This is a genomic window from Phytopseudomonas daroniae, assembly GCF_004327275.1.
In the GTDB taxonomy this organism is placed as follows: Bacteria; Pseudomonadota; Gammaproteobacteria; order Pseudomonadales; family Pseudomonadaceae; genus Aquipseudomonas; species Aquipseudomonas daroniae.
Genome location: NZ_QJUJ01000003.1, coordinates 458,546 through 515,405, shown reverse-complemented (window position 1 = coordinate 515,405; position 56,860 = coordinate 458,546). Strand labels below are relative to the sequence as shown.

The 56,860-nt window shown below is 62.3% G+C and carries 52 protein-coding genes and 2 pseudogenes (2 of these 54 cut by a window edge); 11 read left to right on the top strand and 43 right to left on the bottom strand.

Going from position 1 to position 56,860, the window contains the following annotated elements; all coding sequences use genetic code 11:
* The 7 genes and pseudogenes from DNK10_RS10335 to DNK10_RS10305 all read right to left on the bottom strand — a co-directional run.
* Positions 1-76, bottom strand: the start of a protein-coding gene (locus DNK10_RS10335) for an HP1242/YdcH family protein (protein WP_131173231.1). 203 nt of this gene lie to the left of the window's left edge; 76 of the gene's 279 nt are visible here — the first part of the coding sequence; it begins with the start codon at positions 74-76; its stop codon lies beyond the left edge, outside the window.
* Between the two features lie 96 nt (positions 77-172).
* Entirely contained in the window at positions 173-733 is a 561-nt protein-coding gene (locus DNK10_RS10330) for an ankyrin repeat domain-containing protein (protein ID WP_131180976.1), read from the bottom strand.
* Between the two features lie 88 nt (positions 734-821).
* Positions 822-2,321, bottom strand: a complete 1,500-nt coding sequence (locus tag DNK10_RS10325) for a catalase (RefSeq protein WP_208738809.1) — start codon at positions 2,319-2,321, stop codon at positions 822-824.
* Positions 2,322-2,682: 361 nt separating this feature from the next.
* On the bottom strand, positions 2,683-2,919 hold the full coding sequence (locus DNK10_RS25860) for an HP1242/YdcH family protein (RefSeq protein WP_165493647.1): 237 nt from the start codon (positions 2,917-2,919) through the stop codon (positions 2,683-2,685).
* Positions 2,920-3,346: 427 nt separating this feature from the next.
* Positions 3,347-3,590 (bottom strand): annotated as a pseudogene (locus DNK10_RS10315) (type IV conjugative transfer system coupling protein TraD); the annotation flags it as partial.
* Positions 3,591-3,826: 236 nt separating this feature from the next.
* On the bottom strand, positions 3,827-4,795 hold the full coding sequence (locus DNK10_RS10310; protein ID WP_131191483.1) for an AEC family transporter: 969 nt from the start codon (positions 4,793-4,795) through the stop codon (positions 3,827-3,829).
* Between the two features lie 75 nt (positions 4,796-4,870).
* Positions 4,871-6,100 (bottom strand): beta/alpha barrel domain-containing protein, encoded by a 1,230-nt coding sequence (locus DNK10_RS10305; protein WP_131191482.1) that lies wholly within the window; start codon positions 6,098-6,100, stop codon positions 4,871-4,873.
* Between the two features lie 155 nt (positions 6,101-6,255).
* On the opposite strand from DNK10_RS10305, the gene DNK10_RS10300 reads away from it, so the two are divergent.
* From DNK10_RS10300 to mscL, 3 genes are all read left to right on the top strand, one after another.
* A complete protein-coding gene (locus DNK10_RS10300; protein WP_208738805.1) occupies positions 6,256-7,155 on the top strand; it encodes a LysR family transcriptional regulator in 900 nt (299 codons plus the stop codon).
* 88 nt (positions 7,156-7,243) lie between these two features.
* On the top strand, positions 7,244-8,131 hold the full coding sequence (locus tag DNK10_RS10295) for an alpha/beta fold hydrolase (protein ID WP_131191481.1): 888 nt from the start codon (positions 7,244-7,246) through the stop codon (positions 8,129-8,131).
* Between the two features lie 275 nt (positions 8,132-8,406).
* Entirely contained in the window at positions 8,407-8,823 is a 417-nt protein-coding gene (mscL, locus tag DNK10_RS10290) for a large-conductance mechanosensitive channel protein MscL (RefSeq protein WP_131180973.1), read from the top strand.
* Positions 8,824-8,883: 60 nt separating this feature from the next.
* On the opposite strand, the gene DNK10_RS10285 is transcribed toward mscL, so the two are convergent.
* From DNK10_RS10285 to araD1, 11 genes are all read right to left on the bottom strand, one after another.
* Complete coding sequence (locus tag DNK10_RS10285) at positions 8,884-10,449, bottom strand: TerC family protein (protein ID WP_131191480.1); 1,566 nt, start codon at positions 10,447-10,449, stop codon at positions 8,884-8,886.
* A gap of 282 nt (positions 10,450-10,731) precedes the next feature.
* Positions 10,732-11,508, bottom strand: coding sequence for a ferredoxin--NADP reductase (locus DNK10_RS10280; protein ID WP_131180971.1), 777 nt, complete (start codon positions 11,506-11,508; stop codon positions 10,732-10,734).
* Between the two features lie 194 nt (positions 11,509-11,702).
* Positions 11,703-13,421, bottom strand: coding sequence for an FAD-binding protein (locus tag DNK10_RS10275; RefSeq protein WP_131191479.1), 1,719 nt, complete (start codon positions 13,419-13,421; stop codon positions 11,703-11,705).
* A 27-nt stretch (positions 13,422-13,448) separates the two neighbouring features.
* Positions 13,449-14,978 (bottom strand): acyl CoA:acetate/3-ketoacid CoA transferase, encoded by a 1,530-nt coding sequence (locus DNK10_RS10270; RefSeq protein ID WP_165495974.1) that lies wholly within the window; start codon positions 14,976-14,978, stop codon positions 13,449-13,451.
* Positions 14,979-14,988: 10 nt separating this feature from the next.
* Positions 14,989-15,756 carry an IclR family transcriptional regulator gene (locus DNK10_RS10265; RefSeq protein WP_131191477.1) on the bottom strand — a complete coding sequence of 256 codons (768 nt, stop codon included), beginning with the start codon at positions 15,754-15,756 and terminating at the stop codon, positions 14,989-14,991.
* Positions 15,753-16,211 (bottom strand): MaoC family dehydratase, encoded by a 459-nt coding sequence (locus DNK10_RS10260; protein WP_131180967.1) that lies wholly within the window; start codon positions 16,209-16,211, stop codon positions 15,753-15,755. The genes DNK10_RS10265 and DNK10_RS10260 overlap by 4 nt, the downstream gene beginning before the upstream one ends.
* 14 nt (positions 16,212-16,225) lie before the next feature.
* The gene (locus tag DNK10_RS10255) at positions 16,226-17,509 is read right to left on the bottom strand and encodes a TRAP transporter large permease (RefSeq protein ID WP_131180966.1); all 1,284 of its coding nucleotides are present in this window, start codon (positions 17,507-17,509) and stop codon (positions 16,226-16,228) included.
* A complete protein-coding gene (locus tag DNK10_RS10250; protein WP_131180965.1) occupies positions 17,506-18,009 on the bottom strand; it encodes a TRAP transporter small permease in 504 nt (167 codons plus the stop codon). The genes DNK10_RS10255 and DNK10_RS10250 overlap by 4 nt, the downstream gene beginning before the upstream one ends.
* Positions 18,010-18,062: 53 nt before the next feature.
* Complete coding sequence (locus tag DNK10_RS10245) at positions 18,063-19,073, bottom strand: TRAP transporter substrate-binding protein (RefSeq protein ID WP_131191476.1); 1,011 nt, start codon at positions 19,071-19,073, stop codon at positions 18,063-18,065.
* 579 nt (positions 19,074-19,652) lie between these two features.
* A complete protein-coding gene (locus DNK10_RS10240) occupies positions 19,653-21,230 on the bottom strand; it encodes an aldehyde dehydrogenase (NADP(+)) (protein ID WP_131191475.1) in 1,578 nt (525 codons plus the stop codon).
* A gap of 67 nt (positions 21,231-21,297) precedes the next feature.
* On the bottom strand, positions 21,298-22,293 hold the full coding sequence (araD1, locus tag DNK10_RS10235; protein ID WP_131191474.1) for an AraD1 family protein: 996 nt from the start codon (positions 22,291-22,293) through the stop codon (positions 21,298-21,300).
* A gap of 115 nt (positions 22,294-22,408) precedes the next feature.
* Between araD1 and DNK10_RS10230 the strand changes: the two genes are divergently transcribed.
* A complete protein-coding gene (locus DNK10_RS10230; RefSeq protein WP_131191473.1) occupies positions 22,409-23,350 on the top strand; it encodes a LysR family transcriptional regulator in 942 nt (313 codons plus the stop codon).
* A gap of 350 nt (positions 23,351-23,700) precedes the next feature.
* On the opposite strand, the gene DNK10_RS10225 is transcribed toward DNK10_RS10230, so the two are convergent.
* The 7 genes from DNK10_RS10225 to DNK10_RS10195 all read right to left on the bottom strand — a co-directional run bounded on the left by DNK10_RS10225 (position 23,701) and on the right by DNK10_RS10195 (position 30,168).
* Positions 23,701-24,882, bottom strand: a complete 1,182-nt coding sequence (locus DNK10_RS10225; RefSeq protein WP_131191472.1) for a glycine hydroxymethyltransferase — start codon at positions 24,880-24,882, stop codon at positions 23,701-23,703.
* A gap of 20 nt (positions 24,883-24,902) precedes the next feature.
* Positions 24,903-25,631 (bottom strand): amino acid ABC transporter ATP-binding protein, encoded by a 729-nt coding sequence (locus DNK10_RS10220; RefSeq protein WP_131191471.1) that lies wholly within the window; start codon positions 25,629-25,631, stop codon positions 24,903-24,905.
* A gap of 12 nt (positions 25,632-25,643) precedes the next feature.
* Positions 25,644-26,336, bottom strand: a complete 693-nt coding sequence (locus tag DNK10_RS10215) for an amino acid ABC transporter permease (protein ID WP_131191470.1) — start codon at positions 26,334-26,336, stop codon at positions 25,644-25,646.
* 2 nt (positions 26,337-26,338) lie between these two features.
* Positions 26,339-27,076, bottom strand: coding sequence for an amino acid ABC transporter permease (locus DNK10_RS10210; protein ID WP_131191469.1), 738 nt, complete (start codon positions 27,074-27,076; stop codon positions 26,339-26,341).
* 70 nt (positions 27,077-27,146) lie between these two features.
* The gene (locus DNK10_RS10205) at positions 27,147-28,046 is read right to left on the bottom strand and encodes a transporter substrate-binding domain-containing protein (RefSeq protein WP_131191468.1); all 900 of its coding nucleotides are present in this window, start codon (positions 28,044-28,046) and stop codon (positions 27,147-27,149) included.
* A gap of 240 nt (positions 28,047-28,286) precedes the next feature.
* A complete protein-coding gene (locus tag DNK10_RS10200) occupies positions 28,287-28,985 on the bottom strand; it encodes a GntR family transcriptional regulator (protein WP_131191467.1) in 699 nt (232 codons plus the stop codon).
* Positions 28,986-29,178: 193 nt separating this feature from the next.
* Positions 29,179-30,168 (bottom strand): DctP family TRAP transporter solute-binding subunit, encoded by a 990-nt coding sequence (locus DNK10_RS10195; RefSeq protein ID WP_131191466.1) that lies wholly within the window; start codon positions 30,166-30,168, stop codon positions 29,179-29,181.
* A 313-nt stretch (positions 30,169-30,481) separates the two neighbouring features.
* On the opposite strand from DNK10_RS10195, the gene DNK10_RS10190 reads away from it, so the two are divergent.
* Together DNK10_RS10190 and DNK10_RS25855 are read left to right on the top strand one after the other, a co-directional pair.
* Positions 30,482-31,603 (top strand): methyltransferase, encoded by a 1,122-nt coding sequence (locus DNK10_RS10190; protein WP_131191465.1) that lies wholly within the window; start codon positions 30,482-30,484, stop codon positions 31,601-31,603.
* A gap of 23 nt (positions 31,604-31,626) precedes the next feature.
* Positions 31,627-31,767, top strand: coding sequence for a hypothetical protein (locus DNK10_RS25855; protein ID WP_165493649.1), 141 nt, complete (start codon positions 31,627-31,629; stop codon positions 31,765-31,767).
* A 133-nt stretch (positions 31,768-31,900) separates the two neighbouring features.
* On the opposite strand, the gene DNK10_RS10185 is transcribed toward DNK10_RS25855, so the two are convergent.
* The 4 genes and pseudogenes from DNK10_RS10185 to DNK10_RS10170 all read right to left on the bottom strand — a co-directional run.
* The gene (locus DNK10_RS10185) at positions 31,901-33,220 is read right to left on the bottom strand and encodes a TldD/PmbA family protein (RefSeq protein ID WP_131191464.1); all 1,320 of its coding nucleotides are present in this window, start codon (positions 33,218-33,220) and stop codon (positions 31,901-31,903) included.
* The gene (locus DNK10_RS10180; RefSeq protein WP_131191463.1) at positions 33,220-34,662 is read right to left on the bottom strand and encodes a TldD/PmbA family protein; all 1,443 of its coding nucleotides are present in this window, start codon (positions 34,660-34,662) and stop codon (positions 33,220-33,222) included. Before DNK10_RS10180 ends, DNK10_RS10185 begins: the two co-directional genes overlap by 1 nt.
* Positions 34,663-35,817: 1,155 nt before the next feature.
* Positions 35,818-35,961: a DUF2474 domain-containing protein gene (locus DNK10_RS10175; RefSeq protein WP_131191462.1), complete on the bottom strand. Its 144-nt coding sequence runs from the start codon at positions 35,959-35,961 to the stop codon at positions 35,818-35,820.
* A pseudogene (locus DNK10_RS10170) lies at positions 35,961-36,295 on the bottom strand (cytochrome d ubiquinol oxidase subunit II); the annotation flags it as partial. The pseudogene DNK10_RS10170 and the gene DNK10_RS10175, both read right to left, overlap by 1 nt.
* Positions 36,296-36,637: 342 nt before the next feature.
* Between DNK10_RS10170 and DNK10_RS10165 the strand changes: the two are divergent.
* Complete coding sequence (locus DNK10_RS10165; RefSeq protein WP_131180949.1) at positions 36,638-37,099, top strand: hypothetical protein; 462 nt, start codon at positions 36,638-36,640, stop codon at positions 37,097-37,099.
* Between the two features lie 347 nt (positions 37,100-37,446).
* Here DNK10_RS10165 and DNK10_RS10160 read toward each other — a convergent pair whose 3' ends face one another.
* From DNK10_RS10160 to DNK10_RS10150, 3 genes are read right to left on the bottom strand one after another with little or no spacing between them, the layout of a single operon-like run.
* A complete protein-coding gene (locus DNK10_RS10160) occupies positions 37,447-37,590 on the bottom strand; it encodes a DUF2474 domain-containing protein (protein ID WP_131191462.1) in 144 nt (47 codons plus the stop codon).
* Positions 37,590-38,597 (bottom strand): cytochrome d ubiquinol oxidase subunit II, encoded by a 1,008-nt coding sequence (gene cydB / locus DNK10_RS10155; protein WP_131180947.1) that lies wholly within the window; start codon positions 38,595-38,597, stop codon positions 37,590-37,592. Before cydB ends, DNK10_RS10160 begins: the two co-directional genes overlap by 1 nt.
* A gap of 2 nt (positions 38,598-38,599) precedes the next feature.
* Entirely contained in the window at positions 38,600-40,045 is a 1,446-nt protein-coding gene (locus DNK10_RS10150) for a cytochrome ubiquinol oxidase subunit I (protein ID WP_131191461.1), read from the bottom strand.
* Positions 40,046-40,362: 317 nt separating this feature from the next.
* Here DNK10_RS10150 and DNK10_RS10145 point away from each other — a divergent pair, with 317 nt between their 5' ends.
* Positions 40,363-42,519 (top strand): TonB-dependent receptor family protein, encoded by a 2,157-nt coding sequence (locus DNK10_RS10145; protein ID WP_131191460.1) that lies wholly within the window; start codon positions 40,363-40,365, stop codon positions 42,517-42,519.
* A 146-nt stretch (positions 42,520-42,665) separates the two neighbouring features.
* On the opposite strand, the gene DNK10_RS10140 is transcribed toward DNK10_RS10145, so the two are convergent.
* The 6 genes from DNK10_RS10140 to DNK10_RS10110 all read right to left on the bottom strand — a co-directional run bounded on the left by DNK10_RS10140 (position 42,666) and on the right by DNK10_RS10110 (position 49,980).
* Positions 42,666-43,964, bottom strand: a complete 1,299-nt coding sequence (locus DNK10_RS10140) for a TRAP transporter large permease (protein WP_131191459.1) — start codon at positions 43,962-43,964, stop codon at positions 42,666-42,668.
* Positions 43,954-44,430: a TRAP transporter small permease gene (locus DNK10_RS10135; protein WP_131191458.1), complete on the bottom strand. Its 477-nt coding sequence runs from the start codon at positions 44,428-44,430 to the stop codon at positions 43,954-43,956. Before DNK10_RS10135 ends, DNK10_RS10140 begins: the two co-directional genes overlap by 11 nt.
* A gap of 95 nt (positions 44,431-44,525) precedes the next feature.
* Positions 44,526-45,524 (bottom strand): DctP family TRAP transporter solute-binding subunit, encoded by a 999-nt coding sequence (locus DNK10_RS10130; protein WP_131191457.1) that lies wholly within the window; start codon positions 45,522-45,524, stop codon positions 44,526-44,528.
* 433 nt (positions 45,525-45,957) lie between these two features.
* Positions 45,958-48,351, bottom strand: a complete 2,394-nt coding sequence (locus DNK10_RS10120; protein ID WP_131191456.1) for a TonB-dependent receptor — start codon at positions 48,349-48,351, stop codon at positions 45,958-45,960.
* Positions 48,352-48,526: 175 nt separating this feature from the next.
* Entirely contained in the window at positions 48,527-49,480 is a 954-nt protein-coding gene (locus DNK10_RS10115; protein WP_131191455.1) for a FecR family protein, read from the bottom strand.
* Positions 49,477-49,980: an RNA polymerase sigma factor gene (locus tag DNK10_RS10110; protein ID WP_242674678.1), complete on the bottom strand. Its 504-nt coding sequence runs from the start codon at positions 49,978-49,980 to the stop codon at positions 49,477-49,479. Before DNK10_RS10110 ends, DNK10_RS10115 begins: the two co-directional genes overlap by 4 nt.
* Positions 49,981-50,149: 169 nt before the next feature.
* On the opposite strand from DNK10_RS10110, the gene DNK10_RS10105 reads away from it, so the two are divergent.
* Entirely contained in the window at positions 50,150-51,505 is a 1,356-nt protein-coding gene (locus DNK10_RS10105; protein ID WP_131191453.1) for an MATE family efflux transporter, read from the top strand.
* A 76-nt stretch (positions 51,506-51,581) separates the two neighbouring features.
* Here DNK10_RS10105 and nadE read toward each other — a convergent pair whose 3' ends face one another.
* From nadE to DNK10_RS10090, 3 genes are read right to left on the bottom strand one after another with little or no spacing between them, the layout of a single operon-like run.
* A complete protein-coding gene (gene nadE, locus DNK10_RS10100) occupies positions 51,582-52,409 on the bottom strand; it encodes an ammonia-dependent NAD(+) synthetase (protein ID WP_131191452.1) in 828 nt (275 codons plus the stop codon).
* Positions 52,410-52,425: 16 nt separating this feature from the next.
* The gene (pncB, locus tag DNK10_RS10095) at positions 52,426-53,631 is read right to left on the bottom strand and encodes a nicotinate phosphoribosyltransferase (RefSeq protein ID WP_131191451.1); all 1,206 of its coding nucleotides are present in this window, start codon (positions 53,629-53,631) and stop codon (positions 52,426-52,428) included.
* Entirely contained in the window at positions 53,624-54,277 is a 654-nt protein-coding gene (locus DNK10_RS10090) for an isochorismatase family protein (protein WP_131191450.1), read from the bottom strand. Before DNK10_RS10090 ends, pncB begins: the two co-directional genes overlap by 8 nt.
* A 99-nt stretch (positions 54,278-54,376) precedes the next feature.
* On the opposite strand from DNK10_RS10090, the gene DNK10_RS10085 reads away from it, so the two are divergent.
* Positions 54,377-54,958, top strand: coding sequence for an adenylyltransferase/cytidyltransferase family protein (locus tag DNK10_RS10085; protein WP_131191449.1), 582 nt, complete (start codon positions 54,377-54,379; stop codon positions 54,956-54,958).
* Positions 54,955-55,665, top strand: coding sequence for an NUDIX hydrolase (locus tag DNK10_RS10080; protein WP_131191448.1), 711 nt, complete (start codon positions 54,955-54,957; stop codon positions 55,663-55,665). The genes DNK10_RS10085 and DNK10_RS10080 overlap by 4 nt, the downstream gene beginning before the upstream one ends.
* A gap of 256 nt (positions 55,666-55,921) precedes the next feature.
* Here DNK10_RS10080 and DNK10_RS10075 read toward each other — a convergent pair whose 3' ends face one another.
* Together DNK10_RS10075 and DNK10_RS10070 are read right to left on the bottom strand one after the other, a co-directional pair.
* Complete coding sequence (locus DNK10_RS10075) at positions 55,922-56,353, bottom strand: carboxymuconolactone decarboxylase family protein (protein WP_131191447.1); 432 nt, start codon at positions 56,351-56,353, stop codon at positions 55,922-55,924.
* Positions 56,350-56,860, bottom strand: the 3' portion of a protein-coding gene (locus DNK10_RS10070; RefSeq protein ID WP_131191446.1) for an FMN-dependent NADH-azoreductase. Its footprint extends 113 nt past the window's final position; only the last 511 of its 624 coding nucleotides appear in the window; its start codon lies off the right edge, out of view — the gene reads right to left on this strand; the stop codon is at positions 56,350-56,352. Before DNK10_RS10070 ends, DNK10_RS10075 begins: the two co-directional genes overlap by 4 nt.

The window sequence follows — 56,860 nt, the reverse complement described above, 5'->3', positions numbered from 1 at the left end:
CTTCCTGGCGCAGGTGATGCAGTTGGGCGCGCCACTGGGGGAAGTCATGGATCAGCGGATGGTGGTCGACGTGCATGGCAGCGCTCCTGATGGGAATCAGCCTGCAGCCTAACCGCCCGCGGCTGCCCTGCCGTTGATCCGGGTCAACCCCGCTCGGCGGGCGCGACGCCGGTCAAGGCTGGCCCTGCTGCCAACGCGTGCGGATATCGCCCCGGGCGAGGCGCTGCGCGTTGTTGCCGAAGGCATCCTCGGCGCTCAGGTCGGCGCCTTTGTCCGCCAGGGCGTCGAGCACGTCCTTGCGCTGGAACAGCGCCGCGTACATGGCCGCGGTCTGGCCGCTGCCATTGCGCTGGTCGGGGTTGCAGCCGGCGTCGAGCAGGCGCTTGGCGATGCGCAACTCGCCCTTGAAGATGGCGCCCATCAGGGCGGTGTTGCCGCGCTTGTCCTGGGCGCAGGCATCGGCGCCGGCGGCCAGCAGGCGCTCCACCGCCTCGCGGTGACCGTGGTAGGCGGCGAGGATCAGGGCGGTGTAGCCCTTGTCGTCGGCGGTGCCGAGGTCGTAGCCGGCCTGGATGAATTCGTCGAGCATGGCGCTATCGCCCGCGCGCGCCGCCTGGAAATAGTAATCGCGCAGTTGCGCCTGGATGCCTTCGGCATCGCTGGCCGGCGGCGTGTCGGCCAGCAGCGGTACGGCGCCGGTCAGCGCCACCGCGAAACATATCGTACGTAGCATGGGAAGCTCCCGAACGGCCACTGGCCGTTCCCGCTTGCACAGTAGCCGCGATGCCCGGGAAAAGCGGCATCGCGGGTAGACTGGTGAATCAGTCCTGCAGCTCGGCGGCCAGCGACTTGACCTGTGCCAGGTCGCCCTTGGCCACCTTGGTCAGGCCCTCGCCATACTGGGCATCGGCCTTGTAGAAGAACGACAGCATGATGTGCTTGCTCTCGTCTTCGGCGCCGGACAGGGCACCGCCCAGGCTGGCGATCAGGTCGCCCTGCATCTTCTTGTCGTAGGAGCGATACAGATCACCGGCCTGCTTGAAGTTCTGCTCGCGCTGGATCTTCTTCTGCTCGGTGCTGCCGCTCAGCGGCAGGTTGCTGTAGCGCGCATGCTCGGTGGCCGGACGCGGATTGATACGGCTGGGCTCGTAGTTCACCTCGGTGGTGGTGTGGCCGATGTTCGCCGCGCCATCCTGGTTGCCGTTGTTGACCGCGACCTTGGCCTGGTTGATCGGCAGGAAGGCATGGTTGGCGCCCAGGCGGTACATCTGCGTGTCGGCGTAAGAGAACAGGCGGCCTTGCAGCAGGCGATCCTCGGACGGCTCGATACCCGGCACCAGGTTGGCCGGTGCCAGGGCGACCTGCTCGGTTTCCTGGAAGACGTTGTCCGGGTTCTTGTTCAGCACCATCTGGCCGATCTTCTTGAAGGGCACGTCCGGCCAGATCTTGGTGGCGTCCAGCGGATCGAAGTCGTATTTGGCCAGGTCGGCCGGCTCCAGAACCTGGATGTACAGATCCCACTTCGGATAGTCGCCAGCGTTGATCGCGGTGATCAGGTCGCGGCTCATGTGGTTGAAGTCCTTGCCCTGAACCTGCTCCGCCTGCCGCGGGTCATGGTTCCTGGTGCCTTGCAGGCTGCGCCACTGGAACTTGACGTAGCGGTACTCGTTCTTGTCGTTGACCAGCTTGTAGGCGTGCACGCCGTTGCCGTCCATGTGCCGGTAGCTGGCTGGCGTACCTTCGTTGGAGAACAGCTGGGTCAGGGTGCGGGTGGCTTCCGGCACATGGCTGAAGAAGTCGAACAGGGTGCGGTCGCTGCCGTAGTTGGTGTTCGGGTCGGGTTTGAAGGCGTGCACCATGTCCGGGAACTTGATGGCGTCGCGGATGAAGAAGGTCGGGAAGTTGTTGCCGACCAGATCCCAGTTGCCTTCGCTGGTGTAGAACTTGGTGGCGAAGCCGCGGGGATCGCGCAGGGTTTCCGGCGAATGGTTGCCATGCACCACGCTGGAGAAGCGCACGAACACCGGCGTGGTGGTGCCGGGGGTGAAGACCTTGGCGCGGGTCAGGTCGGAAATGTCGGCGCTGGCCGTGAATTCGCCATGGGCTCCTGTGCCGCGTGCGTGCACCACGCGCTCGGGAATGCGCTCACGGTCGAAGCGTTGCAGCTTCTGGATCAGTTGCACGTCCTGCAGCAAGACCGGGCCGGTGCTGCCGGCGGTCTGCGAATTCTGGTTGTCGCCGACCGGCGCGCCGTTGTCACGGGTCAGAGGAGCGGCGTGCGCGGAAAGGGAAAACAGCGCGGCGGACAGTGTCGCCGTCATCAAGCCAAGGGCGGGTGCCCATGAAGTCCGGGATTTCATGGAGGAGTCCTCTTCTTTGTAGGGATGAGCGCGTCATGCGCCCAACAAGCCTACGAGGCTCCCGGTTCGGCTCTAAATTGAAAAAGGACAGCGCCTCCATAGGCAATGGTTATTGCTCGATTTTCTGCAAAGCTGCTACGGCCTGTTCGACATGCCGAAGCGATCAGAAACGCCCATACTGGTTGAAGGCCTGACGACGTCCAGGCCAGCAATCTGAGACTGCGGCGACGCCGATTGGCCATGAGTAACCCAACATTGCAGAGCAGGCCTCAGGCATGATCCGGGCGTGGCGGATCACACCTCGGCCAAAAACCTGTAGCCCTCAGGCATCTGCCAGTTGCTGGACGATCCTGTCCTTGAGCAGCACCCGCTCGCGGCGCAGCCGCCCCAGGGTTTCGTCATCAAAAGGTTGGTTGCCTGATTCGAGTTCGACGATACGCTTATCCAGATCCTGATAGCGCCCAACCAGGCCATCGAATCCCGGGTTGCTCTTGCGGCGCTCGGTCAGCGTATCTCCATACTCACGAAACTCCTCACGCAGATTATGCTCGGCGGTCATGGAGCACTCCTCTTCATATGGCTGTTCAAGGATTGACCTTAGACCAACGCTGCGCATGCAACTGTCCGACGAGATGCAGCCCCGCAATTCCTGCCGCAGCAGCAGCCATAACAATCGCCTGCGACTTGCGCCCACCCCGCCAGATCCTCACGCAGACCGGAACGCCGCGGCTTGAGCACCGTCAACGGCAGGCAGGCGGGTCGCTCGATGCCGTTTTCGATACGAGGGGCGGCATCCTCGAACGGCTCGGCCAGGGTGGCATAGGCAAGATTGCTGCGCTGGCGGCGCTTTTTGTTTCGGCCTGAGCGGAGTAATCGACAATGCATGGCCAGGCTCCCGGTAGATGAATCGAAGCCACTGTAGTCGGGTGCAAATCGCCCGATTCTGATCCTATTCAATGCAGTCGAATCGACTGACAGCCCCCATTGACATGCCGCTGGATCAGCGGGTAGTTGGGGCGCTGCCCCAGCTCGATCAGGGCGCGCGATCACATTGATAAACCTCCAGGCAAACTCGCGAAATGCCGTTGAATTTCCCTCGCCCCAAAATTGGCCGGCGATATGGGTCGCGACCTCCGAAATCCGTCCGAACCTTGCCACTGCGTTGTAGCGAGCGCTGAACTCCGGCCAGCCGAGATGGAGCACGTAGAACTCGTTTTCGCGGCAGGCACGCCGGGTCGCAAGCACCATCGCGCCATTCCTCGGCTCGATAGCAATGGCGTGATCGTGGAGGGGCTGGCGGATTCGGGCCGCAAACAATGGGAACTCGCGGCTACCGTATTGGTGTGCGGCGGCGGGAGAACGGCAGGAAGGCGGACGCGACAAAGCCCCGGGTTGTCCGGGGCTTTGGCCTATATGGGATCAGTCGGGCCTGCTGGTTGCAGGGATGAATCTGCTTTGCACGGCTGTCATGCGGCGGGAAACAGGTTCAGCAGCAGCGGAATGGTCACCAGGGCGAGCAGCAACGAGACGATGATGGACAGCGAAACCACATCCTGCTGATAGTCATACTTCTTGGCGAAGACATACACACCGGCGCCAATCGGCTGCGCGGCCATCACCACCGCTGCGGCCAGCCAGAGGCCTTGCTCCTGCCCCATGCCGAAGACATAGACCGCCGCCGCGAAGGTGACGGCAGGCTGCACGAATAGCTTCAGCGCGATCATGGGCACGACGATTTTGCCGATCTTGGCATTCAGGTGCTCCTTCACGTTGAGTCGGGCAAGGCCCAGACCCAGTGCGAACAGTGCAGTCGGGCCTGCCGCATTGCCCAGGAAGCGGGCAAAGGATTCGACGAAGACGGGCACACGGATGTCGAGCAGGACAAAGGCGAGTCCAGCCAGCACCGAGATGGTCAGCGGGTTTTTCACAGTGGTCAGCGCTGCACCGCCCACGCTGTGCAGCAACGGCGTGCGGCCTTCGCCTTCGTTCGCGCGCTTGGAGAACACGTCCCAACTGATGATCACGGCCATGATGGCGGGGATGTTGTGCAGGATCGTCGCCAGCGCAGCGGGCAGTGCTGCCTGCTCGCCATAGACAGAGATCAGAATCGGCACCCCCATGTAGCCGGTCGTGCCGTAGCATGCCCCCATGCCGAGGATGGAGGCCTGCGGTAACCCGATCTTCATGCTCTTGGCGATCAGCGTGGCGATGAGGTAGCACGTTGCGATCCCGATCAGGGTGGACAGGATGAAACCCCATTGCTTCAGGTCTCCTGTATCCGCACGAGCAACGGCAATGAACAGCAGCGCAGGCAACGCAACGTACAGGACATAGTCGTTGATCAGTTTGTCCGCACTGCCGCTGTCTGGTTTCAGTCGCCCATAGCCGTAGCCGACTAGGATGACGAGGAATATTGGGGCGACGATCAAGAACACGGGCGAACCTCCCTGGATTTGTTTGAATGGATGGAAGAAGACCAGCCTCGAAGTCGCTCCGAGGCCGCCCTGTGATTACTCGATGAAGTCCCTTGCATACCGGCCGACGTTGGCGGCGTAGATAACATCGGAGGCATAGAACCGGATCAACTCGCCGCGTATCCGCTCGAATTCTTCGTGCTTCCTCGGATAGGCATCCGTCAGAATGGCGTCGATCTTTTGCTTGACCAGTTGCACGGTGGGGTGGTCGTTGGCTTCCGATTCGAGTCCCTCGTCCTGGAGAATGCGCTGCACCGTGGCGTCATGCAGTCCCGTGCTGTTGAGGAAGTACGGGATGTCGCGCGCAGCACCTAGGAACGCCGGAATGTTGGCGGCCCCCATGTTCTCCTGATTGACGATATGCCCGCTGACCGGCCGGTACAGGTCGGGCATGGAGAGGAATGTCCTTTCCGACAGCCGGGCCGCCTCGATGACCGCAGCGGAGTCCAGGGGCTGTTGTTTGATGGTGATATTCTGCTCCTTGAAGATCAGATCCAGTATCTCGATGGCCGGCAGGCCGGAACGGTTTCCGGTTCCGGCAAAGCCACCTTCGATGATGTTGAATCCGTGGTAGAGCGAGGCCAGCGCGTTCTGCAGACCAAGTCCGCGATCGTTGTGCGCGTGAAGACAGAAATCGGTGTTCGGATACTGATGGCGCAAATTGGCCGCCAGTACCGCCATGGCTTCGGGATAGAGCGTGCCCAGGGAATCGTTGATGCGGACGGTTTGAATGTCCTGTGCAATGGATCGATCAATATCCTTGGCGATTTTTTCGTAGGACTCTTCGTCGATGCCGGTGCTGAAGTTGTTCAGCAGACTGACGCGAAAACTATTGAAGCCCCATGCACGCAATTGTTCCGTGGTGCGCTCGAACAGTTGTTCTTCCGACTTGTGGGACACCATGCCGAAGCTGATGGTCAGGTAGTCCTTCAATGCATCCGGAAAGGACTCGAACTGCGGCATGATAGGTTCATGGCAGTTCAGCAGCATGATGAACGAGAACCGCGTTCCCGCAGGCAGACCGCCATTTTCCTGAAGAGCGTTGATGGTCTGGACGAGATATGTCGGGTCTTTCGGGCCGGATCCGTAAACAATGTCCCGCACTCCAGATTGGAGAACTTTGGAGATCAGCGGAATCTTGTCTTGTGCAGGTACGGAGAATGCGCAGCGCTCTGCACCTTCCCGGAGAGTTTCGTCCAGGATTCCGTCAATGCTGAAATCACAGTAACGCGGGGTGTGATTATCAGGAAACTTGAGAAGGGCCATATTTATTCACTCCTTGAATGAAGCATATTTCGCCTGAAGTATTGAGTTGGGAAAACGCCGGCTCCATGAGTTTGCTTGAGGCGCCATGATCTGCTAAATGAATTATGGATTCGCTATAATCGAGTGAGTCGATAGCAGGTGGGCTCGGGGGCAACATGAAGCTGACAGCACAAACGGATCGGCTGGAGGGACGCGGCATCACGCTGGAGCAGTTGCGCGCGTTCGTATTCATTGCCGAGTACGGCGGCTTCGGGCGTGCAGGCGAGGAGTTGGGGCGTACGCAATCGACGCTCAGCGCTGGCCTTCGCCGCCTGGAGGAGGATGTGGGGTGCCGCCTGATCGAAAGACGACAGGGGCACATCCTCGGTCTCACTGAGGATGGCCGGCAACTGCTACCTGCGGCGCGCGACATCCTGCTGCGCACCAACCGGGCGATTGGCGCGTTGAAGAAGACCCACCTGAAAGGCCGCGTGGCACTCGGCGTGCCAGATGATTTCCAAATCGGGAACCTGCACGAGATCATTTCGCTGTGCTTGGAAGAGAACCCCGGCCTGCGGGTAGAGATCACGGCCGCCTCATCCACCGTACTGTCGGCCATGGCGGCGCAACAGCAGTTGGATGTCGTCATCCTCAAGGGCATGGCTGGCCAGCCACTGATCTCCGAATCGGAACGGGTTCTGCGCGTCGAACCCCTGCACTGGGTGAGCTCGGGCGCTGTACATTTCAGCGAGATGGACGAGATCCCGCTGGTCACCTTCCCGGACGGTTGCGTCATCCGCAAATGCGCGGTGTCCGCACTGGAGCATGTCGGGCGCCCGTACTACTTCTCCTATGTGAGCGGGTCGTTCGACAACATCCGCAGCGCCGCAGCGAGTGGGCTTGGCATTGGCTTGCTGCCCAAAAGCGCACTGTCGGAGGATCTGTATGTGCTGACTCCGGAGGATGGCGCGCCCAGTGTCCCGGCCATTCAGCTCGTGCTGGGCGTGACGCGACCCGGCAAGCTCTACAAGCTCTTTACCAGCTACATCGACCGGGGGTTGGGCGCGGTAGCGTGATCCCGTCGCCGGAAATCCCCCCGCCCTGCAAGTCGCACGCAGTCGTCCCACAACGCCGGGGCAACTTTATGCTGAGAGACAAAACCCTATGGACAACTATCAATTCGCCTCGACCGAACGACTCGACATTGCCTATCTCGAATGGAACCCGCAGGGAGCACGAACCGCCATTCTGCTGCACGGCTGGCCTGATAGTCCCGAGTGCTGGAAGACTGTTGCCCCGGCTCTTGCCGATGCAGGCTACCGCGTGCTGGCGCCTGCATTGCGCGGATTCGCACCGACCCGGTTCCGCGAGGCCGCCACACCGCGCAGTGGCCAGTTGTCCGCCCTGGGCCGCGACCTGCTGGATTTCATCAATGTGCTCGGACTTACACAGCCCGCACTGATCGGCCATGACTGGGGTGCCCGCGCCGCTGCCAACGCCTGTGGCCTGCAGGCGGGTGTCGCCTCGCACCTGGTGTTGCTGTCGGTGGGTTACGGCACCAACACCCCGAACCAGCCGCTGGCTCTGCCGCAGGCACGCGACTACTGGTATCACTGGTACATGGCCACGCCGCGCGGCGCACAGGTGGTGCGTGATGAGCGCGAGGCCTTCGCCCGCATGATGTGGGACACATGGGCGCCGGAAGGCTGGTACGACCCGGCCGACTTCGATGAAGCGGCGCGTGCATTCCAGGGGCAGGATTGGGCTGAGATCGTGCTGCATTCCTACCGCCATCGCTGGGGCTTCGCCGAGGGCGATCCGGCCTATGCCGAGGATGACGCGCGCCTGCAACCTGCGCCCGCTCTGACTGTGCCGACGCTGGTGCTGCATGGCGGTGCCGATACTTGCAATCACTCCGACAGCTCCAAGGGGCGGGAGGAATTCTTCAAGGGCGGCTATGCGCGGCAGGTGCTCGATGGCGTGGGGCATTTCCCGCAGCGGGAAGCGTCGCAGCGCGTTGCCGAGGCCATCCTGCGGTTTTGCCAGAAATAAGCGATAGCGCTCCGCAGTGCGGAGACCAAGGCTATGTGTTCATCGTTCTGAGTTGGGCGTACTCGATGAACAAGGCATCGATGTGGACGAGCATCTCATGTCCACGCAGCAGAGCCTTGCGCATGGATCACAGCGGGGATTAGGTTTGTAATCAATTCGGACAATTTCCCGATAGAAGGGTCACAAGCGATACGCGCGGCCTGGCGACGGTGTATGGCAGACGAGCGGGAGTGATTTACACTTCAGCACACAAATCAGACTAATGGGGGTTGCAAATGGGCATCATCAACGAATTCAAGGCGTTCGCCGTCAAGGGCAATGTCGTCGACATGGCGGTCGGTATCATCATTGGTGCTGCATTCGGCAAGATCGTTTCGTCCTTCGTCGGCGACGTGATCATGCCACCGCTGGGGCTACTGATCGGCGGGGTGGACTTCTCCGATCTGGCGATCACCCTCAAGGCCGCCGAAGGCGACTTGCCGGCGGTGGTACTGGCCTACGGCCAGTTCATCCAGACCATGATCGACTTCATCATCGTCGCCTTCGCCATCTTCATGGGCGTCAAGGCGATCAATCGCCTCAAGCGTGAAGAAGCCGTGGAGCCTTCGGTTCCGCCAGCGCCGAGCACCGAGGAAGTGCTGCTGACGGAAATTCGTGACCTGCTGAAAGCGCAGCAGCAGCACAAAGACTGACAGCAACCCCATCGATGAAAACGGCGCCCCACGAGGCGCCTTTTCTTTGATACCAGCCGGTTACACGGCCGACTCGGTAGCTTCAGGTTTCAGTAGCATCCGCGTTACCCGACGCTCCTTGACCTCGATCACCGTCAGTTCCCAGCCCAGATATTCGACCTTGTCACCGATCAGCGGCAAGCGATCGAGCAGGCTCATGGCCAGACCCGCGAGGGTCTGGTAGTCATCCGTCGGACGAGCGGCGAAGTCCATCCGCTCGCGCAGCACCGCCAGGTTGACTGCACCATTGACCCGGAAACCACCCTCCACTTCCTCGACATCCGGGCCATCCACCTCGCTGGCGTCCGGCAATTCACCAGCGATGGCCTCGAGAATGTCGGTCAGGGTCAGCAGACCTTCGAAACCACCGAACTCGTTGACCACGAAAGCCACGTGGGTGGATGCCAGGCGCATCTGCTCCAGGGCGCTGAGCACAGTGGAACTGTCCGGCAGATTGATCGGCGCACGCACCAGGCTTTCGATATCCGGCTGCTGGCCTTTGAGCAATTCCTTGAACAGCTCCTTCTTGTGGATGTAGCCCAGGGGTTCATCGCGGGAGTCGTTGCGGGTCACCACGAGACGCGAGTGCGGCGAGTCGAGCAGCGCCTGGTGGATTTTCTCCGGGGCGTCGTCGAGGTTGATGCGGTCGACTTCCATGCGGTCGGTCATGACCTTCTGGATCGACTGCTCGGCCAAGTTCAGTACGCCACTGATCATCACCCGCTCGCGGCGGTCGAACAGCGCGGTTTCGCCCTGGTTACCATCGAGCATGTCGGCGATGTCCTCACCGACCTCGTCGGCCTGCACCTTGCCGCCCAGCATGCGCATTACCGCGTGGGCAGTGCGGTCGCGCAGGCCACGCTGGCCCTGCAGGCTGCGCTTGCGACGCGAGCGAGCGACCTGGTTGAACAGCTCGATAAGAATCGAGAAGCCGATGGCCGCGTACAGATAACCCTTAGGAATGTGGAAACCCAGGCCTTCGGCGGTCAGGCTGAAGCCGATCATCATCAGGAAGCCCAGGCACAGCATGATCACCGTCGGCCGCGCGTTGACGAAAGCGGTCAGCGGTTTGCTGGCGACAATCATCAGGCCGATGGAGATGATCACCGCGATCATCATCACTTCCAGGTGTTCGACCATGCCCACGGCGGTGATCACCGCGTCCAGCGAGAACACCGCGTCGAGTACGATGATCTGCGCCACAACCGGCCAGAACTTGGCATAGGTACGCGCGCCGCCATGCTGATGCACGCGGCCTTCGAGGCGCTCGTGCAGTTCCATGGTGGCCTTGAACAGCAGGAACACGCCACCGAAGAGCATGATCAGGTCACGTCCGGAGAAGGATTTGTCGAATACCTCGATAAGCGGATCGGTCAGTGTGACCAACCAGGCCATGCTCGCCAGCAGACCGAGGCGCATGATCAGCGCCAGGCTCAGGCCGATCACCCGCGCGCGGTCACGCTGCTCGGGCGGCAACTTGTCGGCGAGGATGGCGATGAACACCAGGTTGTCGATGCCCAGGACGATTTCCAGGACGATCAGGGTCAACAGGCCCAGCCAGGCCGTTGGATCAGCGATCCATTCCATTTAGTGCGTTGCTCTCTCAAGGATAAAACGAAGGCAGCCGAAAGCATCGCGCAGACACAAGGCAAGCGCGTGAAGTCTCGACTGACTGGAAGAATGCGCGGCGTTCTGCTGCGCGGAAGGCTGGCACCGGGCGATGCCGCCTTTGGGAAATACCGCCCTCGTCCATAACGGCGAGGGCGATCGTCTACTGTCGCTGTCCATGAAGACCGGAAAGTGGAAAACAGACCCGGCAATCTACTGGAGCCCGAGTCACACTGAAAGGAGCCAGTTTGTAACCAGTCTTTACCAGTAGTTTTCCACTGCCACCTGGCCCGGTCGACGTGTAAGGCTCAGGTTCATGCCGCGCACCTTGAGGCGTTGGCGGATGTCATCGATCATCTGCGGGTTGCCGCAGATCATCAGTCGCGAATGTTCGGGGCTCAGTTCCAGACCAGCGGCACGCTCCAGCTCGCCGCTGTCGAGCAAATCGGTAATGCGTGCGTTCAGGCAACCAGGCGACTGCTCGCGAGTAATCACCGGCAGATAGGTGAGTTTGTGGGTGTACTCGGCCAGGTGCTCCAGCTCGGCGAAACCGCGGATCATCGGCTGATAAGCCAGCTCGGCGACCGTGCGCGCGCTGTAGACCAGCACGATGCGCTCGAAACGCTCCCACACTTCGAAGTCCTGCAGCATCGACAGAAAAGGCGCGATACCAGTCCCACTGCCGAGCAGCCACAGATCGCGGCCGTCTACGAAACGATCCAGGGTCAGGTAACCCGTCGCCATCTTTTCCACGAGCAAGGTATCGCCAACACGCAAACGACTCAGTTCACTGGTGAACTCGCCGCCGGGCACCACGATGGAAAAGAACTCCAGGTGCTCGTCATGGGGAGCGGAGACCAGCGAGTAGGCGCGCCAGACCACACTGCCATCGGCCTTTTCCACACCGAGTCGGACGAACTGCCCGGCGCGGAAGCGAAAGCCCGCATCGCGGGTGGTGCGCAGGGTGAACAGGCTCGGGGTCAGGGTCTGCACCTCTAGCAGGGTCTGGCAGGTGAACTTGTCTTCGCTGACGGTCATGCGGGGCTCCAGGGCGAACGATGGCGGCAGTGTCGCGCAAAAGCTGCGCGACAAAAACCGTCAATCGACAGGGACAATCCCGTAGCCCGGATTAGCCGCAGGCGTAATCCGGGTTTCGCGCAGGCAGCCGCAACACCCCATGCTGCCCCGGAACTCAGGCGCGACGATGGAGCTGGCCACGCCCAGAGGACGAGTCAGTCGTTGCCAAGTCTGGCCGCCTCGAGGCCGGTCAGTGAGTGTTTACTCAGCACGAACGAATGTTCGAAGCGAGCGGCAGCCACAGGGTGATCCTCGCGGTAGTGACTGCCCCGGCTCTCTTCGCGAGCCAGTGCGGCGCGTGCCATCAATTCGCCGACGTCAAGCAGGTTGTCGGTCTCCAGGGCCGCCACCCAGTCGGCCGGCGAGTCGATCCGGGTGTCCTGGCGCAGGGTCTGGCGCAGAGCCAGGCACAGTTGCTGGAAACCCTGCAGGCCCTGGCGGTCGCGCAGGATCAGCAGGTGGCGGTTGGCGGCCTTCTGCAAACGCTGGCGAATGTCGCCGAGGGCATGGCTACCTTGCCCGGCGAAGCGCTTCTCGGGGGCCAGGCGACCGGCATGTTCCGCCGCCAGGGGCGGGTGTTCCCGGCTGCACGCACGGGCCGCGGCCGCGCGGCCGGCGCGGGCACCGAACACCATGCAGGTCACCGACATGTTGCCGCCCAGGCGGTCGGCGCCGTGGGGGCCAGCGGCCACTTCGCCAGCGGCGAACAGGCCGGGCAAGGTCGACTCGGCGTTCTCGTCGATGCGCAGGCCGCCGTTGATGGCATGGGCCGAGCAGGTGATTTGCACCTTGTCGCGGTACAGGTCGATGCCTTTTTCCTGGTACCACTTGTAGGTCAGCGGCCACATGCGCGAGATGCTGCGCGTGCCGTCGGCGAGCACCGGGCCCAGGTCGCGGCCGATGAAGTCCATGTACACGCCACCCTGGTCAGTGCCGCGACCGGCGTTGATGGCCTTCTGGATGGAAATCTCGATATAGCGGGAAATATCGCTGGAGCTGAACGGGAAATGCCGCTCCTTTTCGTTGAGCACGGCGTCCAGGGTCAGCCCTTCGGGCAGGTAGTCCTCGACGAACGGGTTGCCGTCGCGGTCGGTGAGGTTGGGCCGGGCATCCCACAGGTAATTGCCGAACAGGTTGACGAAGGGCGCGATGACGCTGACCCCGGCCTGCATGAATTCCATGTTGACCAATTGCGCCCCGGCGCGATAAGCCATGGCGTATCCGTCTCCGGTGATGTCCGAAGGATACAGGTTCTTCTCAAACAACTGGCTGGCGCCACCGGTGGTGAGGATGGTCGACTTGGCGCGGATCAACACCGCCCGGCCCTCCTGATCCAGAGCGTGGGCGCCCACGCATTCGCCGTCCTGAACGAGTAGATCGGTGACCATCAGACGATCCATGACCCGGATGCCGCGGCGCGAGGCCTCACTGCCAAGCGCCTTGACGATGGGCTTGAAGTGATCCTGGATCACGTGCGAGCGCGGTCGTGAGGAGAAACAGGCGCGAAACACCAGGTAGCGATCTTCCTCGCGCTCGAAATGCACGCCATAGCGTTCCAGGTAATGCAGGGCGCTCTGCGCTTCGTCGGCGAGAATCTTTGCCAAGCGCGGGTCGGCCATGCCCTGGGCGGCGCGCAGAATGTCGTCGAGGAACACCTGCGGATCATCGAGCGCATCGCCGGCGCCATCGGGCACGTTGAAGGCGCCGACTTCGGCGACGCTGTGGAAGGTGGCACCGCTACGGCGGAACTCGCCTTTGATAGCGATTAGCACGTCCGCGCCGCCGTCGCTGGCTTCCAAGGCGGTACGCAGCGCCGCGGCGCCACTGCCGATGATCAGCACATCGGTGCTGACTTCATGCTGCTGGGTCGTCATCGTGGTTCTCCTGTCGCAGCGCACACCCTAGGCGAAGTGGGCGGCATTCATGGTGAGCAGGTTCGGACTGACCCGAACCGCGAAGGGAATCAGGTCGAGAACCTGGGTCTGCAGATCGATGCCCGGGGCGATTTCCTCTACCTGCAGGCCCTCGGTCTGGAGTGAAAGCACCGCACGCTCAGTGACGTAGTACACCTGCTGGCCTTTTTCCCGAGCCCGTTGCGCGTTGAAGGTGACCTGCTCGACAGCCGGGACGAACTTCGAGAAGCGCCCTTCCGACTCGATGTTCAAGCGTCCATCGCGGAAGGCGATCTGGGTGCTGCCGGCCGAGAAGGCACCGCAGAACACTACTCGCCGGGTGCGGTGGGTGATGTCGACGAATCCGCCGCAGCCAGGGATGATGCCGTTGAACTTGCTGACGTTGACGTTGCCCTGGGCATCGATCTGGCCGAAGCCAAGAAAGGAGATATCCAGGCCACCGCCGAGGAAGTACTCGAAGACCTGGGTCGAATCGATGATCGTCTCCGGGTTGATGTTGGTACCGAAGATCGCGCGCTCGCCCGGCACGCCACCTACCGAACCGTGCTCCGGAAAGAAAGTGGCGCGCTCACCGTCGCCACGTTCGTTGAGGATTTTGGGGATGTCGACCGGCATGCCGACGCCAAGGTTGACTACGTCATTGGAACGGATCTCATCGGCGGCACGGCTGGCGACAATACGCGAGATGCCTGGCGGCACCGTGCCGATGCGCTGCACTGGCATACGGATTTCGCCAGTAAGTGCCGGGTTGAGCTGTTCGCCACCGGAAACGCTCTGCTGCGCATCGACGACCACCGCGTCGACAAAAATACCGGGTATTTCCACCATGCGCGGATGCAGGGTGCCACTCTGCGCCAGGCGGCGAACCTGTACGATCACCTTACCGCCGGAATTCTTCGCGGCCATGGCCAGGGTCTTTACGCCCAGCGATACGGGCTCATCCTCCAGGCTGATATTGCCGCTCTCATCGGCCGTGGTGCCGCGCAGGAAGGCGACGTTCACCGGTAGCGGCGCGTAACTCAGGTAGTCGCGCCCCTGCACCTGCACCCGTGTGGCCAAGGACTCGGAAGTATGCGTGTTCATCCGCCCGCCTTCGTTGGCCGGATCGACGAAGGTATCCAGGCCGACGTCGGTGAGGGTCAGCGGCTTGCCGCAAGCGGTGTCGCGCAGGATCTGGAACAGCGTGCCCATGGGTACCACATGAGCCTCGAAGGCGTTTTCCTTGAGCAGCTCGGTGTAGCGCGAGGTTTTCAGGAAGCTGAAACCGCTGCCAATGGCGCGCCGAATCATGCCCGGCTGAGCCAGATGTTCCAGCCCCCGTTCCGGGCCCATACCGACGATGATCGGGTGCACTTCGGTGAGGTCGCGTGGGCTACCTTCGCGTAGGAAGCGTTCGCCCAAGGCGCGCAGCAGAGTGTCCGGCGCAAGGACGTTCTCGCAACCGCAGATGGCCAGGGTGTCGCCATCGCGCACCAGGCTGGCGGCCTGCTCGGCGCTGATGATCTCGACTTTTTTCATGACGTGTTCCTCAGGCGCCGAGTTCTTTTTCGATCCGTTCGGCTGTGGCTTTGAGTTGTGCGTAGAAATGCGCGATACGCTCTTCGGGCATGCGCACCGAGGGCATGGCGATGTTAATGCCGGCCACCACCTTGCCCGTGGCATCGCGCAGAGGCACGGCAATGCTGGAGACACCTTCCTCGAACTCGCCGATGTTCAGCGAATAGCCTCGCTCGCGGATGCGTGTGCGCTCTTCCTGCAACCGCTGCTCGGAGACAATCGTCTGGTCGGTGTAGGCGGTCAGTTGCCGTTCGAGGAACTGCTCCGCCTCAGCGTCGCTCATGTAAGCGAGGAACACCTTGCCCATGCTGGTGCAGTGCAAGGGAGACAGGGCACCAACCTGGGAGTTGAGGTCGAGCATGCGGCTGACCGTGCGGCTGGTGGTTCTGAGCAGAAAAGAGGCGTTGAACCCCTCACGCTTACCGAGATGGGCGACTTCGCCGATCTCGTCGGAGAGCGCCTGCAGGTAGGGCCGGGCAACCTCGACGATATCGATATTGGCGATGCCGTCCACCGCCAGCCTGAGCAGTGCCGGACCGAGGCGATAACGATCATCCTGCTGATCCTGGATCACGTAGTCCATATGCTCCAGGGTCTTGATCAGGTCGAACACAGTGCCCTTGCTCAGATCGAGCTCCTTGCTGATCGCGCTTATCCCCTTCGATTGCCCACCGATGACGTTGAGTACCGAGAGCGCGCGCACCACCGAGCGGATGGTTTTTGCCGTGTCGTCTTTCATTGGATTTCTCGCTGGCTGGTCTCGGGCTTGTTCCTGAGCACCTTCACCACAGTGTCGCCCAAGGCGCAGAGGGTGCCGTGCTGGTTGCTGATTTCGGCTTCCATGATGACCTTACGCCGCTCGGGCTGGAGATCGGTGATGCGCACCCGAACCGAGATGGTGTCGCCGATGAACACCGGTGCCACACATTTGATGCTGAACGATTGTGCGGCGTAGCCGGGCGGCGAAAGGCGCTCGCCGAGCAATTCGACCGTGCAGCGTGAGACGAAGCCCGGTAGCAGGGCTCCGTGAACCACTCGTGCGCCGAGTTTTTCCTCCGCGTAGGGAGCGTTGACGTGGTTGGGGTGAAAGTCCCCGACGATGCCGGCATACAGGTAGACGTCGGACTCGGAGATGGTTTTCTGGATGATTCGTTCGTCACCCAGACTTACGCGTGCAAAGGGATCGGTGGACATGGTCGGCTCCGGCGTCAGGTCAGCAGATTGGGCAGAAAGAGGATTATTTCGGGGAACAGGATCAGCACGAAGATCAGAGCGACAAAGGTGATCACGAAGACCATCGATTCGCGCACCATGGTCGGCACCGACACCTTGGCGATGGCACCTGCGATCAGGATGCACAGGCCGAATGGCGGCGTGATCAGGCCCATCGCGGCGGTCATCACGATGACCATGGCCATGTGTAGCGGATCGATGCCAGTGGTGGTGGCAATCTGCTGGGCGATGGGCAGGAAGATAATCATCGCCGGCACGCCGTCGAGAAAACAGCCGATGACCAGGAAAATGGCGAAGATGAACAGCAGGCCCGTGACCTGGTTCAGCTCATAGTGGGCGACGAAGTCGCCAACCATCTCGGGCACCTGGAGGAAGGCCACCATCCAGCCGAAGGCAACGGCCGAGGCGATGGCAAATACCGGCAGGGAGACCATGATCGCGGCTTCCTTGGCGATCGCCGGCAAGTCGCGCAGGCGCACGCTGCGCAACATGACGATTATCACCAGAGCGTAGGCCACCGCCGCCACACCGGCTTCGGTGGGGGTGAAGCTGCCGGAGAGGATGCCACCGATGATGATCACCGGCACGCCCAGCGGTAGCAGGCAGCGGCGCAGCGCGGTGAAGAACTGCACGCCGCTGGCACGCGGCTCGCACGGGTAGTTGCGGTGGCGCGAGATGAAGTAGGCCACCACCATCTGCGACAGGCCGACCAGGAACCCGGGGATGACCCCAGCGAGGAACAGCTTGGTCATCGACAGATTGCTCAGCGAGCCATAGACGATCATCAGCACGCTGGGCGGGATGATCGCACCCATGGTCGAGGATGCCGCCGTGATCGCCGCCGAGAAGCCGGGCGAGTAGCCGCGCTTGACCATGGCCGGGATCATCATCGAGCCCATGCCGGCAGTGTCGGCGGTAGCGGTACCGGAAACCGTGGCGAACATCATGCTCACCACGACGTTGACCTGTGCCAGACCGCCCTTGATGTGGCCGACCATGGTCTGTGCCAGGTCGATGAAGCGGTCGGTGATGTTGCCCCTATTCATCAGATAGCCGGCGAGGATGAAGAAGGGGATGGCCAGTAGCGGGAAGTAGTCCAGCGAGGAATACATGCGCTCGACCAGCATTTGCACCGGCATGTCGGAAAAATGAATCGCCAGCAGAGTAGAGATAGACAGGCACAGCGCCAGCGGCACGCGCAGTACCAGCAGCACGGAAAAGCTGCCGAACAGCAGAGCGATGAGGAATGCGTTGCTCATGGCGCGATTCTCCTGTTTGCGGCTAGAGCCAGCAGATTGTGCAGCGCGTTGACGATGAACAGGGCGCCGCACAAGGGCATGATCAGCATGGTGTAACCCTGTTTTATGCCCAGCGAGAACGAGTAGCGGTGCATGCCGCTTTCCATGAACGAGAGGCCGTGCACCAGGAAGACGAGGCCGAGAACCAGCACCAGCACCGAGGTCAAGGCATCGAGCAGCAGCGACACCGGGTGCTCCGGCGGAAACCAGTGGAAAAGCAGGTCGACGACGAAGTGCTCGCGGCGCAGTACGCCCACGGTGCTGCCGAGGAAGGCGACCCAGATGAAGCAAATGGTGGCCAGTTCCATAGACCAAATGAACGATGTGCCGAAGAAACTGCGTGAGATGATTTCCAGTAGCAAGGTGCCGCACATGATCGCCAGCAGTAGGCCGCAGACGTTCAGCGCACAAGTTTCCAGCAGCTTGACGAAGCGGCCGTAGACAGCAAACGGACTGTTCATGGGAGTATCCCGTGTAGAAAGCGGGCGCGCCGGTTGGCGGGCGCCCACCGGGCTCAGAGGTTGCGAATGGTGTCGAGCATCGACTCGGCGCCGACATCTTTGGCGACGCTGTCGTAGAGCGGTTCCAGGGGCGCACGGAAGGCGGCCTTGTCGACCTGGACGATGGTCGCGCCGTCGGCCTGCATGGCGGCGATCGCCTTGTCCTGGAAGGTCACGGAGAGATCGAGCAGTTGCTGCCCTGCCTCGCTGAAAGCGGTGCGCACCGCCGGCTTCAGCGCTTCTGGCACCTTGCTCAGGGCGCGATCCGACATCAACACCAAGGCGACGTAGAAGGAGTGGTCGGTCTGCGAAAGATGCTTGGCGACCTCGTGCAGCTTGTAGGTGTAGAGGATGTCCGGCGCGTTCTCCACGCCCTGGATCACGCCTTGGCGCATGGCCGCCACCACTTCCGGCATGGGCAGGTTGATCGGTTGGGCGCCGTAGCTGGACCACACCTGCGACTCGATAGGGTTGGCCTGTACGCGCATGCGGATGCCGAACGATTTCATGTCCGCCGGGCTGGTGACCTCGCCCTTGGTGTTGGCGAACCAGCGGCTGCCAACGGTGCTCGGCGCCATCAGTTGCAGGCCGAGCTGAGTGTTGCTGACGACCTCCTGCATTTGCTGCCACAGAGCGCTGTCCGGGGCCATGCCCTTGCGATAGGTCTCATAGCTTTCAAAGATGTAGGGCACGCTGAACAACTGGAACTGGGGCACGAAAGAGGCGAAGTTGCCGCCGCCGACTACCGCGATGTCCAGCGAGCCGTTGCGCAGGCCTTCGATCATGCTCAGTTCGTTGCCCAGTTGCTGGTTGGGGTAGATGCGCAGCTTGACCTGGCCGTCAGTCTGCTTCTGCAACTCCTTGTCCAGTAGGTCGAGGGCGTTGTAGTAGAGACCGTCGCGGTTGGATTCGGTACCCGCGGTGAAGACAAGATTGACGCGCTCGGCAGCCAGTACGGCGTGGCTACCGAACAGGCCGATGCAGACGGCCGTGCCCAGCGCGGTGAAGAGTTTCTTCAGTTTCATGGCGTTTTCCTTGTACTTATTATTGGTTCGGATCGTGTAGTGCCGATACACTTCGCTCTTCGTACGGTCAATCCGTACACCGTACGGATATTTGCATTGAGCGCACGGATTGTCAACCGTTCCATCTCGGCGCCAGAGGGGGGGCTAAGGGAAATTCCGGCATGATGGCCGAAGGCGGGCTCTTGCAAATAGGCGTGACGTAGCTGTCACGATGACCTTCACTCCAACTAGCGTACGGACGATCCGAGCGGTAGCGGATGGTTGAACGCGGCGTTTCACCACGCTTCGTTGCTACTTCTGCCATCGATCAGACAGCTGATACCTTGCGGGTAGGTGTGCCAGCCCACACCGAGGCGGACGAACTGCCCAGCTCGGAAACGGAAATCCGCATCACGGGAGTGCGTGGGTGAACACCGGCAAAGATTAGGGACAGCAGCTGCGAGTTGCATAGAACCGCGCCTGCCGGCCCGATAGAGCACGCTTTCGTAGGAGCCGGCTTGCCAGCGAACCTCGTCTCGATTGCATCGCCGGCAAGGCTAGGCGCCCCCGCAGCTCCTACAGGCGTGATTGCTTCGGCGCTTACAGCGCGTCGCGGCTGCTGGCGCCATCCACCAGACGGGCGATGCCCAGCGGGTTGGCGTTCTTCAGCGCGTCGGGCAGCAGCGCGTCCGGGCAGTTCTGGTAGCACACCGGGCGCAGGAAGCGGTCGATGGCCAGGGTGCCCACCGAGGTGCCACGGGCGTCGGAGGTCGCCGGGTACGGGCCGCCATGCACCATGGAGTCGCAGACTTCCACACCGGTCGGGTAGCCGTTGAACAGTACACGACCGACCTTCTGCTCGAGCAGCGCGAACAGCTCTTCGCTACCAGCCAGGTCGCCCGGCTCGGTAAGCAGGGTGGCGGTCAGTTGGCCGTGCAGACCGTTGATGGCCGCCAGCAGCTCGGCCTTGTCGGCCACTTCGACGACGATGGTGGTCGGGCCGAAGACTTCTTCCTGCAGCAACTCGTCGCCGTTCAGCAGCAGGCTGACGTCGGCCTTGAACAGTTGCGGGCGGGCCTGGTTGCCTTCCTGCCTGGCGCCGGTCAGGTGAGTGATGCCGGCATGCGCGTTGAGCGCTTCCAGGCCTTTCACGTAGCTCTTCAGGGTGCCGGTGTTGAGCATGGTTTGCGGCGGCTGCTCGGCCATCTTGGCGGTGAAGCTTTCCAGGAAGGCGCTGAACTCAGGCGAACGGACACCGATCACCAGGCCTGGGTTGGTGCAGAACTGACCACATCCCATGACCACCGAACCAGCCAGCTCGCCGGCGATTTTCTCGCCACGGGCCTTGATGGCTTCGGGCAGCAGGATGACCGGGTTGATGCTGCTCATCTCGGCGAATACCGGAATCGGCTGCGGGCGCGCCGCGGCCATGTCGCACAGGGCGCGACCACCTTTCAGCGAACCGGTGAAGCCAACGGCCTGGATGGACGGATGCTTGACCAGCGCCTCACCGACGCCACTGCCGTAGATCATGTTGAACACACCCTTGGGCATGCCGGTCTTGTCGGCGGCGCGCAGCAGGGCTTCGGCAACGAAGGCGGCGGTGGCCATATGGCCGCTGTGGGCCTTGAACACCACCGGGCAGCCGGCGGCCAGGGCCGCGGCGGTATCGCCACCGGCGGTGGAGAAGGCCAGCGGGAAGTTGCTGGCGCCGAACACCGCGACCGGGCCGAGGCCGATGCGGTACTGACGCAGATCCGGACGCGGCAGCGGCTGGCGATCCGGCAGGGCACGGTCGATGCGTGCGCCGAAGAAGTCGCCACGACGCAGCACCTTGGCGAACAGGCGCATCTGGCCGCTGGTACGGCCACGCTCGCCCTGGATACGGGCGGTGGGCAGTGCGGTTTCGCGGGTAACGGTGGCGACGAACTCGTCACCCAGGGCATCCAGCTCGTCGGCGATGGCGTCGAGGAAATCGGCGCGCTTGGCGGCCGGCAGGCTGCGGTAAGCGGGGTAAGCGGCTGCGGCGGCTTTGGCGGCAGCGTCGACTTCTTCAGGGGTGGCCTGGATGAAGTCGTAGGACAGGGCTTCGCCGGTGCTGGCGTCATGACTCTTGTGAACGACGGAGCCGGCTGCGCTGAACGCGCCGCCGATGATGTTGTGGCCGATAACGGACATGGAATATTCCTCCTGGTTAGAACCAAGGCGGGGCCAACAGGCCCCGGGATGGATAACGATGAATGGTTTACAGAGCAGTCACGCCGCCCGGTTCGAGCGGCTCGTCGGCCGCCACCAGCCCATTGCGCAAGGGTGCGCCGAACTCGTTCATTTCGATCTCGAAGGTATCGCCGGGCTGAGCCTTGATACCATCGGCAAAGGACAGCGTAGCGGTGCCGAAGTAATGCACATGCACGTCGCCCGGACGCAGGAACTGCTGATATTTGAAGTGATGGAACTCCAGATTCTCCAGGCTGTGGCACATGTTCTCCTCACCGCTGAGGAACTCCTTCTCCCACAGCACCTCATTCCCACGGCGAATGCGGCTGGTACCGGACAGGTGGGCCGGTAACTGGCCTACGCGCAGTTCCGGGCCATAGGCGCAGAAGCGCAGCTTGGAGTGAGCCAGGTACAGGTAGCTGCGGCGTTCCATTACATGGTCGGAGAACTCGTTGCCCAGGGCATAGCCGAGGCGGTAAGGCTTGCCGTCATCACCGATGACGTACAGGCCGACCAGTTCGGGCTCTTCACCGCCATCCTCGGCGAACACCGGCACCGGCAGGTCGGCGCCCGGGCGCACGACGATGCCGCCATCGCCCTTGTAGAACCACTCCGGCTGCGCACCGACCTTGCCAGCGCCCGGCTTACCACCCTCGATCCCCCAGCGGAACATGCGCATGGTGTCGGTCAGGGTGGCTTCGTCCTGGGCCTTCTGCTGATGCATCTTGTCGCGGGTGGAGGCGCTGCCAAGGTGGGTCAGGCCGGTGCCGGTGATCAGGCAGTGGGCCGGATCCTCATGATCCAGCGGCGGCAGGATACGGCCGCCTTCCTGCAGATCGGCATAAGCAGGGCCGACCTCGGTGCCGCGGCTGTCCACTTCGTCCTGCAGGCTGCGGCCGGCACGAATGGCCGCCAGCGCCAGTTCGCGGGTATTGGTGATGCCGCGAACGGTGCGGATGGCATCGCCTTCGACAACGCCAACCTGGCGCCGGCCTTCGCTGGATTCGAACTGGATCAGTCGCATGGCTTATCTCTCTTTATTAGTAGTTTGCCCATGGGGTACAGGACAGACTTTACGAACTGCGCGCCAGCCTGCCTAATGACAAGCCCTGATCAAGCAATAACTGTTGGTTATCCCCATGATCGCGTCCCTGCCCGCCCTGGTTTCCCGACTGCGCCTGAAACAGCTGCGCCTGCTTATCGCCCTCGACGAACAGGGTTCGCTGCACAAGGCCGCAGAGGCCGTTGCGATCAGCCAGCCGGGAGCGACCAAGGCCCTCAACGAGATCGAGTCGGCGTTCGGCATGCGCCTGTTCACCCGCACCAGCCAGGGCCTGGAGGCCAATGACCTGGGGCGCTGCGCGATTCGCTACGCACGGCTGATCCATAGCGATCTGGCGCATTTGCGTGAGGAGATGCTGGGGATTCTCCAGGGCCAGGGTGGCCGTCTGGTGGTCGGCGTGATCATGGGCGCGGTGCCGCTGCTGATGCGCAGCCTGACGCGCCTGCGCAGCAAACAGCCGGAGCTGTCAGTGGAAATCGTCGAGGACACCAGCGCGCGCCTGCTCAGCCTGATCGACGAGGGCCGCCTGGATCTGGCGATCTGCCGAACCAGTGTCAGCCGCAGGCCGGATGCCTATGATTGCCTGAGCCTGCATCAGGAACAGTTGAAGGTGGTGGCCAACCCGGATCACCCACTGGCTGGCAGCCAGGGGCTGAATCTGGCGCAACTGGCGCCCTACAGCTGGGTGGTCTACCCGGCGAACATGCCGATGCGCCTGGTGCTGGAGCGGGAGTTCAGCGAAGCCGGTCTGGAGTTTCCACGCTACCCGCTGGAAACGGCGTCGACCTTCGCCACCCTGATGCTGCTGCAGGAAGACCCGAACCTGGTCGCCCTGATGCCGCGGGAAACAGCGCAATCGGCAACGCGCTTCGGCAGGCTGGCGTGCCTGGATCTTTCCCTGGTCTTGCGTAGCGAACCCTACGGCGTGATCAGCCGCCACGGCTCACCGCTATCGGCGCCCGCCCGGCTGCTGCTGGAGGAGTTGCGTAGCGAACAAGGCAGTAGCGACCGGCCGTAGGATGGGCCGGGCCGCGCAGGTGAACCCCATCGGCAATTGATGGGTTTCACCCATCCTACGACCTAGCGGACATTTCATGTACGACCGCAAAAAGGCGATAGCGGCCGTAGGGTGGATCGGGGCGCGTAGCTGACGCTCTTTTCATCCACCATCGCGATTGCAGAGCGGTGGACGGATGAAGCGTCGTCCACCCTACGAACGGCCGTTTGCGCCTTTAAGACCGTAGAACGTAGCCTGGATTAGCCGCAGGCGTAATCCGGGGCCGAAGGCCGTGATCCATGGTTCAACGCGGGTCACCGACCGGCTGCTCCCGCCTTGTAGCGTCTTATCGATCAACTTCTGGCTCGCAATTAGCCCTTCACGACCATGCGCCCGTCCCCCGCCCTGCGCAATGCCGCGGCCAGGCGCCGGGCGATGTCGGTCACTTGGGCGTCCTGCCCCTGGGCGACGATGAACTGGGTACCGACGCGCAAGGCATAGCCGCCGGGCGTGGTCGGGTCGGCGCAGGTGCCGACCAGAATGCCCAGCAGTTCCAGTGCCTTCATCTCCTGCGCTGCCTGCGACATCGGGCTCATCGGCACCAGCACCTGATGGGTGAAGACTTCGCCCGGCGCTGGCGCGATCACCGCCACGTCCCGTTCGCGCAGTACCTGGGCGAAAGTCTCGCTGGCCGCGCAGACTCGCCTGGCATAGGCGCCACCATCGGCTTGCGCCTGCTGCAGGGTGACCAGGAAGGCGGGCAGCTTGCCGGCATCGTAGTTGGCCAGCAGCGCCCGGTCGATAAAGCACGCCAGGCGCTCGCCATCGGCGACATCACGCCCGGCGATCAGGCTATGCGGTCGACCGGGCAGGGTCTTGTAGGTGGAGCTGGTGAGGATGTCGACGCCCAGCGCCAATGGATTGGGAAAGGTGCCGCCAGCAATCAGACCGGAAACGTGGGAGGCATCGTAGATGGTCTTCGCGCCGACCTCACGGGCAGCCGCGATCACCGGCTCGATATCATCGGGAGTGACGATCACCGAACGCCCCAGCATCACCAATGCCGGGCGCAGCTCGCGCACCTGCTCGGCAGCGGCCTTTGCATCCAGGCGGCAGGCGTGGGTATCGAACGGCAGGTCGGCGACCCGTAGCCCGGCCAATTCCGGCGTGCCGCCACGGCGCTGGCTCAGGTGCCCGCCATGGGCGGCGGCCGGCGCCAGCAGCAGGTCGCCTGGCCGGGAGAAAGCATGGAACACCGCCAGGTTGGCGATGGTGCAACTGGGCAGGCGTGGCTCGGCCCAGGCAGCGTCGAACAGGCCGCAGATGCGCTCGCGCACGGCAATTTCCAGCCCCGAGACCAGGTCGGTATCCGGCTGTTCCTTGGCGAAACTCGGCCCCATCGCCGGGTAGGCGCTCAGCTCCGGCGCATAGGCACGTCGGGCCTCTTCGCTGGGCAGGTTGGCACCGGCGTACAGCACCACACGGCCATCACTCAGCGCCGCACCGCGCTCAGCGGCCATGCTCAGCAATTGCTGCTCGTTGGGTAGTTCCATGAATTGAGACTCGTCAGGCTTCAGTGAGAAAGAATTTTCGAGAGGAACTGCTGAGCCCTTTCGCTGCGCGGGCTGCCAAAGAAATCATCCTTGTCGGCGTCTTCGACGATCTCACCGCGATCCATGAAGATCACCCGGTTGGCAACCTTTCGCGCAAAGCCCATCTCGTGGGTCACGCACATCATGGTCATGCCCTCATGGGCCAGTTGCACCATGACGTCGAGCACCTCGTTGACCATCTCCGGGTCGAGCGCCGAAGTCGGTTCGTCGAACAGCATCACCACCGGATCCATGGCCAGAGCGCGGGCGATCGCCACGCGCTGTTGCTGGCCGCCGGACAGCTGACCGGGAAACTTGTGCGCATGGGCGGTCAGGCCAACCCGCTCCAGCAGCTGCAGGCCCTTGCGCTCGGCCTCGGCCTTGCCGCGCTTGAGCACCTTGATCTGCGCGAGCATCAGGTTGTCGATGATCGACAGGTGGGGGAACAGCTCGAAGTGCTGGAACACCATGCCGACACGTGAGCGCAACGCAGGCAGATTGGTGCTCCTCGCCGTCAGGCTGATGCCGTCGACGACGATATCGCCGCTGTCGATCGGCTCCAGGCCGTTGACTGTCTTGATCAGCGTGGATTTGCCGGAGCCGGAAGGGCCGCAGACCACCACCACCTCGCCCTTGGCGACCGAGGTCGAGCAGTGCGACAGCACCTGGAACGAACCGTAGGATTTACAGACATCGCTGATCGTTATCATGGCGAAGGCACCTTAGCGAATGATGGCGACGCGCTTTTGCAGGCGGCGTACGGCATGGGAGGCGAGCAGGGAAATCACGAAGTAGACGAGCGCGGCGAAGACGTACATCTCCAGCAGGCGACCGTCACGCTGGGCGATCTTCGCCGCGGCGCCGAGGAAGTCGGTGATCGACAGGATGTAGACCAGCGAGGTGTCCTGGAACAGCACGATGGTCTGCGTGAGCATCAGCGGCAGCATGTTGCGCAGCGCCTGGGGCAACACCACGTTGAACAGGCTCTGCCGGCCGGTCATGCCCAGCGCCATGGAGGCCTGGGTCTGCCCCCTGGGCAGCGACTGGATGCCGGAGCGGATGATTTCGCAGAAGTAGCATGCCTCGAACAGGGTGAAAGTGATTACCGACGACCAGAACGGATCGATGCGCATCGGCCGCGACGCGCCGGTCACCCACTGCGCCACGAACGGCATCATGAAGTAGAACCAGAAGATCACCAGCACCAGCGGCAGCGAGCGCAGCAGGTTGACGTAGCCGCCGGCGAACAGCGACAGCGCGCGATAACGCGACAGGCGCATCACCGCCAGCAGCGAGCCGAAAAGGATGCCGCCCAGGGTCGCCAGAACGGTGAGCGTCAGGGTGAAGCTCATCCCGGTGAGGAATAGATAGGGGAGCGAGTCGATCACCACCCCCAGATCGAAACTGCCAAACATGTTCAGCTCTCCTTACGCAGGCCGTAGCCTGGTACAGCGGCCTTGCGCTCGACGGCACGCATGGCGAAGACGATGATCAGGTTGAGCAGCAGGTACAGGGTGGTCGCCGCGGTGAAGGCTTCGAAGGTCTGGAAGCTGTTCTCCTGCATCGCCCGGGCGCTGCCGGTCAGCTCCATCAGGCCGATCGCCAGGGCCACCGAGGTGTTCTTGGTGCAACTGAGAAATTCGGAGGTGATGGCCGGCACGACGATGCGATAGGCCATGGGCAACAGCACGTAGCGGTAGGTCTGCACCAGGGTCAACCCCATGGCCAGACCCGCCATGCGCTGGCCGCTGGACAGACTTTCCAGGCCGGCGCGCACCACTTCGGCCATACGCGCAGCGTGATAACAGCCCAGACAGATCACAGCCGTATAGAACGCAGCGTTGGGCACCTGCTTGAACCAGCGCCCCAGATCGTCGGGCAGCAGTTCCGGCAGTACGAAGTACCAGAGGAACATCTGCACCAACAGCGGAATGTTGCGGAACACCTCGACGAAGCCGGTGCCCAGTGCACGCAGCCAGGCCAGCGGCGAAGTACGCGCCACGCCGACCAGCGAGCCGAGCAGCAAGGCGATGGTGAAGGCACCGATGGCCGTGGCGACCGTCCAGCCGGCACCCCAGAGCAGTGTCATCAGGTAGGTATTGGTGCCATCGAGCGACGGCTCGAAGAAGATCCACCAGTTCCAGTTATAACTCATGGCCTAGCCCGTCCAGTGCATGTCATGGCCCGGGCGACAGGCATCGCCGACCGGGTTTGGCGACGCTCGATCAGCGGTACAGATCGGGATTCGGATCGTCGGTAGGCTGAGCGATGACCTTCTGCAGCTGGTTGGACATCGGGAAGTTCATGTTGATACCGCGCGGCGCAATCGCCTGCACGAACCATTTGTCGTAGATGGCGGTGATCTCACCGCTGGCATACAGCTCATCAAGCGTGGCGTTGACCAGTTGCTTGAAGGGCTCGTCGTCGCGACGCAGCATGATGCCGTAGGGTTCGACCGACAGCGGCTCGCTGGACATCACATAGTCGTCGGGGGTCTTCGAGGTGGCAGCCGCACCGGCGATCGACACGTCATCGAAGATCAGCGCCACGGCACGCTCGGTTTGCAGGGTGAGCATGCCTTCGGCCAGATCCTTCACGGTGAGGATTTTCAGGCCCAGGTTCTGCGCGGCATTCGCCTCGCTGATCACCTTCACGCTGGTGGTGCCGGCCAGGGTGACGACGGTCTTGCCCTTGGCGTCCGCCATGCTCTCGACGGGTGCACTCTTCTTCGACAGGATGCGCACACCCGCCACGAAATAGGTATTGGAAAAGGTCACCTGACGCTGACGCTCGGCATTGTTGGTGGTGGTGCCGCACTCCATGTCGATGGTGCCGTTGGCCAGCAGCGGCATGCGGGTCGCGCCGGTGACCGGCAGGTAGCTTACCTTGAGGTCGGGCTTGTCCAGTTTGACCTTCAGCGCATCGACGACTTTCGCGCACAGATCCATGGCATAGCCGATGGGCCGTTGCTGGTCGTCATAGTAGGAAAACGGCACGGCACCGTCACGGTGACCGATGCTGATCTCGCCCAACTCGGCGATCTTGGCCAGCGTGCCTTCCTGAGCCGACACACCCGCCGCGGCGAGCATCAGCACGAGCGATGAAGCTGCAAGAACATTCTTCATGGATTTGCCCTCTGGAATAAGTTATCGCGCTGCGGCCATATCCCTTCGAGGGGGCCGACGTGCCTGCAAGGCATCGCCGGATCATGCTGTCGAGCCTACTTAGTCACGTCAACAAAAAAGAATAATAAATAATGAATTCATTTTAATTGTGCAAAGTTAGGGCAATTTTTAATGCAAATACCCGGAAATCGCGCATTTAAATCAGGATAAAGGTATCCAAATCAGGGCAAGCCGCCCGCATCAGAACCGTTCTGGTGCGACCTGGGAAACCTGTAATTCATCGATGGAGTGACGCACTGTGCGTGCCGTGTTCATGACGTGCTGACGCATGATTTTTGCCAATCGCGTGCCATCACGGGCACAGAGTGCCTGCAGGATCTTCTCGTGGTCGCTCACCGCCTCTTTCCAGTCCCTGGGGGCCTGGCGCACGGTATGGCGGATATTGCGGATGCGCAGTTCGAGGTTGCGATAGAGCACCAGTAGCGAGGCATTGCCCGCCGCTTCGAAGATGGCGAAGTGGATGGCACGATTGAGCCGCGAATACTCCAGCGAGCGGGATGCGCTGTAGGCCTCGATCATCTCCTCGTGCAGCGTGCGGATGGTCTCGAGCTGCGCATCGCTGATCTGCGCGCAAGCCAGCTCTCCGGCCAGCGCCTCGATGCTGGCGATGATCGGGAACAGCTCCTGCAGCTCTTCATCGGTGATGGTGACCACACGCGCACCGCGCTGCGGCAGCAGCTCGATCATGCCTTCGGCTGCCAGCGCCTTGAGCGCCTCGCGCAAAGGCGTGCGGGAAATATCGAAGCGCTCGCACAGCGTCTTTTCCGGAATTTTCTGTCCCGGTTCCAGCTCACCGCTGACGATCAGCTCGCGCAGATGGTCGACGATCTCGCTGTGCAGCGTTCGCCGCTGGATGGGTCTTGCTTCTGAAACGCTCAAACTAGTCTCTCGGCCATGCCATAAAAAACCGGAGATGAGGCTCTCCCCTCTCTGGCTCAACGGATGAGACTTAGCCACCGACGCTGACGCTTGTCCAGAGGAACCTGCCCCGAGCGGCCAACTGCAGTTCTCGGAGCAACGTCCATGACAGTCGTCGCGAATCGCCATCAATCCACGAGAGAGCCCCGTTCAATCAACGACGGTTGACCGTCTGCGCTGCGCGCAGCACATCGGCACCGACCTCGGCTTCGAAGGCCTGCCAGACCGGGCGCATCGCTTCGCGCCAGGTTTCGCGCTGCTCGGCGGTCAACGGCAGGATCTGGCTGTGACCGCTGGCGACGATCTGCTCGCGGCTCTTGCGATTCTGCTCTTCGGCATCCTGGTTCACCTTGAAGCTGACCTCTTCGATGATCGCCTCCAGTTGTACGCGTACCTGATACGGAATGCTGACCCAGAACCTGGAGTTGCTGATCAGCATGTAGTTGAGCGAGCCGTGGTTGGTTTCGGTGATGAACGGCTGTGCGCTGTCGAGCTTCTGGCTGGCCAGGTTCGACCAGGGGTTTTCCGCACCCTGTACGACGCCCTTCTGCAAAGCCGCCAGGGTTTCGCTGAAGGCGATCTTGCTAGCGCTGGCACCGAGCTGGGCGAACTGCGCCTCCAGTACCGGCGATGGCTGGATACGGAAGGCCAGCCCCTTGGCATCGGCGGGCAACTTCAGCGCACGGGTGGCGGAAAGTTGCTTCATGCCGTTGTTCCAGTAAGCCAGACCGTAGATGTCGTAGCTGGCCATGGAACGCAGCAGTTCGCGACTCTTCTCGCGTTTCTGGAAGCGTTTGACCGCGTCCAGGTCGTCGAACAGGAACGGCAGATCGAACACCTGCAATTGCTTGGTATAAGCATCGAATTTCGACAGCGACGGCGCCAGCAGTTGCACCTTGCCATCACGCAGGGCCTGCAGTTCGTCGTCGTCACCGAACAGGGTGGAGTTGGGGTAGACCTCGACCTTCACCTGGTCGCCGAGGCGCTGCTCCACGAGCTGCTTGAACAGCAGGGCGCCACGGCCCTTGGGCGTGTCTTCGGCAACCACGTGGGAGAATTTGATGACGATGGGTTCGGCGGCGGAAACCGACGTGCCGATCAGCAGCAGGGCCGACAGGGCAATGGTGACAACGGACTTGAACATGCAACACCTTGGCAATGGCAGGCAAAGGCGCATGCGCGAGGCAGGCACCTGAAGGAATGGGTTATCGAGTGACCTCAACGAGGCATCGGTAAAGCGCTGTCGGCTGCGCCCAGCGCATGGCGCGGGAGTCCGACTATTATTGGAGGGGCTGCGGCGCATGGGTCAGTGGTACCCGACCGTCTCGGCAGGGGCGCGATTCTTGTCGATCCCCGGTCGCGGAACAAGCTGCAATAACGCCAACTGCTGCACAGCTTGAAGATTCAATGCCCGCACCGTGGCAGAATGCGCCCCGCCACACCACCACGAGATCAGCATGTCGTCGTCTTTCGTCACTCCCTTCGCCACCCTGGAACTGCAGCGCCAGCCCGAGCAACCCGGCATGCCGCTGCAGGCCTTCGATGCCGCCGACGCTTATCTGCTCGAGCAGGTGCAGGGGCTGTCAGGTACGACGCGAGCACTGCTGCTCAACGACAGCTTCGGCGCCCTGGGCTGTGCCCTGGCCGGTCGCGCCCAGGTAACCAGCAGTGGCGATTCGCACCTCGGCCACCTCGCCCTGCGCCTGAATCTGGCGCGCAATGGCCTGGCGGCGGATGCGGTGACCTTCGTACCGGCCAGCGAGCCCACCAGCGGGCCGTTCGACCTGGTGCTGATCCGGGTACCGAAAACCCTGGCCCTGCTGGAGGAACAACTGATCCGCCTGCACGGTCAATTGGCCCCAGGCGCACAGGTGATCGCCGGCAGCATGATCAAGCACCTGCCCCGGGCGGCCGGTGATCTGCTGGAGCGCTATATCGGCCCGGTGCAGGCCTCACTGGCGGTGAAAAAAGCCCGTCTGCTGCACGCCACGCCGGAAACCAAAGCGACGCCGAAGTCGCCCTACCCGACGCGTTACCGCCTGGACAAGCCGGCCATCGAGCTGAGCAACCACGCCAACCTGTTCTGCCGCGAAGGGCTGGATATCGGCACCCGCGCCTTTCTGCCCCATCTGCCGCGCCATCTGGACAATCGCCGGGTGGCCGATCTCGGTTGCGGCAACGGTGTACTGGGCATCGCCTATGCACTGAGCAGCCCCAGCGCCGAGCTGACTCTGGTCGACGAATCCTATATGGCCGTGCAGTCCGCCGCGGAAAACTGGCGAGCTGCCCTCGGCGAGCGCCCGGTGACCATCCGCGCCGGTGATGGCCTTGCCGAGCAGGCTGCCGACTCGCTGGATCTGGTGCTGTGCAACCCGCCCTTTCATCAGCAGCAAGTAGTCGGCGATTTCCTCGCCTGGCGGATGTTCCAGCAAGCCCGCAACGCCCTGGTCACGGGCGGCGAACTATGGATCGTCGGCAACCGCCACCTGGGCTACCACGCCAAACTGGCGCGGCTGTTCCGCGGCGTCGAGCAGGTGGCGGCAACGCCGAAGTTCGTGGTGCTCAAGGCGACGAAGTAAACTCAGTCCTATTGGGGAACTTCATGAACACACCACAGAAAATCAGCAATGAGCGCAAGCAAGAGCTTCTGCTTGCTCTCGCTCGCGGTGAACAGGCAATTGCAGAAAACCGGATCTATAGTCACACCCAAGCTAAAGAGAAACTGAGCCGCTGGCTCAAATAATCTCGGCGACCAGCTTGCGAATTCTGCATTCTCACAACCGCTTCCCCGGCCATCGCTGCGCTCAGCGCCGGGCTACCAAAGCCTCGTAGCCTGCGGTTGAGCGCAGCGATACCCAGGAGCGGGCAACACCGCTCTACAAGGTCAAGGTAAACCGAGACAGCAACGCCCCCGGCAATGCCATGGAACCGGTCTGCCTGGCGCCGTAGGTTCCATTGGGCAGGAGCAGCTCCGGCTCGCGAGTCAGGGCTTCCAGATGCGGGCCAAGGAAATCGAACAGCGAATCGTCGAAGCGCATGGTATTGACCGGCGCCTGGATGCAGCCGTCCTCGACCCAGAAGGTGGCGAAGCGGGTCATGCCAGTCAGACGCCCGGCGGGCAGGTCGGAGAAGTTGCTGTACCACAGGTTGCCGATATACAGCCCGGTGCCGAGTCGTTGCAGGACATCGTTCTCGTCCAGATCGCCGCCGTGCATGCGCAGCGACAAGGGATATTCACCACTCCCCGCACCGTTGGCGATCAGACTGTATTCGGCCGCGCTGCGTGAACTGACCAGGCGCTCGCCGGGCAGCCCTTCGCTCAGCAGTCGCAGAGGCTGACGCGGCCCCTCGCGGGTGAAAGCCGGCGCCAGACCACCTTCGATACGCTCATCCAGGGTCACCTTATCGCTCAGGCTGGCACTACCGGCGAACAGCCGCTGCAATGGACTACCGCCGGTGGCCAGCGCCTGGGCGGAAAAACCCCAGGCGAACAGGCCGAACAACTCTTCCAATGCCGCGGGGGTCAGGTAGGCACGGTAAGCACCCGGTTTCAGCTCACGAGCGGGCTTGCCCAGGTGCTGCAACTGTTCACGGGCGAAATCCAGCTTGCGGGCGAAAACCTGGGCATCCCAGCGCTCGCCGGCATAATTGTTTTTCACCGCCTGGCCATTTTCATGGAACAGACTGAATTCGAAGTTGAAGCTGCTCGCCGCATGCCAGCCAAAGGCGCCCCAGGAACTGGCGAAGCCCTGGTACTGCGGCCCGGCAGCATAGAAGCCGACCAGATCGAGCCCCGCCGCAGCCTCATTGATCTGCGCGATGGCGGCTTCGCTGTCCTGAATGTCCTGGCCGATGGCGATCTCACTGCGCCAGGCTTCACGGTTCAGGCGCAGGTAGGGATCGTCGGTCAGCGTCGGCAGTACCGCACGCAGGCGCTGCAGCGCTTGGTCGAGCCGCAGTTGGTCATCCTCGATCACCCCGCTCAGGGCCAGCTCGAAGTCGCCATGGCGTTCGCCCTGATACAACGCCAGGGTGGCGTACGCCTGCTGCACCTGGCCAGCCTGGCGCACACGGGCATGGTTGAAGCGGATGAAATCAGAGGACTCGGCCTGATATTCCAGGGTGAACCCCTCGCCTGCCTGCAGTCGGGTATTCAGGTAAGCGAGCAAGTCAGTGAAGTGTCGACGAGCATCCATCAGGCGGCCCCTCCAAAAACGTCGATATCGGCGAACACGCACGCGGGCGTGGCATGGCCGACGCGAATCACCTGGTTGGGCTCGCCCTTGCCGCAGTACGGTGTGCCCAGCACTTCTAAGGTACCGGCATCGCCGACAGCCTTGAGGTTGCGCCAGAACTGCGCGGAGATGCCGCGGTAATTGGGGTTCTTTACCACACCCTTGAGTTCGCCGTTCTCGATCAACTGGCCCCACTCGCAGCCGAACTGGAATTTGTTGCGCGCATCGTCGATCGACCAGGAGCGGTTGTTGCTCATCAGAATGCCACGCTCGATGCCACCGATCAGTTCCTCCAACCTTTGTGTTCCAGGCTCGACATTGAGGTTGCCCATGCGGTCGAGGGTCGGCCGATTCCAGCTGCAGGCGCGGCTGTTGGCGACGCCCTCCAGGCCGCTGCGCCACTGCGACAGTGCGCCGCCGAGGGGGCGCTGCAGGATGCCCTCGCGGATCAGGTACTGGCGCTGCGCCGGGGTACCGTCGTCGTCATGCCGATAGCTGGCCAGTTCGCCGGGCACGCCCGGGTCGAAGGTCACGTCGAGCAGTGGCGAGCCGTAGCGGTAGTGGCCGAAGTCCTCCTGGCGGATGAAGCTGGTACCGGCGAAGTTTCGCTCGTCGCCAAGGATGCGATCCAGCTCCAGCGGATGGCCGATGGACTCGTGGATCTGCAGGATCATCTGATCCGGCATCAGCAACAGCTCACGCGGGCCACTCGGCGTGTTGGGTGCCAGCAGGAGTTGCAGCGCCTCGTCGGCGATACGGCTGGCGGTACCGACCAGGCCAAGCTGATCGATCACTTCGGCGCCGCCCTGGCGAGCCAGGTGAGTACCGCCGAAGCTGCGGCTCTGGCTGTCGGCGCCATCGCTGGCGGTCACCCCCAGTTGCGGGAACACGTAGTGCTGGGCACGACGCAAACGGGCGCCGGCGCTGTTGAGGTAGATCTGCTCAGTGGCGGTAAAGCTCAGTCCCGCGTACCAGTCCACCAGGCGATCATCGCGGGGCACCCGTGCTGACTCCGCAGCCAGTAGCTCGTACCAGTGCGCCGCACTGGCCAGGGATCGCTCATAGCCGGGCATGATGTCATCCACCTGCTCATGGGGCTGCGGCAACTCGTGCACATCGAGCAGGTTGCGACCAGCCAGCTGCCGCGCCAGGTGCTCGGCCTTGTCGAGGGCCGCCTGCAGGCCAGCCTGGCTGAGATCGCTGGTAGCCGCGTAGGCTTCCACGCCGGCGATACGCACGCTGAGCATGGCGCCGGCATCGTCACCGAACGACGGCGCCAGCGCCACGTTGCGGCGCACCCAATAGCGCTCGGTGGTTTCCCGCACATGGCGCAGCGACCAGAAGTCGGCTGTCGAGTGCAGGGCGGCGAAGCGGCGTTGCAGGGTTTCGCTGAAGGCGAACATCGGACTCCCTCTGGCTGGCGGCAAAGGGGGCAGTATGGGAACAACGTTGCGGGTGGATCAACTGTGGGGGCAAGTGCGGCTGGCAGACAATCCAGACTGACCGGCCGGGAAATGAGTGACCATTGAACGCGCTCGCTCATCATGGACAGATAGCGTTCTGATGGCTTAGTGTCGAGGCCAGATTCGCTCTCACGCCTGACCGAGCGAGATGGCTTTGCCTCGCATGCTGCATAACGGCCTTATACGGTCATCGGTATCATCAGCCCCCTTTAGAAAGGATTCACAGAAGGAACACGGAATGTTATCCACCAAGCCCGCTCGGGTGGTTATGCACCATTTGGTGTCTATTTATAGTTAGGCTATCGAATGCCATCAAAACCGCTGAATATTCCGCTATATAAAAAAAGCCATACTCGCTTATGGCATATACTCGCATGTATTCCACTAGCCATAATTACTGTAAAGCCTGGCACCATCGAAAACTGGCTCACTTCAATATTATTAGTGTTCCCAGTACTTTGGTTTGTATTCGTTGGCCCTAAATTCCTAGACGGCTGGCTAAGGCATAGCCGATATAGTTTCCTGCTTTGGGTCATCCTGGCATTGAAACTGGCATTGTTTTTCTGGGTAATTAAAATTATCGAGCCGTACACCGCTTCACTGCTGAGCGAGTGGCTAAAAGCCTAACAACTAACTCAACCGTTCGCTTTGCTCACTGGGACGGGTTAACACGCGGCAAGACGGATCATTTTTTGTAGGATGGATTAGCGAAGCGTAATCCGTCGTTTATCGCGAACAACTTCGTCGGTTTCATACGGCGGATTACGCCTTCGACTAATACGCCCTACCGAATCTATTCCGTAGCAAGTAGCCCGGATCTGCGTAGGGTGAACCGGGGCGCGTAGCTAACGCGAAGCTTGTCCACCGTTTTCAAGGCACGTAGCCCAAAACGTACGGTTACCCATGGTGGATGAATAAAGCGTCATCCACCCTACCGGAGCCATCCGTACTCCCTGGGACTTCAGCAAGTAGCCCGGACATGTAGGGTGGACAACGCGAAGCTTGTCCACCATTTTCAATGCGCGTAACCCAGGACAAATCACGGTTGAGCCCATGGTGGATGGATAAAACGCCATCCACCCTACGGGTGCGTCGTTACGGCGTACTCAACCCCGCCGCATTCATGAATAGCCGCAACAGGTACGACAGAGCCCCCAGGCTCAGCACGCTCACCGTCCAGATGCCTGCCAGCCAGGCGATACGCTGCCAGAGCGGTTTCTTTTCAGTTGTGCGATTCATCAGTGGTACCCCTGGTCAGGCGTCACCTTGCCGCGGAATACGTAGTAGCTCCACGCGGTGTAGACGAGAACGAAAGGAATGATGAACAGCGCGCCGACCAGGGCGAAGCCCTGGCTCTGCGGTGGTGCGGCGGCCTGCCAGATGGTCAGCGAGCCGGGCACGATGTCGGCCACAGGCTGATACCCAGGCCGCTGTAACCGAGAAAGATCAGTACCAGGGTCAGCACGAACGGCTTGCTGTTGTCGTAATTGGCCACCGAGCGCAGCAGGTAGAAGAAGCTCGCCAGCACCAGCACCAGCAGCGGCACGGGCAGAAACCAGAACAGGTTGGGCACGGGTTCTCAGCTTCCGGGGGCGGCAGGAAATTGCCGCTCCTAGGCAACCGTACCCCCCCTCCATCATCCTAAACGACGCGCAGCCCAGGAATTACAGGCGTGGAGAGATTCTGGCCCGCATCTTGTATAGCATCTCTTGCAGAGTGAAAAGCACCTAACAATTGCTTTGCTACTACGGGGTTGTAGTGACCTTGAGCTTAGCGTGGTCGACAGTAGGAAGCTAAGCAGGGTACTGATAAGGGATTAAGGCTTTCCAAAGGGAAAGCGGATAGGACTCATATGCAAATCAGCAATGTAAGCTCAGCATTCAGCACTTCGTATACCGCGTCTCAAAGAGCATCCGTGGAAAAGGACTCTCAGGCGGCGATCAAAAATACGGGCGTAAGCTCATCGGATACAGTATCGATTTCGGACGAAGGAAGGAAGGCTGCCTTTGACGACAGCGCTGGGAAAAGTACAACAGGCAACGCTTCGTCTGGTGTCGAAAAATATCAAATTCCTGGCTGGCAGGCGCAGTACATGAATGTAGTCAAACCTGTCATTGGCGCATCTCCTCTGGCGTCTAATGAAAGCACTGGCAGGCTATCGTCTGAATCAGAACGTATCGAATATGCGAACCTCATTGACCAGCACTATAGCTCGGTTCTTAAATCGAATGGAATTGAAGGCGTAGATGCTCACTACGAAGCGACGATTGTTAATAAGGAGTTTAGTGAGTCGCTGCGTCAGCAAATGAAAGAATCCATCATGGGTGATAGCAGGCTGCTTGAACTCATGTCGAAAATGGGCAAGTCACCTGTATAAATCACCGCTCCTTCATCACAACCCTCTATGCTGATCGAGCTTGAGAGATACGGCTACATCAAAACGCGGCAAGACGGATCAAGGTTTGTAGGATGGATTAGCGAAGCGTAATCCGTCGTTTACCGCGAACAATGTTGTCGCCTTCATGCGGCGGATTACGCCTTCGGCTAATACGCCCTACCGAATCTATTCCGTAGCAAGTAGCCGGACATGGTGGACAACGCGAAGCTTGTCCACCATTTTCAATGCGCGTAACCCAAGGCAAATCACGGTTGACTCCATGATGGATGGATAAAGTGTCAGCTACGCGCCCCGATCCACCCTACCGGAGCGCCTGCAGTACGCCGCTAAGGCGTACTCAACCCCGCCGCATTCATAAACAACCGCAACAGGTACGACAGAGCCCCCAAGCTCAGCACGCTCACCGTCCAGATGCCGGCCAGCCAGGCGATACGCTGCCAGAGCGGTTTCTTTTCAGTTGTGCGATTCATCAGTGGTACCCCTGGTCAGGCGTCACCTTGCCGCGGAATACGTAGTAGCTCCACGCGGTGTAGACGAGGATGAAGGGAATGATGAACAGCGCGCCGACCAGGGCGAAGCCCTGGCTCTGCGGTGGTGCGGCGGCCTGCCAGATGGTCAGCGAGCCGGGCACGATGTTCGGCCACAGGCTGATGCCCAGGCCGCTGTAGCCGAGGAAGATCAGTACCAGGGTCAGCACGAACGGCTTGCTGTTATCGTAATTGGCCACCGAGCGCAGCAGGTAGAAGAAGCTCGCCAGTACCAGCAACGGCACGGGCAGGAACCAGAACAGGTTTGGCAGGCTGAACCAGCGCTCGGCGATGCTCGCCTGGGACAGCGGCGTCCACAGGCTGACGATGCCGATCACCGCCAGCAACAGCAGCGCCAGTGGGCGCGCCATATCGTGCATCTGTTGCTGCAGGCGCCCTTCCGTTTTCATGATCAACCAGGTGCAGCCGAGCAGCGCATAGGCGGCGATCAAGCCCAGGCCGCTGAACAGCGGAAACGGCGCCAGCCAGTCCAGCGAGCCACCGGAGAACGCCCGGCCTTCGACCGGAATGCCTTCGATGAAGGCGCCCAGGGCCACGCCCTGAAAGAAGGTTGCCGCCACGGAGCCGCCGATGAAGGCCTTGTCCCAGATATGCCGCTTGTGATCCCTGGCCTTGAAGCGAAACTCGAAGGCCACGCCGCGAAACACCAGGCCCAACAACATGAAGATCAACGGCAGATACAGGGCGCTGAGCACCACCGAGTAGGCCAGCGGGAAGGCGGCGAACAACCCGGCGCCGCCGAGCACCAGCCAGGTTTCGTTGCCGTCCCAGACCGGCGCCACGGTGTTCATCATGATGTCGCGCTCGCCCTTGTCCGGCACGAACGGGAAGAGGATGCCGATGCCCAGGTCGAAGCCGTCCATGATCACGTACATCATCACGCCGAAGACGATGATCACCGCCCAGATGATCGAAAGATCGATACCCATGGTCATACCCTCCCGTTCGCGTCTGCACCGCCATGGTCACTGTCATGCATCCCCTCTTGGGGGGCCGACAGTGGCCTCGCCGGTGTGTGCCGAGTGCCCGGCCCGCCTTCACCCTGGTGATCGCCTTCACCGGTAACCGGCCCCTTGCGCACCAGGCGCATCACGTAGCTCATGCCGGCACCGAACACCGCGAAGTAAACGACCACGAACAGCACCAGGGTCAGGCCCAGTTGCGCCGCGCTGTGCATCGACACACCATCGGCGGTGCGCATCAAGCCGTAGACCACCCAGGGCTGACGACCGATTTCGGTGGTGAACCAGCCGGCGAGGATGGCGATCAGCCCGGACGGCCCCATCCACAGGCAGAAATACAGGAACGGACGAGACCGATAGAGGCTGCCGCGCCAGCGTAGCCACAGGCTCCACAGCCCGGTAAGGATCATCAGCATGCCCATGGCGACCATCACCCGGAACGACCAGAACACGATGGCCGAGTTGGGCCGATCCTCCTTGGCGAACTCCTTCAGTGCCGGAACCTGTTTGTCCAGGCTGTGGGTCAGGATCAGGCTGCCTAGATAAGGCACTTCGACCTTGAAGCGGGTTTCTTCGCGCTCCATGTCCGGCCAGCCGAACAGGATCAACGGCGTTGGCTCGCCGGAGCTGTTGTCCCAGTGGCCTTCGATGGCGGCGATCTTCGCCGGTTGATGCTCGAGGGTGTTGAGGCCATGGAAGTCACCGATCACCGCCTGTATCGGCGCCACCAGCAGCGCCATCCACAGCGCCATCGAGAACATCTTGCGCATCGCCGGGGTGTCACGCCCGCGCAGCAGGTGCCAGGCCGCCGAAGCGCCGACGAAGAACGCCGTGGCGAGAAACGCGGCGGTGGCCATGTGCGCCAGGCGATACGGGAACGACGGGTTGAACACCACCGCGAACCAGTCCACCGGAATCACCCGGCCATCGACGATCTCGAATCCCTGGGGCGTCTGCATCCAGCTGTTGGAGGAGAGAATCCAGAAGGTCGAGATCAGCGTACCGACCGCTACCATGATCGTCGAAAAGAAGTGCAGCCCCGGCCCGACGCGGTTCCAGCCGAACAACATGACACCGAGAAAGCCTGCTTCGAGGAAGAACGCGGTGAGCACCTCATAGGTCAGCAGCGGCCCGGTGACCGAGCCGGCGAAATCCGAGAAGGCGCTCCAGTTGGTACCGAACTGGTAGGCCATCACCAGGCCGGAGACCACGCCCATGCCGAAGTTGACGGCGAAGATCTTCGCCCAGAAATGGTAGAGGTCGCGGTACACCGCCTCGCCGGTTTTCAGCCACAGGCCTTCGAGCACGGCCAGATAGCTGGCCAGGCCGATGGTGATAGCCGGGAAAATGATATGGAAGGAAATGGTGAAGGCGAACTGGATGCGCGCAAGATCCAAAGCCTCTAGGCCAAACATGGAAGCGTCCTCGATCAGGTTTATCGGTTATCGACTTCTAGTTATCTGCAACACCGCGAGATCAGGCCAGGCGAAAAGCATCTTGACCTGGATCAATCGCCATGTAAGAGACTACGCCGCACCGCGCTTCTTGCCGCCGTGGTGGGTTGCCGCGCGACAGGCCGTCGCGTGCGGCGTTCTGACTTAGTTCCATGAGGTTAGCGGCTGTGCGGACTATCGGACGAAGGGACAGACGTGGCTTATCCTGCCGAGCGACCGTCCTACCCGGCGCTGCCTGCTCCAACCGCTGCCGGCTGTTCCCATGGAGATTCCCGAAAATGCGTTCCCTCCCCCCCTTCGCCATGCGCCCGCGCCATCTGCTGACGGCCAGCCTGCTGACCTGTGCGGCGCTTCCCGTCGCCCATGCCGAGAGCACGCCGGGGGCCCTGCAGCTGGAGGGCGTACTGGTTTTCGATCAACCGTTGACCGAGCAGCAAGCGGCGCAGGAACGGCTGAGGCATATTCCAGGTGGCAGCAACCTGGTGGACATGGAGCGGATCGCCGAGGGCCGAGTCGCCGGTAACCAGGATGTGCTGGCCTACCAGCCCGGCGTCTACGCGCAGTCGCCGGGCAACGAGGGGCTAAAGGTTTCCGTGCGCGGCTCGGGGATCAATCGCGGCCCAGGCGCTCACGCCTCGGGCATGCACGTGATGCTCGACGGCCTGCCACTGACCGGCTCGGGCGGCACCCCTTACGAATTGCTCGAACCTCTGTGGCTGAGCCGCGCCGAGGTGCTGCGCGGGGCCAACGGCTTCGACCGTGGTTCCCTGGCACTAGGCGGCGCCGTGGACTACATCACCCGCACCGGGCGCGATGCGGCCAAGCTGCAACTGCGCTACGAAGCCGGCAGCCATGGCTACCAGAAACGCAGCATCAGCTCCGGTCAGGCGCTGGGAGACTTCGATTACTACATCAACCTCACCGACAATCGCTACGACGGTTATCAGGATCATGCCTCGGGTAAAGGCAAGGGCGTGGCGGCCAATGTCGGCTACCGCCTCAACGAAAATCTGGAAACGCGTTTCTACCTGCGCTACCGGGAGACCGAGCACGATACGCCCGGGCGGCTGACCAAGGCGCAGATCAAGGACAACCCACGCCAGGCCAATGCCGGAAACCTTCGAATCAATGCCCGCCGCGACCAACCGGGCAGCACCTGGCTGGCCAACAAGACCACCCTGCGCCTGGACGACGACAGCAAGCTGGAAGTGGGCCTGGCCTATCACGACTACCCGATGGATATCCGCGAGAGCGACTACCGCGTGCGCGTCGCCTACCGCGATATCAGCGGCAGCCTCGCCTACAGCCGTGAACACTCATTGTTCGGCCTGAACAGCAACAGCACCATCGGCCTGCGCACCACCAGTAACCTGCCCAGCACCAAATCCCGGGAAACGGCGCATATGCCGCTCAATGTTCCAGCAGGTGCGCCGACCGCCAGTTATCCATCCGGCACCCTGATGCGCGATTACATCCACCAGGGCTCGGACAACGTGCTGCACGCCAGCAACGAAACCGAGCTGGTGCCCGATCTGTGGCTGACCACCGGTTTGGCGCTGATCTATACCCGCCGTCAGGTCGAGGTGACCTGGCCGGCCACCGACGACACGCTCAGCGAACACACCTGGGACTACGCGCCGCGCATCGGCCTGCGCTATCAGCTCAACCCTGAGGTGCAGCTGTACGGCAATATCAGCCGCTCGGTCGAGCCGCCCCACGCCTGGTCTATGATCTGGAGTTCACCACTGCGTTTCCCGGCCAGCAACCAGCCGTACAGTGCTCGCCAGCGCGCGCCGATCTCGATGGATAACCAGACCGCCACCACCTTCGAAGTTGGCGGACGCGGCGACTCCGTGCTGGGTCAGTGGGATGTGGCCTATTACTATTCGCTGGTACGTCATGAGCTGCTAACAGTAGAAATCACGCCCGGCGTTCCTCCTTCCGAATCCAACGCCAGCCCCACCATTCACCAGGGCATCGAGCTCGGCCTCGACAGCCCGTTGTGGCAAGGCGGCGCTGCCGGTGACCTGGCCCTGCGCCAGGCCTATACCTTCAGCGATTTTCACTACCGCGACGACGACACCTACGGCGACAACCGCCTGCCGGGCCTGCCGCGCCACTACTATCAGGCCGAGCTGCGCTACAGCCACCCGAGCGGTTTCTACGCCGGGCTCAATACTCAATACGCCTCCAAGGTGGCGGTGGATTACGCCAACTCCTATTACGCCGATGCCTACGCCATTTTCGGCGCGACTCTGGGTTACGCCTCGCCGAAACAGGACTGGCAGACCTGGCTGGATCTGCGCAACCTGACCGACAAGCGCTACGCCGCCACGGTCACGCCGGGCTATGACGACAAAGGCGTGGACATTGCCCGTTCCACGCCGGGCGATGGTTTCGGGGCTTTCCTCGGGGTTTCCTACAGTTTCAATTGACGAACAAACGGCGGGGTAAATCGATGCATAGCCGCTGCCAACAGCGGCTATGCATCGGTTGGTTTCAGATCGCCTCACACAGCAACGCCCAGCTCATGCTCGCCAATCGCACGCATGACTCCAACAGGATGGGCAGAGCCTCTGCATCACTCCACCGCATACCCCAGCTTGCGCGGCAGCCACAGGGCGATTTCCGGGAAGACCGCCACCAGCACCAGCGCACTGCCCATGATCACCACGAACAACAGTGCCCAGCCGACCGTCTGCTCCAGCCTGATCTTCGCCACTTCGGTGGTCACCAGCAGGTTGACCGCCACTGGAGGCGTGAACTGACCGATGGCGATATTCATCGCCATCAGGATGCCGAACCACACCGGGTTCCAGCCGAAGTGCTGCATCACCGGGATCAGGATCGGCATCAGGATCAGGTAGATGGAAATGGCGTCCAGCAACATGCCCACCAGCAACACCGCCAGCATCACCAGAATCAGCAGCATGGTGCCGTTGTCCGACAGCGAAATCATCCACTCGGCCAGATGGCGGAAGGTGCCGAGCATGGTGCCGGCCCAGGCGAAGATACCGGCCAGGGCGATGATCAGCATGACCACGCCGGAAATCACCGCCGCCTCGCCACACAGTCGCCACAGGCTGCGCCAGTCCAACTCGCGAGTGATGAACAGGCCCACCAGGATGCCATAGGCCACCGCCGTCACCGCTGCTTCGGTCGGGGTGAACAGGCCGCTGCGCAGGCCGCCGAGGATCAGGATCGGCGCGAACAGCGCCGGCAGCGCATCCTTGAAACTCGCCCACAGCGGCGGGCGCTCTTCGCCCTGGGGCGCCTCCCAGCCGTAGCGGCGCGAGATCAGCCACACCGGCAACAACAGCGTCAGGCCGGCGAGGATGCCGGGGAACAGGCCGGCAGCGAACAGCGCACGCAGATCCACCCCGGGCACCACGATGGAATACAAGATCAACGCGATCGACGGCGGGATCAGAATCGCAGTCGAGGCCGACGCAGCGATCACCGTCGCCGAGAACGGCTTGGGATAACCGGCTTTGGTCATGCTCGGCAGCATCACCATGGCCACGGCCGCGGCATCCGCCGGGCCCGAGCCGCTCATGCCGCCCATGATCATGCATACCAGTACGGCGACCATGGCCAGGCCACCGTGGCGCGGGCCGATCACGGCCTGGGCGAAACGCACCAGCCGTATCGCCACGCCAGCCTTCTCGAACACCAGGCCGGTAAGAATGAACAGCGGGATGGCGATCAGCGGGTACTTGGCCACGCTGTTATAGGTATTGGTGCCAAGGGTCGCGAGCATATCCGGCGAAAGCCCGGCGACGATGCCGATGGCACCGGACAGGCCCAGTGCGAAAGCCACCGGCACGCCCAGCGCCAGCAAGGCTAGAAAACTGACGATCAGCCAGAGATCAGGGCTCATCGCTGATCCTCCCGCGCAGGCGATCCAGGGTCATCTGGGTCAGGCGCAGCAGCATGAACAGGCTCAACAGCGGCAGCCAGACCACGTACCACCAGTTCGGCAGGCCCATGCCCGGCGACTCGGATTCCCACTGAAACTCTTCCCAGGCGAACTGCCCGCCGTACCAGCTGACCAGGCCCAACACCAGCACACCGGCCAGCCACTGCAGCCAGACCAGCGGCATGCGCAGGCGCGGGAACAGCTGTTCGATCATGCTGATGCGGATGTGGCCGTTACGGCGCAGCGCCACCGAGGCGCCGGCAAAGGTCAGCACCACCAGCAGAAATACCGAGAGTTCCTCGGTGAAAGCGAACGACACATTGGTGAAATAGCGCACCACCACGTTGGCCAGGCTGATCACAGCGATCAGTGCCAACGCCAGGGTGGCCAGCACGCGCTCGATGGGCGCGTCCGGTTTCTTGCTCATGACAACCTCGAACGAACGGGAGCCGACCGGTTCCCGATAAAACAGCTAGCAGGCCGTTGAAGAACCTAGGCAGTTCCTCAACGGCCTCCTAGGGATCAGGGCCGGGCGATGGCGTTCTGCGCCGCTTCCATCAGCTCGTTGCCGATACGCGGTGCCCACTTTTCATGCACGCTGCGGGTGGCGTCGGCAAAAGCCTGATGTTCGCTCTCGCTCAGTTCGGTCACCTCCACGCCGCGCTCGCGGATATCTGCCAGGCGCTTTACTTCCGCCTCGCGCGACAGCGCCACTTCCCACTCGCCGGCATCACGGGCGGCCTGCGCCAGCAGCTCACGATCAGCCTCCGGCAGGCTGCTCCAGATACGCTGATTGACGGCGAAGATGAGCGGATCGGCCATGTAGTTCCACTGGGTCAGGTACTTCTGCCCGGCCTGGTCGATACGCGCCACATCGAATACCGACAGTGGGTTCTCCTGGCCATCCACCGCACCAGTCGTCAGCGCCGGCTTGGCATCCGCCCAGCTCATCTGCGTGGGGTTGGCGCCCAGCGTGGAGAAGGTGTCCTGGAACAGCGGCGAGCCGACTACACGAATTTTCAGGCCCTTGAGATCAGCGGGGGTGCGTACCGACTTGACCGAGTTGGAGAGTTGGCGGAAACCGTTCTCGCCCCAGGCCAGAGGGATGATGCCGCGCTTCTCGATGGCGGCGAAGGCCAGCTTGCCGGCTTCACCTTTGGTGATGGCATCCAGGTCGGCGTTGCTCTGCATCAGGAACGGCAGGGAAAACAGGTTGAGTTCCGGCACCTGCGGCGACCAGTTGATGGTCGAGCCCACGGCCATGTCGATCAGGCCGGAGCGCATGGCGGAGAACTCCTTGGTCTGGTCGCCGGTGATCAGTTGCGCATTGGGATACACACGCAGGGTGATGCGCCCTTCGGAGCGTTCGTTGACCAGATCGGCCCACTTCTGCGCCGCCTGCCCCCAGGGAAAGGCATCGGACAGCACGGTGGACACGGAGTATTCACGCGCCTGCGCAGCTGAACCTGCACAGAGCGCGGCAGTAGCGGCCATGGCCGCGAAAAAGCCAGTGAGTTTCATCATGCATCCTTGAGTGGATCGTGGTTCTAGTTGTTTTACACGCAGCGCGCCAGCCATGGCCGGGCAGCGCAGATCCAGCGGCGAGCGGATGGTTCGCCTGGGGTGCCGGGGTTGGCACGGGGAGAAAGACACCGAAGTGCCGGAGCGGTGGTTTTCGTCTTGTGAACGGCAGACCGCAGCCTGACGGGTAGCGTCAGGTGACCAACTATCCCAGAAGCTCGGCCTGCGTGCCATCGGCAGGTGTCGTACAACGATGAATCAGACTCTGATCGTGGCGCTCACGAGGGGCGGCTGCGCACATGGTCGATGGCCAGGTTGCGGCCAATGCGCAAGATGAAGGTGCGCAGGTAGGTTTCCTGGGTCAGGTCGGCAGCGGCTTCGGTTGCCGCTGCGCCCTATGCTGCTCAGCCCTCCACGCCAACAACGACGGCCCTCAGAAGTCCAGGGTTGCCGACACCTTCAAGGTACGCGGCTCACCCTGGGTGAGGTAGCCACCATTAGTGGAGGCCCAGTAGGCCTTGTCGGCCACGTTTTCCAGGCCGGCACGCAGAGTGAGCTGACGTTCTTCGTCCAGTTTCATCGCGTAACGCGCGCCAAGATCCACTCGCGTCCAGGCCGGAATGCTCAGGGTATTGGCCGAGTCGAAGTACTGACCGCCAGTGCGCAGCAACAGCCCGTTTACACTCAGGCCCGACACGCCAGGCACGTCCCAGTCGGCACTGACGTTGTATTGGAACTCAGGCACGCCGACGGCACTATTGCCGTCGTTGGCACCTCCAGCGGTACCGCGAAGATCGGTATCCACCAAGGTACCACCGGCCAATACGCGCAGGCCCGGCAAGGGCTCACCGAACAGATTCAACTCTATGCCGCGGTTACGCTGTTCGGCGTCCACGCTAAACGTGCCGTTCTGAGTCACGCCCTGGGGTTGCTCGATGCGATAGACGCCCAGGCTGCCACCAAAAGTGCCCCAATCCAGTTTGACGCCTGCCTCGATCTGCTTGGTACGATACGGCGCGAACATTGTGCCGCTATTGCTTGCCGCAGCAGGCGCGGTCGGCCCCTGCTGAAGGGATTCGATGCGGTTGGCATACAGCGACACCACATCGGTCGCCTTGAACACCAGGCCATAGGCCGGCGTGGTGATGCTGTCCTCATAGTTGGCGGTGCGTGCTCCACTGGCGGCATTCCAGGCATCGGCACCGATGGACTGGCGCCGTAGCCCCAATGTCAGCAGCAGCCGATCATCGAAGAAACCCAGGGTGTCGGAAATAGCCAGACTGCGAGTTATCACCTTGGCCGTTTTGCTCGGATCGTGCAGATCACCGCTGACACTCGCGACCGGTTCACCCACGGGCAGCGGATCGTAGAGATTGCCAGGCAAGCGGTTATCGACCGTGGTCGACTCGAAGGCATTGCGCTTTTCCTGCCAAAGGCCGTTCATTGCGACATTGAGCTGGTGACTGACCGAACCGGTTTGCAGGCTGCCACGCAATCCAGCCACGCTGCTGAAGGTTTCCTGATCGAGTGGCGAATACAAGCGGCCAATCTGCCCACGCCCATCCTGAGACGCGACATACACCGAGGAGTACACGCCATTTTCCCGGGTGTACTTGCCGCCGCCAGCGAGGTAGGCCGTCCAGTTGTCGCTCAGGTCGTATTCGGCATTGAACATGCCATAGGTGTCTTCCAACTGCGACCAGCTCCAGGGCTGGGAATAGTTGGCATCGGAATCCGGCACCTTGGGTACCTTGCCGCCCAGCCCCGCAGGCGTCAGATAGACCACCGAGCGACCTTCATTGATACGCTGCTTCTGGTAGCCGAAATCGGTCGACAGGCGCAGACGCTCACCGCGGTAATCCAGGCCGACAGCGGCAAGGCTGAAATGCGAATACTCACCGTCGACCGCCGTTTCACCCTCGCGCTTGGCCAGATTGACGCGGGCGCCAAAACGATTGTCTTCGCCAAAGCGACGCCCCAGATCCACATGCCCACCTGTGCGCGAGCCACTCGCGTAATCGAGGGTGATACTGCGAGCGGGCGTATCCTCGGCATGCTTCGAGACGACGTTGATCGCGCCACCAACCCCGCTACCGCCCGGCGCAACACCGTTGAGAAAAGCGTTGGCCCCCTTGAACACTTCGACACGCTCGACGGCCTCGGTGGAAATGATCTGCCGCGGCAGAATGCCGTACAGGCCGTTGAAGGCGATATCGTCGGTGTACAACTGGAAACCGCGTACCACGAACACCTGTGAGAAGTTGCCGAAGCCATTGGACTGACGGATTGCCGGATCGCTGGCCAGCACCTCGCCCAGGCTCCTGGCCTGGCGGTTGCGGATCAATTCACTGGTGTAACTGGCAGCGCTGAACGGCACATCCTGCATGTCCTGATTGCCCAGCATGCCGATGCGCGCACCGCGGGCGACCTGACCACCGGCGTATTCCACCGGCAGGTCGAGACGGCCGTCGGCCTGGCCGCTGACGGTAGTGGCACCCAGTTCCAGGGAGTCGGCGCCCTGGCTGAGCGGCACCAGGGTCACGGTGCCCTGGGGATCGATCTGGTAGCTGAGACCACTGCCCTGCAGCAACATCTGCAGGCCTTCGGCAACCGAGTAGTCGCCCTTCAATGCTGGCGCCTGACGATCACCCTGGGTCAGGCTGGCATCGTAGAGCAGACGCACATTGGCCTGCTCGGCAAAATCGGTCAGGGCGGCATCGAGGCGCTGGGCCGGGAGATCGAACTCCAGCGCCGACGCGGTCGTGGCAGCGAGCAGCAGGTGGGCGGCAGCCAGTGCCTGGAAAAGAGGAGAACGCGTCATGCGCATGCTGGGTTTCCTGTGTTCTGCCAAAGGTCATGCGAAAAAGTCGCATTTGCAGAAGCGGAAGACGAAACGCCAGTGCGTTTCTGAACCAGCAGCGAAATTATTTTTCAACGTTGCCAGCCGCCATCGCCGCTAAAACGCGCGGCACACCGGCAGGAGCGCCCCGTTGCCCAGGCTCTCAGTTCCGGCTTACCAGCAGCAATCCGGGCAGTCGCAGCAGACGCACCGGCAGATTGATTTCGATGGCGCGCAGCACCGCCTGCGGGTCGTCATGGGCGAATACGCCGGTCACCTTCAGGTCACGCACGCTCTGGTCGAGAAAGATCACCCGCTGACTCTGGCTGCGCTCAAGTTCGGCGAACACCTCGCTCAGCGGCTGCGCACGAAACACCAGCTTGCCGCGTTGCCAGGCCAATTGCTGACGGGCATCGAGGGGTTGTACCTGCTGCAAGCGGTTCCCGCTCCAGCGCACCTGCTGATCGGCCTCTACCGGTTGCGGTTGTCCGTGAGCATCGCTGGCCTGCACCTGCCCTTCGGTCACCGCCAATACGACCTGACGGCCGTCGTAGTCGACATCGAAACGGGTACCGGTGACGCGAATACGCGCCGGCCCTGCCTCGACGAAGAACGGCCGATTGGCATCCTTGGCCACCTGGAAATCCGCTTCACCGCGATACAGACGAATGTCCCGGCGCCCTTCGCTGATGCTCCAGTCCAGCGCGGTAGCACCATTGAGCGTCAGGATCGAGCCGTCCTCCAGCTCGATGGTGCGCACCTCTCCCGGAGCGGTCGCCAGGTCGGCGTACCAGCCCAGCCAGGTGCCCTGGGGCAACCACAGCGCCAGTAGCAGCAGCGCGGCGCTGGCCAGCGGCACCGCCCAGCGCAGTTGCCGGCCACGGCGCAATGGCCGGATCACGGCAGCCGAGGTGACGGTTTCGCTCGCAGCGGGCTGCTCGCCGAGTTGGCCAAGCAAGGCCCACAGCCTGTCCACCTCGCTGGCGGCCTGCTCGTGGGCCGGCGAAGTACAGCGCCATGCGGCGGCAGCGACACGGTCGGCAGCACTGGCGCGACCGGAATGCAGCAGTACCTGCCACGCTCGGGCCTGGGCGAGGAGCGAAGAATCGGTGGTCACGACATCAAGTCCATTTTCTGCTGACACTGTTCCAGAGCCTTGAGGATATAGCGCCCAGCCATGCTTTCGGAAACCCCGAGGCGCTGGCCGATTTCCTTCTGGGTCAGACCGTCGAGGCGGTTCCACAGCAACGCCTGACGCAAATGGGGTGGCAGATCCTGAAGAATATCCTGCAGGCGAGCAAGCTGTTGACCATCACCGACGATCTGCTCAGGCCCCGGCTGATCCGATTCCAGCTCGGCGGACACACTCTCCTGCAGCGGCCGCGCCTGTTGCTGGCGACGGTGGTCGATGATCAGGTTACGAGCGATGCGATAAAGGAAGGCACGCAGATTTTCCACCTCCCCTGTGCCACGCCGCTGAAAGCGCAGCCAGGTTTCCTGCCGCAAGTCCGCCGCCAGCTCGTCGCACTTCACCTGGCGGGTGAAGAAGCGCAGCAATTCGCCCGCATGGCGCTGGAACTGACCTTCCTGGGCATCGGAGTCATGGGACGGGCGCACTCGGGAATCTCGTGCAGGGGAAAGGGTTGCGAACATATATCCGTTGATAATTATTTTCAATAAAAGGCGACCAGCGTCTCACCGCCGACCTCCACGCTCGCCATACCGGCGCAAGGCAGCATCGGCGCTGCACTGTCCCCTATAATGCGCAGCCCCGATGGAGCCCCGCATGTTTCGTGATGCCTGGAGCCACGCGCCGACCCACCGCAAGGTATGGGCGCTGGCTGCACCGATGATCCTCTCCAACCTGTCCGTGCCGCTGGTGGCGCTGGTCGATACGGCCGTGGTCGGCCACCTGCCTCACGCCCATCAACTGGGCGCCGTGGCGGTGGGCAGCAGCCTGTATATCCTGATCGTCGGGCTGCTCGGCTTTCTGCGCATGGGCACCACTGGCTTCGCCGCTCAGGCGTGTGGCCGGGGCGATGGGGGCGCATTGCGCCAGGTGCTGGTGCAGGGCCTGCTGCTCGCCGCGCTGCTGGCGTTGACACTCGGCGCGCTGGCAGTGCCCTTCAGTGGTTTCGCCCTGGGGCTGATGAATCCGTCGGCCGAACTCGACGCCCTGACCCGCGAATTCCTGCATACCCGTCTGCTCGGCCTGCCGGCTGCGCTGGCCAACTATGCGCTGATCGGCTGGCTGCTTGGCGCACAGAATGCCCGCGCGCCGCTAGTGATGCTGCTGGTCACCAACCTGCTGAACATCGTGCTGTCGCTGTGGTTCGTGCTGGGTCTGGACTGGGAAGTCGTCGGTGCTGCTCGCGCGGCTGTGCTGGCCGAATGGGGCGGCCTGCTGGTCGGCCTGGCGCTGACCCGTGGCGCTCTGCGCCGCCACCCTGGCAGCACGCAATGGTCGGCGATGGGCAAGTGGCAAAGCTGGAGCGCGCTACTGGGGGTCAATCGCGATATTTTCCTGCGCTCCCTGGCGCTACAGGCGGTATTCCTGCTGATCACCATCCAGGGCGCACGCCTGGGCGACGCCACGGTGGCGGCCAACGCGCTGCTGCTCAATGGCCTGCTGGTGACCGCCTATGCGCTGGATGGACTGGCCCATGCGGTCGAAGCACTTTGCGGCCATGCCATCGGCGCGCGCGATCGCCTGGCACTCAGGCGCAGCCTGATCGTTGCCGGCCTCTGGTCGCTGTTGGCCAGCCTGGTCTTCGCGCTGTTCTTTGGCGCGGGCGGCCACCTGTTCGTCAACCTGCAGACGAACATTCCCGTGGTGCGCGAAACAGCCTTGCAGTATCTGCCCTACCTCGCTCTGCTGCCGCTGTTCGCGGTCTGGAGCTACCTGCTCGACGGCCTGTTCATCGGCGCCACCCGCGCCCGGGAGATGCGCAATGCCATGCTCGTGGCTCTGGCCATCGGCCTGCCGGTCGCCCTGATCCTGCAAGGCTTCGGCAACCATGGCCTGTGGATCGCCTTTCTGGCCTTCATGGCACTGCGCGGCCTGACCCTCGGCGCGCTGGCCTGGCAGCTGGCGCGCCGCGACCTGTGGCTCACGGCACGCAACACTGATTGCCAGGTGTAGGATGATTCGGGCCGCGCAGGTGAAACCCATCGGAAATTGATGGGTTTCACCCATCCTACGAACTGCAGTACGGCGCTCAAGGCACCAGCGGCAGTTCGCGCTTGTGCTGGGTCTTGTCGTAAGTCTGCACGATGGCCTGGTAAGCCGATTCGCTGACCGGCTTGCCTTGCAGGAAGGCATCGATGTCCTCGTAGCTGACGCCATGCACGTGCTCGTCAGGGATGCCGGGGCGCTCGTCTTCCAGATCCGCCGTCGGTACTTTCGAGAATACGGCAGCCGGCGCACCGAGGCGTTCGGCAATCTGCCGCACCTGGCCTTTGACCAGGCCGCTCAACGGCGCCAGGTCACAGGCGCCATCACCGAACTTGGTAAAGAAGCCCATCACCGCTTCGGCGGCATGGTCGGTACCGATGACCAGGCCGTTGCGGACATTGGCCACGGTGTATTGGGCCAGCATGCGCATCCGTGCCTTGGTGTTACCCAGCACGAAATCGCGACGCGATGAGGCCAGTCCACTCAACTCGCCGACCTGCCCGGCCAGGCCCGCTACTGCCGGGGCGATATCGATGGTCAGCACTTCGTCTGCCGCGATGAAGGTCAGCGCCGCCTGGGCATCGACCTCGTCGTGCTGCACGTTGTGCGGCAGGCGGATGGCGACGAAGCGGTAGCTCTGATCCTGTTTTTCGCTACGCAGTTGCTCTACCGCGAGCTGCGCCAGGCGTCCAGCGGTGGACGAATCCACACCGCCGCTGATACCCAGCACCAGCGCCTTGGTGTGCGAGGCGATCAGGGTGTCCTTGATGAAGGCGATGCGCCGGGCGATCTCGGCGTCCACATCGGCCTCCGAGGCGAACGGGGCGATGACGCCCAGGGCGGTGGCGATTTCGGCTTGTCGATTGCTCATGGTGTCTCTCCCTTAGTCAGTTGGCTTCGAGGCGGAAAACATGCTTCAGGTAAGTCACGAAGTTGGGGTCGCGGCACTGGGTCTTGCCGGGGGTGTCGGAGATTTTCGCCACCGGCTGGCCGTTGCAGTCGATCATCTTTATCACGATGTTCATCGGCTCGACACCGGGGATGTCGCAGGTCAGGTTGGTACCGATACCGAAGCTGACATGGATGCGATCATGCAGCGTGCGATACAGTTCCAGGGCTTTGGGCATCGTCAGACCGTCGGAGAAGATCAGCGTCTTGCTCTGCGGATCTATTCCCAGTTCCTCGTAGTGCGCGATGGCCTTTTCGGCCCACTGCAGAGGGTCACCGGAGTCGTGGCGCAAGCCGTCGAACAGCTTGGCGAAATACAGATCGAAGTCCTCGAGAAAGCTGGACATACCGATGGTGTCGGTCAGGGCGATCCCGAGCAGACCGCGGTATTCCTTGACCCAGCATTCCAGCGCGGCCTTCTGGCTGTCGATCAGGCGTGGCCCAAGCTGCTGATGCGCCATGAACCATTCGTGGGCCATGGTGCCGATCGGCTTGAGGTCGTATTCGCGGGCCAGATGCACGTTGCTGGTACCCACGAAGCGGCCAGGGAAATCGCGCTTGAGGATGTGCACCACCTCTTCCTGCACGCGGTAGGAAAAGCGCCGGCGCGTGCCGAAATCAGCCAACTGGAAACCCGCCAGTTCATCGGCCGAAGCTTCGCCCTTGAGCCAGTCGAGCTTCTCGTAGAGCCGCTCGCGCACCTGCTCGATCACCACTTCGCGGTAACGGTAGCGGTTGCGTACTTCCGAGACGATGGCCAGCAGCGGGATCTCGTAGAGGATCACGTGCAGCCACGGCCCACGCACACGGATCGCCAGTTGCCCGGCGGCATCGGTGCCGACGTGTACATAGCGCATGTTGAAGCGGAACAGGCTGAGAAAGCGGATGAAGTCGGCCTTGATGAAGGGAATCTTCTCCAGGTAGGCCAGTTGATCCGGGGTGATCGAGGTGTTGACCAGTTGTTCGATCTGATAACGAATCTCCGCCAGGTAAGGCGTCAGATCCTCGTCGCTGCGGCAACGGAACTCCCACTCCACTTCGGCGTTGGGATAGTTGTGCAGCACCGCCTGCATCATGGTCAGTTTGTAGAAGTCGGTGTCCAGCAGGTTCTGGATGATGCTGGGGGCGAATACGCTCTCACTCATGGTCACTCTCCTCGAGGCGGGCCAGCTCGCTGTCGAGCGCTCCGCTGTCGGCGCAGATGATGATGCCCTGCGCGCGCATCTGGTCGATGGCTTGCGTTGCGCCGGCTTCGGAAATGGCCCGGCACGCCGGAAGATACAGCAACACCTGGAAGCCGGCGCCGCGCAATTGCAGCGCGGTGTTCTGTACGCAGAAGTCCAGGGCCAGGCCACCGACCACCACGACATCCACGCCAGCGACCTTCAGGTATTCGATGACACCCGTGCTGCGCTTGCCGGCCAGGTCGTGGAAGCACGCGCCGTATGGGTGCAGATCGGGCTCGACGCCCTTCCAGACGAAGAAATCGTAGTCGATCGGCGCCGGTAGCTCGTCCAGTAGCTCGAAACCTGGCGTGCCTGGCACGCAGTGGCTGACCCAGGTCAGGTCGGCGTTGGCATGGATCAGCGGCTGCAGCATCTGGGCATGGTTTTCCACCACCCAGATGGCGTTGCGGGCGTGGGCGTCCTTGCTGCCCAGACGCAGGGTGCCACGATGCGCCATGTCGTTGAGCGGCGCGGCGATCTCATGGCCGCCGGCCACTGGCAGTTCATCGGGGCAGAGGCTGGTGAAGCCTTTCTGCGCATCGACATCGAACGTGGCGATCTTCATCTGACACCTCCTGCTTGTGGAGCCGCATCGCTGCGGAGTGGACACATATTCCACCAGGTGTATTATATCTGTCAACACCTGCCCACAAGGAGATTCACGATGCCGCCGTCATCACTCCAGACCTTCGCCGCCGATAACCACGAGCCCGCGTCGCAGCGCTTCGCCATGGCTGTTTACGGTGGCGCGTTCGACCCGCCACACGCGGGCCATGCCAGTGTCATCCAGCGCGCGCTGGACGTAGCGGATCGGGTAGTGGTGGTGCCCAGTTACCGGCATGCCGATGCCAAGCGCATGGCGGACTTCGAACTGCGCTGCGCCTGGGTCGAGCGACTGGCCGCGCGCTTCGACGAACGCGTGCTGTGCTCCACCGTGGAGCGTGAACTGGGCGCCGACGGCCAGGTGATCTACAGCTACGACCTGATGCGCCGTCTGGCACGGGATCATGCCCTGCCGCCGCAGCGCCTGGCGCTGGTGATCGGTGAGGATAACCTCCCCCGGCTGACCACCTTCCACCGTGCGGCGGAGTTGCGCCAGCAATTCGGCCTGCTGGTGGCGAACGAGGAGATGACCGTGCACAGCAGCGCGATTCGCGCGATGATCGCCAGCGGACAGGCGATTCCAGAGGCCTGGCAATTGCCGGAAATCCAGGCCGAATTGACGATTTACAGGAGGGCGATGTGAGTTCTGCGGAAGTACTGGCGAGTGTCGATTTGATCGCCCTGCGCATTGACGCCGAAAGCCGGCAACTGCACCTGCTGCTGCACCGCCGCGAACGTGAGCCCTTCATCGGGCAATGGGCGTTGCCAGGGGTGATCGTCAATGGCAGCACCCGCGACGCGAACCTGGAGGCAGCCGCCCACCGCGTGCTGCGCGACAAGGCCCAGGTTGTGCCACGGCACCTGGAGCAGGTCGGCACCGAGGGCAGCGCCAGCCGCGATCCACGCGGCTGGTCGATGAGCACCTATTACCTGGCCCTGCTGGCGCCGGATACCGAGACGGCCGATGATGGCCTGCGTTTCGTGCCTCTCGATGAGGTGCTGGATGGGCGCATCGCCCTGCCCTTCGACCACAGGGATCTGGCGCGCCTGAGCCTGGAACGCCTGGCCGGCAAAGCGGTGTATACCAGCCTGCCGCTGTACCTGGCGCCAGCGCGCTTCAGCGTGCTCGATGCCTTGAACGCAGCCCAGGCCTGCCTGGGCACGACGATCAACAACACGTCGCTGCGCAAGCGCCTGGAGCGGATGAAGGACGCCGGCTGGATTCGCGACACTGGCGAAAAGAACTTCCCGAAAATGGGCCGGCCCCAACAGTTGTGGCAACTGACCGAGCAGGCCGACGGCGTGTTCGTCTTCGACCGCAGCCTGCTGGCGGATCGCGCAGGTATTTGATATTGCTGCTCGGAGCGGCTGCGATGCTGCTGATATGAAGGGCAGCAGAAAGGCGGTAGCGGACGCTCGGTGACCCGCGCTGAACCATGGATCACGGCCTTCGGCCCCGGATTACGCCTGCTGCTAATCCAGGCTACGTTCTGGGGATGACACCCGCGTAGGTTGGATTAGCCCGTAGGATGGGTGAAACCCATCAATTTCCGATGGGTTTCACCCATCCTACGACCGTCCGCTTCCGCCTTTTAGCATCCGCGCACTACTGGCGCATGCCTATCGCCAGACGATTGAACGCGTTCATCAGCGAGATGGCGAAGGTCAGGTCGCTGATCTGCGCATCGTCGAAATGCGCCTTGAGCGGCTCGAACACTTCGTCCGGCGCATGAGTCTGCGCCACGTCGGTCAGCGCTTCGGCCCAGGCCAGGGCGGCACGCTCGGCGTCGCTGAACTGCGTGCTGACGCGCCAGCCGGCCAGGCTGTCCAGCTTGGTTTCTGCGCTTCCGCCCTGGCGCAGGGCCTTGGCGTGCATTTCCAGGCAGAAGGCGCAGCCGTTGATCTGCGAGATGCGCAGGTAGACCAGCTCGATCAGCGGCAGCCCCAGGCTGCTGGCAACCAGGGCATTCTTGGTAGTCAGCAGGCCTTTGTAGGCTTCCGGCGACAGTTGGCTGTAAGGCATGCGCAAGGTGCTCATGAGGCGATCTCCGTGGAGAGGTTGAGAGGAAAATATGCAGTTCGTTCCAGTTGCGTCAGCGCGCTATCCAACGCGGCACTCGCCGATTCGGCACCGTGCGCCAGACCCTGCAGGTGGACGAACTCGACCTGGGTGATGCCCAGCGTACTCAGCACATGGCGCAAATAGGCGGTGAGGAAATCCGGCTGACGTGCCCGCTCGCCCTGGTAGAAACCGCCAGCACTGACCAGCACCAGGGTCGGGCGATCCTGCAGCAGGCCGACTTTGCCCTGAGGCGTGGCGGCGAAACTGCGGTGGATGCGCAATACATAATCGATCCACAGCTTGAGCGCGGCCGGCACGCAGAAATTGTGCATCGGCGTGGCGATGATCAGGCAATCGCTGGCTTCCAGTTCAGCGATCAATGCCTCGGAGCAGGCGAAGGCGGGATCATCGAAGGGTGCCGAACCGGTCAGCGCCGACACGTACTCGACGCTCAGCGGCGGTAGCGGCTCACCTGCCAAATCA

Excerpts from the sequence above, each read along its gene's own strand:
- DNK10_RS10075 (WP_131191447.1), bottom strand. The coding sequence starts at position 56,353 with ATGAGCACCTTGCGCATGCCTTACAGCCAACTGTCGCCGGAAGCCTAC.
- cydB (WP_131180947.1), bottom strand. The coding sequence starts at position 38,597 with ATGGGTATCGATCTTTCGATCATCTGGGCGGTGATCATCGTCTTCGGC.
- DNK10_RS10275 (WP_131191479.1), bottom strand. The coding sequence starts at position 13,421 with ATGACGACCCAGCAGCATGAAGTCAGCACCGATGTGCTGATCATCGGC.
- DNK10_RS10250 (WP_131180965.1), bottom strand. The coding sequence starts at position 18,009 with ATGAACAGTCCGTTTGCTGTCTACGGCCGCTTCGTCAAGCTGCTGGAA.
- DNK10_RS25860 (WP_165493647.1), bottom strand. The coding sequence starts at position 2,919 with ATGACCGCCGAGCATAATCTGCGTGAGGAGTTTCGTGAGTATGGAGAT.
- DNK10_RS10300 (WP_208738805.1), top strand. The coding sequence starts at position 6,256 with ATGAAGCTGACAGCACAAACGGATCGGCTGGAGGGACGCGGCATCACG.
- DNK10_RS10195 (WP_131191466.1), bottom strand. The coding sequence starts at position 30,168 with ATGTTCAAGTCCGTTGTCACCATTGCCCTGTCGGCCCTGCTGCTGATC.
- DNK10_RS10225 (WP_131191472.1), bottom strand. The coding sequence starts at position 24,882 with ATGGAACTACCCAACGAGCAGCAATTGCTGAGCATGGCCGCTGAGCGC.
- DNK10_RS10270 (WP_165495974.1), bottom strand. The coding sequence starts at position 14,978 with ATGAAAAAAGTCGAGATCATCAGCGCCGAGCAGGCCGCCAGCCTGGTG.
- DNK10_RS10240 (WP_131191475.1), bottom strand. The coding sequence starts at position 21,230 with ATGTCCGTTATCGGCCACAACATCATCGGCGGCGCGTTCAGCGCAGCC.
- DNK10_RS10140 (WP_131191459.1), bottom strand. The coding sequence starts at position 43,964 with ATGAGCCCTGATCTCTGGCTGATCGTCAGTTTTCTAGCCTTGCTGGCG.
- DNK10_RS10280 (WP_131180971.1), bottom strand. The coding sequence starts at position 11,508 with ATGACCGTCAGCGAAGACAAGTTCACCTGCCAGACCCTGCTAGAGGTG.
- DNK10_RS10260 (WP_131180967.1), bottom strand. The coding sequence starts at position 16,211 with ATGTCCACCGATCCCTTTGCACGCGTAAGTCTGGGTGACGAACGAATC.
- mscL (WP_131180973.1), top strand. The coding sequence starts at position 8,407 with ATGGGCATCATCAACGAATTCAAGGCGTTCGCCGTCAAGGGCAATGTC.
- DNK10_RS10085 (WP_131191449.1), top strand. The coding sequence starts at position 54,377 with ATGCCGCCGTCATCACTCCAGACCTTCGCCGCCGATAACCACGAGCCC.
- DNK10_RS10185 (WP_131191464.1), bottom strand. The coding sequence starts at position 33,220 with ATGGATGCTCGTCGACACTTCACTGACTTGCTCGCTTACCTGAATACC.
- DNK10_RS10205 (WP_131191468.1), bottom strand. The coding sequence starts at position 28,046 with ATGAAGAATGTTCTTGCAGCTTCATCGCTCGTGCTGATGCTCGCCGCG.
- DNK10_RS10305 (WP_131191482.1), bottom strand. The coding sequence starts at position 6,100 with ATGGCCCTTCTCAAGTTTCCTGATAATCACACCCCGCGTTACTGTGAT.
- DNK10_RS10135 (WP_131191458.1), bottom strand. The coding sequence starts at position 44,430 with ATGAGCAAGAAACCGGACGCGCCCATCGAGCGCGTGCTGGCCACCCTG.
- DNK10_RS10190 (WP_131191465.1), top strand. The coding sequence starts at position 30,482 with ATGTCGTCGTCTTTCGTCACTCCCTTCGCCACCCTGGAACTGCAGCGC.
- pncB (WP_131191451.1), bottom strand. The coding sequence starts at position 53,631 with ATGAGTGAGAGCGTATTCGCCCCCAGCATCATCCAGAACCTGCTGGAC.
- DNK10_RS10295 (WP_131191481.1), top strand. The coding sequence starts at position 7,244 with ATGGACAACTATCAATTCGCCTCGACCGAACGACTCGACATTGCCTAT.
- DNK10_RS25855 (WP_165493649.1), top strand. The coding sequence starts at position 31,627 with ATGAACACACCACAGAAAATCAGCAATGAGCGCAAGCAAGAGCTTCTG.
- DNK10_RS10215 (WP_131191470.1), bottom strand. The coding sequence starts at position 26,336 with ATGTTTGGCAGTTTCGATCTGGGGGTGGTGATCGACTCGCTCCCCTAT.
- DNK10_RS10105 (WP_131191453.1), top strand. The coding sequence starts at position 50,150 with ATGTTTCGTGATGCCTGGAGCCACGCGCCGACCCACCGCAAGGTATGG.
- DNK10_RS10175 (WP_131191462.1), bottom strand. The coding sequence starts at position 35,961 with ATGAATCGCACAACTGAAAAGAAACCGCTCTGGCAGCGTATCGCCTGG.
- DNK10_RS10150 (WP_131191461.1), bottom strand. The coding sequence starts at position 40,045 with ATGTTTGGCCTAGAGGCTTTGGATCTTGCGCGCATCCAGTTCGCCTTC.
- DNK10_RS10325 (WP_208738809.1), bottom strand. The coding sequence starts at position 2,321 with ATGACGGCGACACTGTCCGCCGCGCTGTTTTCCCTTTCCGCGCACGCC.
- DNK10_RS10090 (WP_131191450.1), bottom strand. The coding sequence starts at position 54,277 with ATGAAGATCGCCACGTTCGATGTCGATGCGCAGAAAGGCTTCACCAGC.
- DNK10_RS10330 (WP_131180976.1), bottom strand. The coding sequence starts at position 733 with ATGCTACGTACGATATGTTTCGCGGTGGCGCTGACCGGCGCCGTACCG.
- DNK10_RS10145 (WP_131191460.1), top strand. The coding sequence starts at position 40,363 with ATGCGTTCCCTCCCCCCCTTCGCCATGCGCCCGCGCCATCTGCTGACG.
- DNK10_RS10210 (WP_131191469.1), bottom strand. The coding sequence starts at position 27,076 with ATGAGTTATAACTGGAACTGGTGGATCTTCTTCGAGCCGTCGCTCGAT.
- DNK10_RS10285 (WP_131191480.1), bottom strand. The coding sequence starts at position 10,449 with ATGGAATGGATCGCTGATCCAACGGCCTGGCTGGGCCTGTTGACCCTG.
- DNK10_RS10130 (WP_131191457.1), bottom strand. The coding sequence starts at position 45,524 with ATGAAACTCACTGGCTTTTTCGCGGCCATGGCCGCTACTGCCGCGCTC.
- DNK10_RS10120 (WP_131191456.1), bottom strand. The coding sequence starts at position 48,351 with ATGCGCATGACGCGTTCTCCTCTTTTCCAGGCACTGGCTGCCGCCCAC.
- araD1 (WP_131191474.1), bottom strand. The coding sequence starts at position 22,293 with ATGCGACTGATCCAGTTCGAATCCAGCGAAGGCCGGCGCCAGGTTGGC.
- nadE (WP_131191452.1), bottom strand. The coding sequence starts at position 52,409 with ATGAGCAATCGACAAGCCGAAATCGCCACCGCCCTGGGCGTCATCGCC.
- DNK10_RS10265 (WP_131191477.1), bottom strand. The coding sequence starts at position 15,756 with ATGAAAGACGACACGGCAAAAACCATCCGCTCGGTGGTGCGCGCGCTC.
- DNK10_RS10245 (WP_131191476.1), bottom strand. The coding sequence starts at position 19,073 with ATGAAACTGAAGAAACTCTTCACCGCGCTGGGCACGGCCGTCTGCATC.
- DNK10_RS10220 (WP_131191471.1), bottom strand. The coding sequence starts at position 25,631 with ATGATAACGATCAGCGATGTCTGTAAATCCTACGGTTCGTTCCAGGTG.
- DNK10_RS10255 (WP_131180966.1), bottom strand. The coding sequence starts at position 17,509 with ATGAGCAACGCATTCCTCATCGCTCTGCTGTTCGGCAGCTTTTCCGTG.
- DNK10_RS10160 (WP_131191462.1), bottom strand. The coding sequence starts at position 37,590 with ATGAATCGCACAACTGAAAAGAAACCGCTCTGGCAGCGTATCGCCTGG.
- DNK10_RS10180 (WP_131191463.1), bottom strand. The coding sequence starts at position 34,662 with ATGTTCGCCTTCAGCGAAACCCTGCAACGCCGCTTCGCCGCCCTGCAC.
- DNK10_RS10230 (WP_131191473.1), top strand. The coding sequence starts at position 22,409 with ATGATCGCGTCCCTGCCCGCCCTGGTTTCCCGACTGCGCCTGAAACAG.